We start from the raw sequence: 52,513 nt of genomic DNA on the forward strand, positions 1-52,513 counted from the left end.
GAGCGACTTCACCCGGTAGCGGTAGACACGAATCATGCCGCTCATTCTAACGTGGGAATGCCGCCTCTCGGCGGCGCCCCTTTCACTCCCCGCCTTGAATGGCGAGGCTTCTCGGAGCAAATCTGATGAAATCACTGCACACCCACCGATCCGCCACCCGCCACGCGCTTGCGGCCGCCACGCTGCTGCTGACCGCCGGCGCCGCCCAGGCCGCCGATGGCGACACGCTGAAGAAGATCAAGGACAGCGGCGTGATCTCGCTTGGCTATCGCGAATCGTCGATCCCGTTCTCATACACCGACGGCAAGGAGGTCATGGGCTATTCGCACGAGATCCTGCTGCAGATCGTCGACAAGGTGAAGAGCGAACTGAAGATGCCCGGCCTGCAGGTGCGACTGACCCCGATCACCTCGCAGAACCGCATCCCGCTGGTGCAGAACGGCACGATCGACATCGAATGCGGCAGCACCACCAACAACCTGGAGCGCCAGAAGCAGGTGGCGTTCTCCAACAGCCTGTTCGTATACGGCATCAAGATGCTGACCAAAAAGGATTCGGGCGTGAAGGAGTTCGCCGACCTGAAGGAGCGCAACGTGGTCACCACCGCCGGCACCACCGGCGAGCGCCTGCTGGTCAAGATGAACGGCGAGAAGGCCATGAACATGAACCTGATCAGCACCAAGGACCACGGCCAGTCCTTCCTGATCCTGGAGACCGGCCGCGCCGCTGCCTTCGTCATGGACGAGCCGCTGCTGTATGGCGAGCGCACCAAGGCCAAGAGCGCGGGCGACTGGGTGGTGGTCGGCGCGCCGCTGCAGACCGAGAACTACGCCTGCATGTTCCGCAAGGACGATCCCTCGTTCAAGAAGCTGGCCGACGGCGTGATCGCAGACCTGCAGACCAGCGGCCGTGCCGAGAAGCTGTACAACAAGTGGTTCATGTCGCCGATCCCGCCGCGCGGCATCAACATGAACTACCCGCTGTCGGCCGACATGAAAGCGCTGTTCGCGGCGCCGAACGACAAGGCCTACCAGTAAGAGCAGGGCGCCACCGCCGGGATGGCATCAGGCCCGGCGGTTATTTAGCCATAATGAATCCATATTTAGCACTCGATAGTGTTTGCGGTAGTGTTGAGCCCGATATAGGCTCATAGCAGCACAACTGGCCGGCGGCCCTCACAAGCGGCCTCCGGCGCTGTCTGACCCCACACTGCTTATCCGCATCCACTGGAGAACATATGCGATCGATTCGTACTGGTTGGCTCAAATCCCTGCTGGCTGCCTCGCTGCTTGCCGGCGCCGGGCTGGCGTCCACCGCGGCGCAGGCCGCCGACCTGCTCGATACCGTCAAGCAGGCCGGCGTGCTCAAGATCGGCCTGGAGGGCACGTATCCGCCGTTCGGCTTCCGCGGCGCGAAGAACGAGCTGGAAGGGTTTGACGTGGACGTGGCGCGTGCGGTGGCGGGCAAGCTGGGCGTGAAGCCGGAGTTCGTCACCACCGAGTGGAGCGGCATCATTGCCGGCCTGCAGGCTGGCAAGTTCGACGTGATCGTCAACCAGGTCAACGTCACGCCTCAGCGCCAGCAAGTGCTGGACTTCTCCACGCCCTACGTTTACTCGGATGCGCAGCTGATCCAGCGCAAGGACGACAACCGCCAGTTCAAGTCGCTGGAAGACCTGAAGGGGCACAAGCTCGGCGTCAGCCTGGGCAGCAATTTCAACGACCTGGCCAAGTCGGTGCCGGGCATCGACGTCAAGACCTATCCCGGCGCGCCTGAGTACCTGCGCGACCTGGCGGCACAGCGCGTCGACGCCGCGCTGAACGACCGGCTGATGGTCGCCTACCTGGTCAAGACCGCCAACCTGCCGCTGCGGCAGGGCGCAATCGTGGCGGGTGCCACCACGCAGGTGGCCATCCCGTTCCGCAAGGACAACCCCAAGTTCGCGCAGGCCATCAACCACGCGCTAGATGACCTGGCCAAGGACGGCACGCTTGGCAAGCTCTCGGTGAAGTGGTTCGGCACCGACGTGACCAGGCCCGCCGGTAAGCCAATCAAGTAAAACAGTCAGGAAAGCCAGTCAGGTAAGCCGGCCAGCAAGCCGGGCGGTATCATGTCGCGGCGCCGCGGCCTGCATGGCTGCCGCGCCGCTTTCTTTTTCATTCTTCTGCCGCCGCCACGCCCATGTCCGCTCTCCAGCTTGTCACCGATTCTCTGCCCGTACTGCTGCAGGGCACGCTGCTGACCATCAAGTTCGCGTTATGGTCGATGGTGTTCGGGCTGATGCTGGGCACGGTGGTGGCGCTGATGGGCATCAGCCATAGCCGCGTGCTCAAGGCGGTGGCGCGCACCTACGTCAGCATCATGCGCGGCACGCCGCTGCTGGTGCAGATCTTTGTCGTCTACTACGGGCTGCCGGGCATCGGCATCGCGCTGGAGCCCACGCCCGCGGGCGTGCTGACGCTGAGCCTGAATGTCGGCGCCTACCTGTCCGAGAGCATGCGCGGGGCCATCCTGGGCGTGTCGCGCGGCCAATGGCTGGCAGCCTACAGCCTGGGCCTGACGCCGGTGCAGGCACTGCGCTACGTGGTCGGCCCGCAGGCGCTGCGGCTGGCGGTGCCGAGCCTGTCCAACAGCCTGATCAGCCTGATCAAGGACACCTCGCTGGTATCGGTCATCACCGTGACCGAGCTGCTGCGCACGGCGCAGGAGGTGATCGCGGCCACCTACCAGCCGTTGCCGCTGTACCTGGCAGTGGCGGCCATCTACTGGGTGCTGAGCACGGGGCTGTCGGGCGTGCAGCATATGCTGGAGCGGCGCTTGTCGCTGCCCGGGCGACACTGATCGGTGCTACAAAGTAAAAGGCCAGCTCCGCGGAGCTGGCCTTTTTTATCGCCGGGCCGGTCAGCCCTGCGCGATGCGGCTGGCGATATGCCCCAGCGCCTCTTCCACCTGGTCTACCAGGACCAGGCACAGGTCGCCCGGCTGCAGGTGCGACAGCGCGGTATCGATGGCGAGGAACTCGCCACGGATCTCCTCGACCTGGCCGGCGCGTTGCGCGCCCTGCAGGCCTTCGCGCAGCAGCGCCAGCACCTCGCCGTCGGCGCGGCCGCGCTGGCACTGGTCCTGGTACAGGATGACTTCATCGAACACGCCGCCCAGGATCTGGGTCTGGCGGCGGATGTCGTCGTCGCGGCGGTCGCCCGCGCCGCTGATCACCACCACGCGCCGTTTGGCGGGGATGGTCTCGACAGCGCTGCACAGTGCCAGGATGGCATCCGGGTTGTGGCCGTAGTCGGCGATCAGCGTGGCGCCGCGGTAGTCGAACACGTTGAAGCGTCCCGGGGCGGTCTGCGCGTCGTTGACGAAGGTGGCCAGGCCGCGGCGGATAGTCGACCAGTCGATGCCCAGCGCCCACGCGGCGGCGATCGACGACATCGCGTTATCGACCTGGAAGCCGATGGTGCCGTTGCGCGTCAGCGGGATCTCGGCCAGTGCGATGCGCACTTCGGTATCGCCTTCGGATACGACGATGTCGGCGCCGTCCACGAACACCACGCGCTTGCCCTGCGCACGGTGCGTGGCCATGGCCGGCTGGTTGGGGTCGTGCGCGAAGAAGGTGACACTGCCGGGGCAGGCGTCGGCCATGCGCACCACCATCGGGTCGGCCGCGTTCAGGACCGCCATGCCGTGCGGCGCGACGTTCTGCACGATCACGCTCTTGAGCACCGCCAGGTCTTCCACCGAGTTGATGAAGGACAGGCCCAGGTGGTCGCCTTCGCCCACGTTGGTCACCACCGCCACGTCGCAGCGGTCGAATGCCAGGCCTTCACGCAGCAGGCCGCCGCGCGCGGTTTCAAACACGGCGGCGTCCACGTCCGGGTGCAGCAGCACGTTGCGCGCGCTGCGCGGGCCGCTGCAGTCGCCGGTGTCGATGCGCTCGCCCTGGACATACACGCCGTCGGTGCCGGTCATGCCCATGCGCAGGCCGCTGGTGGCCATGATGTGGGTGATCAGCCGGACCGTGGTGGTCTTGCCGTTGGTGCCGGACACGGCCACCACCGGAATGCGGCCATCGTCGCCATCGGAGAACATGGTCGAGACAATGGCTTCGCCGACCGCGCGGCCCTTGCCGTACGACGGCTGCAGGTGCATGCGCAGGCCCGGCGCGGCGTTGACCTCGACGATGCCGCCGGCCTGTTCCTCGAACGGCTTGAGCATGGTCTCGCACACGGCGTCGACGCCGGCGATGTCCAGGCCTACCATCTGCGCCGCCGCCACGGCGCGCGCGGCGATGTCCGGGTGGACGTCGTCGGTCACGTCGGTGGCGCTGCCGCCGGTGGACAGGTTGGCGTTGTTGCGCAACACCACGCGCGTGCCCTTGGCCGGCACGGAATCGGCGGTCAGGTTCTGCTTGGCCAGCGTGGCCAGCGCGATATCGTCAAAGCGGATCTTGGTCAGCGAGGTCGCATGGCCTTCGCCGCGGCGCGGGTCGCGGTTCACTTCCTCGACCAGCTGGCGCACGGTATGCACGCCGTCGCCGATGACCTGCGGCGGATCGCGGCGCGCGGCCGCCACCAGTTGCTTGCCGACCACCAGCAGGCGGAAGTCATGGCCCGGGATATAGCGCTCGACGATCACGTCCGAGCTGATGTCCGAGGCGACCTCATAGGCCGTCATCACTTCCTCGCGGGTGCGGATGCGCACCGCCACGCCCTTGCCCTGGTTGCCGTCGCGCGGCTTGACCACCACCGGGGCGTCGATTTCCTGCGCGGCGGCCCAGGCCTCTTCGGCGCTGCGCACCGAGCGGCCCAGCGGCACCGGCACGCCGGCGGCGTGCAGCAGGGTCTTGGTCAGGTCCTTGTCCTGCGCGATCGATTCGGCCACGGCGCTGGTGCGGTCGGTCTCGGCGGCCTGGATGCGGCGCTGCTTGCTGCCCCAGCCAAACTGCACCATCGAGCCCTGCGTCAGTCGCCGGTAGGGAATGCCGCGCGCCACCGCGGCGTAGACGATGGAGCCGGTGCTCGGCCCCAGGCGCACGTCCTCGTCCAGCTCGCGCAGGCGGTGCAGCGCGTCGGCGAGGTCGAATGGGGTGTCGTTGCGCGCGGCGCGGCACAGGGCCTCGGCCAGCTCGAATGCAAGCCGGCCGACTTCTTCCTCGCTGTATTGCACGATCACCTGGTAGGTGCCGGGCTCGACCGTCTGCGCGGTGCGGCTGAAGGTGACCGGGCAGCCGGCGGCGGCCTGCAGGCGCAGCGCCGTCACTTCCAGCACGTGGGCCAGCGACAGCTCGCCCGATTCCTCGTCCGGGCGCAGCGGCCCGATCTCAGGGAAACGGGCGCGCAGCCGGTCTTCAAAGCCGGGCAGCGCCGACAGCATGTTGGTGGCATCCTGGCAGGCCACGATCGCCTCGATGGCGGTGTGGCGGCACCACAGGTTCGGGCCCCGCAGGGCCCGGATACGTGAGACTTCCATAGAACGGTTTCCGTGTCTTCTATGCGCGGTTGAGCTTGGGGCCGCGTCAGCCGCGGCGCGCAGGCTGGCCCATCCAGTGGTGCACCAGGTCGACGGTGGCGCCGGTGGCGGCCTCGTCGCACTGCAGTACCAGCAGGTCGCCCGGCACCAACTGGCTCAGGGCGGTTTCAATGGCGCTGGCACGCGTGCCTTCGTCGATGATCTTGGTTACGCGCCGGCCTTCGTACATGCCCTGCTTGAGCAGCGCGCGCGCCTCGGCATCGGGCAGGGCGCGCTTGACGCTGCGGTCCTCGCACAGGAAGACGCGGTCGAAATGCTGGCCCAGTGCCTTGCCCTGGCGCACCAGGTCTTCGTCGCGGCGCTGCACGCCGGCGCCGTAGACCACCATGCGGCGCTCGGCCGGAAAGCGGTCCAGCGCGGTCGCCAGTGCTTCCAGCGCGGGCGCGTTGTGGGCGTCGTCGATCACCACGGTGGCGCCGTTGCGCTCGAACAGCGTGAAGCGGCCCGGCACGTCGACCTGGCCGACATCGAAGGTCACCACGCCGGCGCGGATCAGGTCGTTGGAAATGCCCAGCGCCCAGCCCGCGGCCACGGCCGCGAGCACGTTCTCGACTTGGAACGCGACGCGTCCGGCGTAGGTCAGCGGCACCGCGGCCACGTCCACCAGCGCGGTTTCACTGCTGCCGATGGCCAGCACGATCTTGCCTTCGCGCAGGTACACCGCGCGCTTGCCGGCGGCGCGGTGCGACACGATCGCGGGCAGCTCCGGCGTCAGGCCGAAGAAGATCACGTCGCCGTCGCACAGCCCGGCCATCTCCACCAGGCGTTCGTCGCGCGCGTTGAGCACGGCCGCGCCTGTCTCCAGCACCACGTCGACCTGCGTGCGCAGCACGTTGTACATGCGGTCCTCGTCCTCGACGTAGTAGTCGCCGAGGTGGTCGGGCTGGTCGAAATTGGTGACCACGCCGACCTGGCAGCGGTCGTAGACCAGGCCTTCGGAGAGGATGCTGCCGCTGTCGTTCTCGAACACGGCGGCCTCGACCGCGCGGTTCATCAGGATGCGATGGCCAGATTCCCAGTTGGCGCGGTCGCCGCTTTCCACCTGGCGGCGGTCCAGGAACAGCCCGTCGCTGCAGGCCAGGCCGGTATGCTTGCCCGACAGTTGCAGCAGGCGCGCCACCAGGCGCGCCACCACGGTCTTGCCATTGGTGCCGGTCACGCCCACCACCGGGATGCGGCCCTGGTCGTCATCGGACTCAGGGAACAGGTGGTTGACGATGGCGCGGCCCACCGGGCGCGGCGTGCCTTCGGCCGGCTTGATATGCATCAGCAGGCCGGGGCCGGCGTTGACTTCGACGATGGCGCCGCGTTGCTCGGCCAGCGGGCGCGAGATGTCCTCGGCCACCAGGTCCACGCCGGCGATGTCCAGCCCGACCACGCGCGCGGCCAGCGCCGCATGCGCGGCGACGCTCGGGTGCACGCGGTCGGTGACGTCGAAGGCGACGTTGCCGTTGCGCTGGATCAGCACCGAGCGGCCTTCGGGCGGGACCGTGCTGGCGTCCATGCCCTGGCGCTTCAGTTCCAGGCGCGCGGCCGAGTCCAGCCGCACACGGTTCAGCGGATGGTCCTCGGTGGTGCCGCGGCGCGGATCGGAATTGATCTGCAGCTCGATCAGCTCGTCGATGGTGGACTTGCCGTCGCCGACCACGCTCGCGGTCTCGCCCATGGCGGCGGCCACCAGGCGGCCGCCCACCACCAGCAGGCGGTGCTCGTTGCCGGGGATGAAGCGCTCGACGATGACGCCGTTGCCTTCGTCGATGGCCACGCCGTAAGCGGTCTCGACTTCCTCGCGGGTCATCAGGTTGGTGAACACGCCGCGGCCGTGGTTGCCGTCATAGGGCTTGACCACCACCGGCACGCCGATGTCCTCGGCGGCGTCCCAGGCGTCGGCCGGGGAATCGACCATGCGGCCCTCAGGGACCGGCACGCCGCAGGATTCCAGCAAGCTCTTGGTCAGGTCCTTGTCGCGCGAAATGCTTTCGCCGATGGCGCTGGTGCGGTCGGTCTCGGCGGTCCAGATGCGGCGCTGGCGCGCGCCGTAGCCGAGCTGCACCAGGTTGCCGTCCGACAGGCGGATCGCCGGGATCTCGCGGTCGTCTGCGGCATCGACGATGCAGGCGGTGCTGGGGCCCAGGCAATGCTCGTCCACCAGGCGGCGCAGGTTGTCCACGGCGGCGGGGACGTCGAAGGGACGGTCCTCGATCGCGGCCATGACCAGGTCGCGGGCGGTGAACAGTGCGACGCGGGTGACTTCCTCGTGCCAGGCGCGCACGATCACCTTGTAGACGCCGCGCACCGGGGTCTCGCGCGCCTTGCCGAAGCCGCCGGGCATGCCTGCCAGGTTCTGCAACTCAAGCGTCACGTGTTCCAGGATATGGCCGGGCCAGGTGCCTTCCTTCAGGCGCTGCAGAAAGCCGCCGCGCTCGCCGATGCTGCAGCGATGCTCGATCAGCGACGGCAGCCAGGCCGACAGGCGCTCGTAGAACCCCGGAATCGTGTTGGAGGGAAAGTCCTCCAGTTCCCCGATATCGACCCATGCCTCCAGTACGGGCCGATATGTCCACATATTCGGGCCGCGCAGCGACATGACATCGAAAATCTCAATGTCCTTCTTTTTCATTGAATTAGCTTGAGGCAGTGGGCGGAACCGCCCGAGAAATGGAAGCCTAACCTTTCAGTAACGTTACAGCACAGAGCGGGTTGACTTTCTTCGTGTAAAAGTGATTGTGCAGTGCATCAGGAGTACCCGCGCGTTCGTCGTTATGTATACTGCGGGCGAATTCGCGGGCCGCCAGAGCGTGCCCGGCCTAAATTTGTTTCAAGTTATGTCCGTACCCCTGGACGCACGCCGCGCCATCCATGACCCAGTCCTCCCTGCCTGTCCCTACCGCCCCTGCTGCCGACGAGCCCTGGCGGGCTGAATCCGGATCGTGGCTCCGACCCGGCGAGACCGTCCTGGCCGGACTGGCTCTGGACCTCGACGCGAAGCTGCATTTTACCCAAGGGTGGCTGGTTGTGACCGACCAGCGCATCGTTGCCCGGGCTCCCGGTGAAAAAAATGTGCGGGAATGGAACATCGCGCCCACCCTGCGCCTGTCGCACACCGACCACGCGGGCGTGGGCGCGCTGGAACTGAGCGGTCCGGAGGGCCGGCTGGCCAGCTGGCGATATACGCTTGGTTACAATCCGGCCGCGCTGCGGCTGGCTGACCAGTTCGAAGCCCAGCGCGACGCCGCCGGCGCGCGCCCGGCCGGCGAGGCGGGCGAGGTGCTGTGCCCGACCTGCAAGGCGCCGCTGCCCCCTGACGAGGAGCAGTGCCCTCAATGCAGTCGGGAGCTGGAAACCCCGCCCTCGACCTGGGCGCTGCTGCGCCTGTGGCGCTTTGCCCGGCCCTACCAATGGCAACTGCTGGCGGGCTTCCTGCTGACGCTGCTGTCCACCGCGGCCACGCTGGTGCCGCCGTACCTGACCATGCCGCTGATGGACAAGGTGCTGATCCCGTTCCAGAACGGCGTGCCGATCGACTACGGCCTCGTGCGCCTGTACCTGGCGGGATTGCTGGGCGCGGCGCTGGTGGCCTGGTCGCTTGGGTGGGCGCGCACCTACCTGCTGGCGCGCGTATCGGAGCGCATTGGTGCCGATCTGCGTACAACAACCTACGAACACCTGCTAAAGCTGTCGCTGGAATATTTCGGCGGCAAGCGCACCGGCGACCTGATGGCGCGCATTGGTTCGGAAAGTGACCGCATCTGCGTTTTCCTGTCGCTGCACCTGCTGGACTTTGCCACCGACGTGCTGATGATCGTCATGACGGCGGTGATCCTGGTGTCGATCAACCCGTGGCTGGCATTGGTCACACTGGTGCCGCTGCCGTTCATCGCCTGGATGATCCACCTGGTGCGCGACCGCCTGCGCCACGGCTTCGAGAAGATCGACCGGATCTGGTCCGAGATCACCAATGTGCTGGCCGATACCATCCCCGGCATCCGCGTGGTCAAGGCCTTTGCCCAGGAAAAGCGTGAGGTGTCGCGCTTCCGCGAGGCCAACAAGCACAACCTGGCGATCAACGACCGCGTCAACGCGGTATGGTCGCTGTTCACGCCTACGGTCACGCTGCTGACCGAGATCGGCCTGCTGATCGTGTGGGTGTTCGGCATCTGGCAGGTGTCGCACAGCGCCATCACGGTGGGCGTGCTGGTGGCGTTCCTGACCTATATCAGCCGCTTCTACACCCGGCTGGATTCGATGAGCCGGATCGTCTCGGTGACGCAGAAGGCCGCCGCCGGCGCCAAGCGCATCTTCGACATCCTCGACCATGTGTCGAGCGTGCCGGAGCCGGTGCGCCCGGCGAAGCTGGACAAGGTCGAGGGCGCCATCGACATGAGCGACCTGGGCTTCCGCTACGGCAACCGCGCGGTGATCCGCGGACTGAACCTGTCGATCGAGCCGGGCGAGATGATTGGCCTGGTGGGACACAGTGGCTCGGGCAAGAGCACGCTGGTCAACCTGATCTGCCGTTTCTACGATGTTTCCGAGGGCGCGATCCGCGTCGACGGCGTCGATATCCGCTCGCTGCCGGTGTCGGAGTACCGCCGCCATATCGGCCTGGTGCTGCAGGAGCCGTTCCTGTTCTTCGGCACGATTGCCGACAACATTGCCTACGGCAAGCCCGACGCCACGCGCGAAGAGATCATCGCCGCCGCGCGCGCCGCGCATGCGCACGAGTTCATCCTGCGCCTGCCGCATGGCTATGACTCCCTGGTCGGTGAACGTGGCCAGGCGCTGTCGGGCGGCGAGCGCCAGCGCATCTCGATCGCGCGCGCGCTGCTGATTAATCCGCGCATCCTGATCATGGACGAGGCCACCTCGTCGGTCGACACCGCCACCGAGAAGGAAATCCAGAAGGCGCTCGACAACCTGGTGCAGGGCCGCACCACCATCGCCATCGCGCACCGCCTGTCGACACTGCGCAAGGCCGACCGGCTGGTGGTGATGGACCGCGGCCAGATCGTCGAAGTCGGCAGCCATGACGAACTGCTGTTGCGCGAAGGCGCGTACTACAAGCTGTACCAGGCGCAGGCGCGCAATGTCGACACCGAGGACGGAGACGGCGAGGACGAAGCCGTTGAAACGCTGGAGGCCGCCAATGCCCAATGACATCCCCGCCACCACGCCGACGCCCATGTTTACGCTAGATCGCAATCCGTTCGGCCGCCTGGTCCTGATCGCCGAGGACGGCACCGTCCACGAAGGCGTGGTGCCGGTGCGCGCCTTCCCGATTTCCGCGCCGCAGGGCGGCATCGGCCTGATGAGCACCGACGGGCATGAGGTGGTGTGGATTCCGCGGCTGGAGGATGTGCCGCAGGCAGAGCGCGACATGATCGAAGCGGAACTCGCCTCGCGCGAGTTCATGCCGGAGATCGAGCGTATCGTCAGCGTGTCGACCTACGCCACGCCCAGCGTGTGGACGGTGCAGACCGATCGCGGCCAGACCGAGTTGGTGCTGCGCGGCGAAGAGGCGATCCGGCGCCTGGCCGGCAGCACGCTGCTGGTATCGGACACGCACGGCATCCACTACCTGATCCGCGACCTGATGGCGCTGGACAAGCACAGCCGAAAGATCCTCGACCGCTTCCTCTGAGGCGTCGCTGGCGACGCTGGAACCCTGGCCGGAGCTCTGCCGGCTGGGTTCTTGTTCCGCGTCCTAGTGCAGCATCTCGGACGCGTCGTCTTCGTCGTCCCAGTCATCGTGCATGACCGGCACGTCAGGCGCCATGTCGAACACCATCGAGTGGTAGCGCACGCTGAACCACTCGCGGAACATCTGCAGCGACAGTTCCTCGGGCCACATCGAGTCGTCGAACCACTCGCCCAGCATGAATTCAAAGAACTCCTGCCAGCGCTTCTCGACCCAGCGCATGGCATTGTCGTGCGTATCGGCCAGTTCTTCCGGCAGCAGGAACACGCTCTGGTCCTCGCGCACCTGCTCTAACGTGAGGCCGGCCACCGGCTGGGGATCGACCGCCTGGATCCAGTCCAGGAACGGCTGTTCCGGGACCAGGGCGACCATGGAACGGTTGATGGTGAAGCGGGGATGGTCAGACATGGCGAAAGCCTTCAAGGACTGCAACCGCCTATTGTAGTCCTTCGCCGTGCGGCTTCCCTGCGCGCTACTGATAATCCATGGTAAAGATCATCGCGCTTGATACCGTCCCCGGTGAGGGCGTGCCGCCCAGGCCGATGTAGCGCGCGCCGAAGCGATATGTGGCGGGGACGTTGGCCGTGATGTTGCTCATCGCTTTGCGCACCTGCAACGGAACGGGCGCGGTGCCGCTCGCATTGACGATCTGGACGCCGGCGCCGCTGGCCATGCCGCCCGTCCCTGCATTGCCCCTGGTTTGCGAGCGTCTTGGCGCTGATAGCAGGCAGGTTGACCAGTGTTGCAGGCAATTTCCCGCGGTGTCACGTTGCCGCTGAAGCCGATGTAGTTGTTGACGCCACCCAGTCCCCTGCCGTGCTGCCCTTGTAGACGCCGAAGCCGAACCGGGTCTGGGTGGGATCAAGATTGCCTGAGGTGATCGGCCCGGTCTTCACGAACTCCACCGGTACCGATGCCGAATAGTTCAGGTTGGAGTCGAGGTTGCCAAGGTTTGCACTGAGGGTATTGCAGTTCACGCCGGCTGCGTTGGTCATGGGCTGGCCCGCTGCATTGCGCAGCGGGATGCCGATACCGGCGACACCGGTGGAGTAGACGCCAGGCATGACTTCAGTGCCGCTGCGGTAGTAGCAGGAGATGATGGGAGCGCCGGCCACCACATACGGCGGCACGTAGGCACAGGTGCCGCTGAATGAGTAGTAATGCACCGTTCCGGGAATGGTGCTGCCAACGGCAAGGTTGGCGGCGACTGCCATGTTGCTGAGCGCCTGCAGATATGGCATCGCCGGCGTGGAAGTGCAGGCCGCTTGAGCGAAATGCGGGACAGCAAGAAGAGCAAGTACCACCAGCCAATGGCGCAGGGTGCTGATAAGTTGTTTTCCGTTCATGGCAGGGATCGCCGTGATGGCATGCGCAGCGTGCACAAACGGCCAGGTTGTGGGCCGGCCCTCCGGCTTTCCGGCATGCCGGCTGAAGTTACGCCTACTACGATCGGTTTGGCGCATTCCGGCAACCATAAGGCTTGCCTTAAACCTGGGTCAGAGATTTCATGCCACCGGAACGAAGGGCTGCCCAACTGCCCCTTGATCCCACACCATGCCGCAAGGCGCTGTGATCCGGACCTCCGTTCGCTTTCGTCGAGCCATTGAGGAAAACGACAAGCGCATTGCCGCCGGTGGCTGGCTATAGTCTGCGAGGGGCTGCAGGCAGGCCATGCCGTCTGATGCGGACAAGGCATGAATCGATTCTTGTCTGTCATGAATCGGGCACCTGCCGACAAGGCACAGGCCCGACAAGGAGAAGTCATGGATACGTATGTCGACCTGCAGCGGGCCATCCTGAACAACATACCCGACCAGGCCTGGCTGAAGGACGCCGGCTCCCGCTACGTGCTGGTCAATGACGCCTTCATGGCCGCATGCGGGCGGTCCGAGGCCGAGATCCTGGGCAGCACGCCGGACAAGGTATGGTCGGAGGAATGGGGACGGGTCTACCTGGGCACCGACAAGGCCGTGGTGGCCAGCGGCATCCGCCGGCGCTATGAGGAATGCCGTCACGGCCAGGACGGCAGCCTGCGCTGGTTCGATACCATCAAGATGCCGATTCGGGGCCAGGACGGCGCGGTCGTCGGCACGGTCGGCATCTCGCGCGACATTACCGACCGCAAGCGCTCCGAGCAGGAGTTGCTGGATTCGCGCGCGCAGTTGCGTGAGCTGTCCGCCTACCTGCAGTCCGTGCGCGAGGCGGAGCGCACCCGGATCTCGCGCGAGCTGCACGATGAGCTGGGCCAGTCCCTGACGGCATTGCGCCTGGGCCTCAGTTTTATCGAAGCGCAGCAGGGCCCCGATGCCGACGACGCGTGCCGCAAGCATTTGCAGATGCTCAAGCAGATCGCGGATTCGACGGTGGATGCGGTGCAGCGCATCGCGGCAGACCTGCGCCCGCCGCTGCTGGATGAGCTGGGGCTGACTGCTGCGATCGAGTGGCTGGCCGAGTCTTTTTCCGAGCGCGGCGGCATCGCCTGCGAGCTCGCGCTGCAGCCCGTCGGCGAGCTCAGCGCCGAACTCAGCGCCGAACTCAGCACCGCGGTCTTTCGCATCGCGCAGGAAGCGCTGACCAATGCCTGCCGCCATGGCCGCGCCGATCGCGTGCGGGTGGAACTGAGCGAGGCCGGCGGAACCTTGCGGCTGGTGGTTGCCGACAACGGCCGCGGCATCGATGCGTCCAGGGCCGGGCATCGCCGCAGCCTGGGTTTGCTGGGGATGCGCGAGCGTGCGCTGATGCTGGGCGGCAAGCTGACGGTAACCAGCGAGAAGGGCGGCGGCACCCGGGTCGAGGCGCAGATCCCCAATGCCGGCGCTGCCGGTAACGGAGGCGCAAGATGATCCGCCTGATGCTTGCCGACGACCACACCATCATCCGCGACGGGCTCAAGAAGATCTTCTCCACCGTGCCCGACATGCAGGTGGTGGCCGAAGCCGCCGACGGCTGCGAAGTGTTGGCGCTGCTGCGCGCGCAGGCGCCGGACGTGCTGCTGCTGGACATGTCTATGCCGGGGCGCAGCGGCATCCTGCTGATCCAGCAGATACGGGCCAGCCATCCGGCGCTGCCGATCCTGGTGCTAAGCATGTACCGCGAGTCGCAATATGCGGTGCAGGCCATCCGCGCAGGCGCGGCGGGCTACCTGACCAAGAATGTCGAGTCCGACCAGCTGCTCGGTGCCATCCGCAAGGTAGCGCGCGGCGGTACCGCGGTCTCGCCGGCGATTGCCGACAAGCTTGTCAGCCAGGCTCGGCAGCCGGATGCCATGTTGCCGCATGCACGCCTGACGGCGCGTGAACTGCAGGTGTTCCAGATGCTGGCCGAGGGGCAGGGCATCAACGAGATCGCCGCGGCGCTGTCGCTCAGCGCCAAGACCGTGAGCACCCACAAGGCCAATATCCTCGGCAAGATGGATATCGCTTCGACTGCCGGGCTGGTGCACTACGCCATCCGCCACGGCCTGCTCGCCGAAGCCGGGGACGCCGCCTAGCCTGCTGCGGATCTGCTGCGGTGCGTCTAGGAAAATCCTTAGGTCGAATTCAGCCAATCCTGATGCCGTGATGCCGCCCCGGCACCTACGCTTCAGGTAGCGAAGCCCTGACTTCGCCTGCATAACAAGACCTGAGGAGACAAGCCATGCAGCTGGATCTGCTGATCCGGGACGCCTGCGTTCGCGACGACGCGCCCCTGACCGATATCGCCATCCGCGACGGCCGCATCGCCGCCATCGAGCCCGGCATCGACGTGCCGGCGCATGAAGTGATCGAGGCCGGCGGCCGCGCGGTCATCCCGGGGCTGGTCGAAGCGCACCTGCACCTGGACAAGGCCCTGCTGCACCGCCGCCTGCCGGCGCGCTTCGGCACGCTGGACGAAGCCATCCGCGTCACCGGCATCCTGAAAAGCAAGCAGCAGCGCCAGGATGTGCTGGACCGCTCGCGCCAGGTGCTGGAGATGGCGGTCAGGAACGGCACGGTGGCGATCCGCGCGCATCCCGATGTCGACCTGATCCAGGGGCTGATCGGAGTGGAGACGCTGCTTGAGCTGAAATCGGAGTACCACGATCTGCTCGACCTGCAGATCGTGGCCTTCCCGCAAGAGGGCATCCTGAAATCGCAGGGCACCCGCGAGCTGATGACAGAGGCCATGGACATGGGCGCCGATGTGGTCGGCGGCTGCCCGTACAACGAGCTGAGCTGGGTCGACACCATGCGCCATATCGACATGGTCTTCGAACTGGCGCAACGCTATGACGCGCCGGTCGACATGCATGCCGATTTTGCCGACGACACCGGCGACCAGCGCTTTGCCGCAGTGTCATATATCGCGCAGAAGACCATCGAAGCCGGCTACCAGGGACGCGTGTCGCTGGGCCATGTCACGAGCCTGGGCGCGCTTGACGCGGCGCAGCTGCAGCCGCTGATCGAGCAGATCCGCGAGGCCGGCATCAGCATCGTCACGCTGCCCGCCACCGATCTCTATCTCGGCGGCCGCACGGACGTCCAGAACCAGCGCCGCGGGCTGGCGCCGGTGAAGGCCCTGCACAGCGGCGGGGTCAACGTGGCGTATTCCTCGAACAATATCCGCAATGCCTTCACGCCGTTCGGCAAGGCCGACATGCTGCAGATCGGCAACATGCTGGCGCACGTGGCCCAGTTCGGCGTGCCCGAGCACCAGCTCGCGGTGCTCGACATGGGCACGCACAACGCCGCGCGCGCGATCGGCCTGCACGACACCTATGGCCTCAAGGTAGGGCGCCAGGCGGACCTGGTCGTGCTCGATACCTTCCAGGTGGCCGATGCGCTGATCGACATCCCGCCGCGGCTGTGGGTGGTCAAGCGCGGCAGGATCACCGTCGTCACGCAGCATCGCTGCGAGATCCATCGGCACCGGTGCTGCCCGCACTGACAGCAATGCCCGTTCCCCGTCCATCAAGGAGTCGATCATGAGAAAGCTGCCTGCCGAAGTCGTGGCCTCACTGCTTGCCATCACCACCGTTCCCATCGCCGCGCATGCCTCGCACCTGCCGCCATGGGCCATCTTCATCAGCTGGGCCGCGACCTTTGCCATGGGCGGTCCCACGCCGGAGAACCTGAAGAAGATCTGGCCGACGCTGCCGGTGGGCTCGCTCTTTGCCTTTGTCATTGTGCTTTGCTTCCGCCAGGCGGCCGAGCAGTTCTCCGGGCCTGCGCTGATCGTGGCGGAGATGGTGATCCTGTTCACGCTCAACGCTTCGATGATGTACCTCGCACGCGTGTTCGTCACGCTGCGCTTCATCCCTGGCATGTTCTTTGGCTTTGCCTCGTATTTTGCAACGCTGTTCGGCGGCTTCGGCCCGGTGCCGGGCGATCCCGTTGCCGCGCTCGGCGCGGTGATCGCCATGAATGCGCTCGGACCGGCCTATGCCTGGATCAAGCATCACTACGCCGCGCCGGAATCCGTTGCCGAACGCCCATGGCAGGGCTGGAAGACGGAGGCCTGAGCCGACGCGTCCTGCCGGGTTTGCGTGCCAGGCGCAGCGTGACCCGGCGTCATCATCGAATCATTATCGCGGCTGCCGGCGCGCAGGGAAGGCCAGCGTCGGCCGGCCGCCGCGTATCCGGGGGAAGTGGGTATGGAATTTCTGGGTGAAGTGGATCCTTGCGGCACCGGCACGTCGCGCCGGGCATTCCTGGCCGGGTCGGCCGCGCTGGCGGGCAGCACGGTATTGCCTGCAGTCGGGCAGGAACTGGCACAGGAGCCGGCGCAATCCGGACGTGCGGGGCTGGCGCATTCGTCCGCGGGCATGGTCACGAGCCCGCATGGACTGGCCAGCCAGGCGGGGCTGGAGGTATTGAAGGCCGGGGGCAACGCCATCGAGGCGGCGATTGCCATCGGCGCGGTGCTGAGCGTGACCTATCCCCACTTTACCGGCCTGGGGGGCGACGCCTTCCTGGTGGTCAGCGACCGCGGCGGTAATGTGCGCACGTTCTCCGGCATCGGCCAGGCCGCGTCCGAGACCTCGGGCTATGCCGGCACCATTCCGCTGCGGGGCCCGGCAGCGGCGCTCACTGCCGCCGCTACCGTTGCGATCTGGGACCGAGCCTTTGCCTTCAGCCGGGACCAGTGGGGCGGCACGCAGTCGTGGTCGTCGTTGCTGGCGCGGGCCACCGAGTACGCCGCAAACGGATTCCCGGTCACGCCGTCGCAGTGCTTCTGGCAGGAGTTCCGCTCGGCGGACCTGTCAGGCTGGGATGGCTTCGAACAGGTCTTCATGCCAGACGGGCGCATGCCCAGGCCCGGAGAAATGTTCCGCCAGCCTGAGCTGGCCCGCACCCTGGACCGGGTGGCGACACAGGGCGGGCGCGAATTCTATGAGGGCGACCTCGCAGGTCGCCTTGCCGCCGGGCTGGCCAAGGCCGGCTCGCCGTTGCGCGAACATGACCTGGCGCGATGCCAGGCGCGCGAAGAAGTGCCGCTGCGTGTCGCCTACCGCGATGGCGAACTGCTCGGCCTGCGGCCGCCCACGCAAGGCGTGACCACGCTGGAGATCATGGGCATCCTCGACCGGTTCGATCTGTCCAGTATCCCGGAAGGCAGCGCGGACTATTACCACCTGCTGGTCGAGGCGGTGAAGCTGGCGTTCCTGGACCGCAACCGCTACGTCGCCGATCCCGATTTTGTCGACGTGCCGCTGGACCGGCTGCTGTCGAAGTCCAATCTCGATGCCCACGCGCGCCGCATCCGCATGGACCGCGCCATGGCGTGGCCGCATGTGTTCAGGCCCGGCGACACGGTCTACATCGGCGCCGCCGACCGCGCGGGCCGCTGCGTGAGCATGCTGCAGACCGTCTATTTCGACTGGGGCAGCGGCCTGGTCGTCGGCGACACGGGGGTGCTCTGGCACAACCGCGGCGCATCGTTCAGCCTCGATCCCGCCAGCCCCAACGTGCTGCGCGGCGGCAAGCGGCCATTCCATACCCTCAATCCCGGCATCTACCTGAAGCAGGGCCGGCCGCACCTGCTGTACGGCACGCAAGGCGCCGATGGCCAGCCGCAGACACTGGCCGCGGTGCTGACACGGATGATCGACTACGGCATGGATCCGCTGACAGCACTGCGCCGCCCGCGCTTCCTGCTGGGCAAGACCTTCTCGGACAGCCGCGACAGCCTCAAGCTGGAACAGGATGCCGGCCTGCCGGTGTTCAGCGAGCTTGCCGCGCGCGGCCATCAGCTGAGCCCGATTCCTGCGCAAAGCCAGCTGGCCGGCCATCCGGGCGCGATCCGGATCGATGCCGGCGGGCAGCTTAGCGGCGCGCACGACCCGCGCAGCGATGGCCGGGCGCTGGGGGTATAGCGCGCGGCGCTTTCCTGGTGACGCTGCGCTGTACCGGTGCGTCATCCAAGAAAAAGCCCTCGGCCAGGGAGGACGAGGGCCACAAGTGGTAGCGGGCGAGTCGCAGTACGCCCGCATGCCATGATGGTGCCGCTACGCGATCCGGGCATCCCCAATTCTGGGGATGTTGCTTTCCACTGCGCGCTGATAGCACCACCATCAATGGAGCAAAGGGGTGTGCAATTCCCTGAAATCGAACGCGTCCGATTTGTCATTGATGCCATGAATCGTCAGCACGGCATCGTGGGTCATCGCCAGCTGCAGGCCTGCGGCAATCGCGGCATCGCGGGACGGGTAGACCGGTCCCGGGTTATCGGGGTCGTATTCCAGGGCCCACTGCGCGTCTCGCGTGAGGATGATCTCGATGGACTTGATTGGCATCGCCAACTCCGTTTCTTGTGGACGATGTGTGGTCGCGCGGGCGTGGAGAAAGGGCCTGGCAACGGGGGAGCCGGTGCCAGGCCAGTCCGCCTGTGGAGCACTGTGATGCTGACGCCGTGCGTGGCCCGGCCTGCAGCAATTCCAGCGTAGGCCAGCGCTGGGGACATGACTGCAAACAACTGCAAACGCGGCGTCCTGGGAAATAGATAGCGGGGGATCCGGCGGCCAAAGAAAAAACCCGCGAAGCCTTTGGCTATCGCGGGTTTCTAGACCTGCTGGTACTGCATCGGACTGAATACTGGTGGAGCCGGCGGGAATCGAACCCGCGTCCGTAAGCCCTCCACAGAGAGTTCTACATACTTAGTTCTGTCATTTGATTTAACCGGCGCATCGCGGACGAACACGCTCTACGACGGCGAGTCACTAAATTTTCGTCCCCGGCTTCGTGACCCTTCCGGAGCTTATCTGACGTAAATGACCTCGCGTGGTCTTGCGACCCTAGCCCGTCAGCGAGCCAGTGCGAGGACGGCCGCAATTAAGCGGCCAGTGCGTAACGTTCGTCGTTAGCAGTTATTGCATTCCCATTGATTAACGAGGTGACGGGTCCTCGGTATGCCCTCCACTGCTTTGTAACCCACGTCGAAACCAGGTCGGCCCCAGTGAGGAAGATGGATTGTACCCGGTTGGACGCAAGCTGTCGCGGGGAGTTCCTGGCGCGGCCAGGACACCCCTGCGACACAATCAGGCGACCGCGGCGGGCACCAGCAGCGGGATCAGCTCGGCCGGGTGGCGGATCAGGTGGTCGGCGCCCCAGGTCTCGGGCGGCTCGGCGTCACCGCAATAGCCATAGGCGGCGGTGACGGTGATCATGCCGGCGGCCTTGCCGGCCTGGATGTCGCGCAGGTCATCGCCCACGTAGACGCACTGGCGCGGGTCGACGCCGGCGCTTGCCGCGGCATGCAGCAGCGGGGCGGGGTGCGGCTTGGCGTGGGGCGTGGTGTCGCCGCTGACCACGGCGCTGGCGCGCGGGGCCAGGCCGATCGCGGCGACCAGCGGAACGGTGAAGCGTGCGATCTTGTTGGTGACGATCCCCCACGGGATGCCCGCTGCCTCGAGCGCGGCCAGCACTTGCGGCATGCCGTCGAACAGGCGCGTGTGGACCGCGATGTCGGCCTCGTAGTAGTCGAGGAAGACGTCGCGCAGGGCCGGGAACTCAGCATCCTCCGGGCGCAGCCCGAAGGCTGCACCCAATAGTCCGCGCGCGCCGTGCGAGGCGACGGGACGCAGTTTCTCATAGGCCACCGGCGGATGGCCGCGTTCGATGACCAGCCGGTTGGCGGCAGCCGCCAGGTCCGGCGCGGTGTCCGCCAGCGTGCCGTCCAGGTCGAAGAAGACCCCAGCGATGCCGGCCGTCATGCTGCCACCCGGCAGAACGCCATCATGTAGTTCACATCGGTGTCGCGGCCCAGCGCATACACCTGCGACAGCGGGTTGTAGGTCATGCCGCGCATTTCCACCAGGTCCAGCCTAGCTTGGCGGGCAAAGCGCGCGAGCTCAGACGGGGTGATGAACTTGTCGTAGTCGTGCGTGCCGCGCGGCAGCATGTTGAGCACATATTCCGCGCCGACGATGGCCAGCAGGTAGGCCTTCAGGTTGCGGTTGATGGTCGAGAAGAACACATAGCCGCCGGGCTTCACCAGCGTCGCACAGGCTTGCACGATCGATGCCGGATCGGGCACATGTTCCAGCATCTCCATGCAAGTCACCACATCCACGCTGGCCGGTTCACGCGCGGCCAGCGCTTCTGCGGCGATCTCCTCATAGGTGACGGCAACGCCGGACTCCAGGCTGTGCAGGTCTGCCACCTTCAGTGCCTTAGTCGAGAGATCGATACCGCGTACCGTGGCGCCCAGGCGCGCCATGCTTTCGGACAGGATGCCGCCGCCGCAACCCACGTCGACCACGCGCTTGCCGGCCAGGCCGGCGATGCCGTCGATCCAGCCCAGGCGCAGCGGGTTCAGCTCATGCAGCGGCTTGAACTCGCTTTCCGGGTCCCACCAGCGGTGGGCCAGTTCGCTGAACTTGTCGATTTCCTTCGGATCGGCATTGCGGCGCGGCTGGTCCTGATTGGCGGCGTCGGCTGCGGAAAGGGTTTGCGATTGCAACGTCATCGTATGCGGGGCCGGCGGCACTAGCCGCGCCGGCGGTGTGAAGGGAAGAGAGGACAGTCCGGGCAACTGTACCAAAAAAAAAGCCCAGCTTGCGCTGGGCTTTCTTCATCGGAAGGGATCCGATTAACGTGCGCTGCGGGTGCCGACCACTTCGACTTCCACGCGGCGGTTCGGCTGCTGGCAGGCGATCTGGGACTTGCGGTTGCCCTTGCACGACTTCGGATCGACCTTCAGCTGGCGCTTGCCCTTGCCTTCGGTGTAGACACGGTTGGCTTCGACGCCCTTGCTCACCAGGTAAGCCTTGACCGATTCAGCACGGCGGATCGACAGGCGATCGTTGTACTTGTCCGAACCGAACGAGTCGGTGTGGCCAACGGCGATGATGACTTCCAGGGTGATGCCTTGCAGCTTCGAGACCAGGTCGTCCAGCTTGGCCTTGCCTTCCGGCTTCAGGACAGCCTTGTCGAAGTCGAACAGGGTGTCAGCAGCGAAAGTGACCTTCTCGCTCGAGACGACCGGCGGGGCCACCGGGGCCGGTGCCGGTGCCGCTACGGCCGGGGCCAGGGCGCCGTCGCACAGCGCGTTGGCCGTGGCCGGGGTCCAGGAGCTGTCGCGCCAGCAGAGCTCGTTCGTGCCATTCTTCCACACGTACTCGCTCGTACCGTTGCCCCAGTTGTCGTTCACTGCCTTCTTTTCATAAGGGACGGACTGAGCTTGAGCGGATGCAGCCATTACTGCGGTAGCTGCAACGAGCGCGAGCTTGGCAAATTTTTTCATATTTCTCCTCTCAGGATGAGATCACCGCAGGGTTACTGCGAGCAAATGGACGAAAACAAGTCATACATTCTTCGGAGTATAACATTCTCGATGTGGTGGATGCTCCACTTCGAACAATGTCTGGCTCTTCGCTGGGGAATTGTGCCACAAGGGTCGTTTCCTAAGAAGTAAATATATTCGATTCGCCGCATGGGTTTTGGGCCTGTGGTGTTTGTGCAACACGGGTCTTGTGTCGCCCGCAAAGCCTTGTGGCATCAGGGATTCCAGGTTTCAGTCAGGGCCTCGGGAGGTGCGCGTAAGGGCTGTCCGGAGAGCGGGAGGCGGGGGGTGGCGGCATGTTAGAATGGCACGTTGCCCAGCCGTCAGGCGCCCACTGTGCCGCGCGCTAAAGGGCCTGTCATTCGCTTAAACCTGCCGCATAAACCACGCCGCAATGGATCCATTCGCAAAAGAAACCCTTCCGGTCTCCCTCGAAGAGGAAATGCGCCGCTCCTATCTTGATTACGCCATGAGCGTGATCGTGGGTCGGGCGCTTCCTGATGTGCGGGACGGCCTGAAACCGGTGCACCGGCGCGTGCTGTTTGCGATGCACGAGCTCAACAACGACTGGAACCGGGCCTACAAGAAGTCGGCCCGTATCGTCGGCGATGTGATCGGTAAGTATCACCCGCACGGCGATACCGCAGTCTACGACACCATCGTCCGCATGGCGCAGAATTTCTCGCTGCGCTACATGCTGGTCGACGGCCAGGGCAATTTCGGTTCGGTCGACGGCGATAACGCCGCGGCCATGCGTTATACCGAAATCCGCCTGGCGAAAATCGCCCACGAGATGCTGTTCGACATCGACAAGGAAACCGTCGATTTCGACAGCAACTACGACGGCTCTGAAAAAGAGCCTTCAATTCTGCCGGCGCGTATTCCCAATCTGCTAATCAACGGTTCGTCCGGTATTGCGGTGGGCATGGCCACCAATATCCCGCCGCATAACCTGAATGAAATCGTTGACGGCTGCCTGCACCTGTTGCGCAACCCGCAGGCCACGGTGGATGAACTGATTGAATTGATTCCCGCGCCGGATTTTCCGACCGCCGGGATTATCTATGGTATCCAGGGCGTTCGCGAAGGCTACCGCACCGGCCGCGGCCGCGTGGTGATGCGGGCCAAGACGCACTTCGAGGACATCGACCGCGGCCAGCGCCAGGCCATCATCGTCGACGAGCTGCCCTACCAGGTCAACAAGCGCACCCTGCTTGAGCGCATTGCCGAACTGGTCACTGAAAAGAAGGTCGAGGGCATCTCCGACATCCGCGACGAGTCGGACAAGTCCGGCATGCGCGTGGTGATCGAACTCAAGCGCAACGAGGTGCCTGAGGTTGTCCTCAACAACCTGTATAAGAACACCCAGCTGCAGGACACCTTCGGCATGAACATGGTGGCGCTGGTCGATCGTCAGCCGCGCCTGCTGAACCTGCGCCAGATGCTGGAGTACTTCCTGGCGCACCGGCGCGAAGTCGTCACCCGCCGCACGGTGTTCGAGCTGCGCAAGGCGCGCGAGCGCGGCCATGTGCTGGAAGGCCTGGCCGTGGCGCTGGCGAACATCGACGAATTCATCGCCATCATCAAAGCCGCACCGACTCCGCCGATCGCCAAGCAGGAACTGATGGCGAAGGCATGGGATTCGGCCCTGGTCCGCGACATGCTTGCACGCGCCGAAGGCGAGACGCCGGGCGGGCGCGCCTCCTATCGTCCGGACGGGCTGCCGCCCGTGTTCGGCATGCAGGCGGATGGCCTGTACCGGCTGTCCGATGGCCAGGCGCAGGAAATCCTGCAAATGCGCCTGCAACGCCTCACCGGGCTGGAACAGGACAAGATCGTCCAGGAATATCGCGACATCATGGCGGTAATTGCCGACCTGCTGGATATCCTGGCGCGGCCGGAGCGTATTACTACCATCATCGTCGACGAACTCACCGCGATCCGCGCCGAATTTGGCGATGAACGCCGTTCGCAGATCGAGCTGAACGCGACCGAGCTGGATACCGAAGACCTGATCACCCCGCAGGATATGGTGGTCACGCTGTCGCACAGCGGCTATATGAAGAGCCAGCCGATCTCCGAGTACCGCGCGCAAAAGCGTGGCGGGCGCGGCAAGCAGGCGGCAGCGACCAAGGAAGACGACTGGATCGACACGCTGTTCGTGGCCAATACCCACGACTACATCCTGTGCTTCTCCAACCGCGGCCGGCTCTACTGGCTGAAGGTGTACGAGGTGCCGCAGGGTTCGCGCAACTCGCGCGGGCGCCCGATCGTCAACATGTTCCCGCTGTCCGAAGGCGAGAAGATCAATGTGATCCTGCCGGTCAAGCAGTTTGACGCCGAGCACTTCATCTTCATGGCCACAGCCCGCGGCACGGTCAAGAAGACCGCGCTGACCGAGTTCTCCAATCCGCGCAAGGCCGGCATCATCGCGGTCGACCTGGACGAGGGCGACTACCTGATCGGCGCGGCCGTGACCGATGGCCAGCACGATGTGATGCTGTTCTCCGACGCCGGCAAGGCGGTGCGCTTCGACGAGAACGACGTGCGTCCGATGGGCCGCCAGGCGCGCGGCGTGCGCGGCATGAACCTTGAAGACGGCCAGACCGTGATCGCCATGCTGGTGGCGCCGGCCGAGACCGCCGAAGAGGCTGAGGCGGGCGTGCGCGGCAGCGTGCTGACCGCGACCGAGAACGGCTATGGCAAGCGTACCCCCATTGCTGAGTACACTCGACACGGCCGCGGCACCAAGGGCATGATTGCGATCCAGACGAGCGAGCGCAATGGCCGTGTGGTGGCGGCAGCACTGGTTTCGCCCGAGGACGAGATCATGCTGATCACCACCGGTGGCGTGCTGATCCGTACCCGCGTGGCCGAAATCCGCGAAATGGGCCGCGCCACGCAGGGTGTCACGCTGATCAACGTTGACGAAGGCACCAAGTTGTCCGGGCTGCAGCGCATCGTCGAAAGCGATGCCGACAACGGCGCAGGTGGCGAAGAGGCTGAAGACGCCGACGGCGCAGAAGGTGCTGCCGGGGCCGACGCGGACGCTAATCCGTAAGATAAATCGTAAATTGTTGCAACAATAGGACGCCAGCCGGAACTCGCCTCGCGGCTGTCCGGACTAAAACGGACGTATTTACCAGGGAGTCACAATGCTCAAAACCTATCGACGTATCGCTGTTCTGGCTGCTTTCGTTCCGACCTTCATGATGGCGCAGCATGCACACGCGCAGGATGCGGAAAAGACAGCAGCCATCAAGGAACTGCTTTCCGTCATGCAGGCGGACCAGGCCGTCAAGGGCCAGGCCGAAAACTGGCAGCAAGGCGCCAAGCAGGAAGCTCCGCTGGTGCTGGAACAAGTGCTGGTCGAGAACAAGACCCTGAACGACAAGCAGAAGCAGGCCGCTGTCGAAAAGCTGAAGAAGAACGGCGCGGTCCAGCGCATGGTTGACGGCGCCGGTTCGGCGTTCAGCACCGATGGCTTCCGCAAGGACGCGATCCAGGCGCACTACGATGCCTTTGGTAAGTACTACTCGACGGCGGAACTCAAGGACCTGACCACCTTCCTGAAGTCGCCGACCGGCCAGAAGTTCATGGCCAACCAGGGCAAAGCGACCCAGGAGATCTGGGGCTCGATGATGCAGAAGTACGGCCCGCAGGTCGGCAAGTCGATGCGCGACGCCGCCGAGAAGGAAATCACCGCCGCTTCGAAGTGATGCTGGCGTGATCCGCGACTGACTCAGACCGCCGCCCACCTGCAGCCTTGCAGGCCGGTGCGGCACCGGGGCCGGGCCCCGGGTGCCCAACGGGGCGCGGGTTTTGAGGGATAATGGCTGCTTGGGTAACACCGGCAGCCATTTTTCCATTCTCCGTCTCATGAACGATCCCCAGAATCCCGCTCTTGCCGGCATGATGCAGCGTGCATTGGCCGAACGCGTCTACAACTTCTCGCCCGGCCCGGCTGTGCTGCCTGCCGAAGTGCTGCAACAGGCTGCGGAGGAGATGCTGTCCTGGCGCGGGACCGGGGTCTCGGTGATGGAGATGAGCCACCGCAGCCGCGAGTTCGAGGGCATTCAGGCCGAAGCGATCGCGGACCTGCGCGAACTGCTGCATATTCCCTCCAACTTCCATGTGCTGTTCCTGCAGGGCGGCGCCATTGGCGAGAACGGCATCGTGCCGCTGAACCTGATGCGCCTGCGCAGCGCCGACGCGCCCAAGGCTGACTTCGTCGTCACCGGCACCTGGTCGGTCAAGACCGAGCAGGAAGCCCGCCGCTATGGCGCGGTCAATATCGCGGCCACCAGCGAGGCGCAGAAATTCCACCGCATCCCCGACGTCGCGGACTGGAAGCTGTCGGACGATGCCGGCTACGTGCACCTGTGCACCAACGAGACCATCGTCGGCGTGGAGTTCCAGAACATTCCCGATATCGGCCAGGTCAAGGGCGACCGCATCGTGGTGGCGGACGCTTCCAGCCATATCCTGTCGCGCCCGATCGACTGGTCGCGCGTGCAGGTGGTCTACGGCGGCGCGCAGAAGAATATCGGCCCGGCCGGCGTCACCATCGTGATCGTGCGCGATGACCTGATCGGCCATGCCCACCCGCTGTGCCCGTCGGCATTCAACTGGCGCCTGGTGGCCGAGCACAACTCGATGTACAACACGCCGCCGACCTATGCGATCTATATCGCCGGCCTGGTCTTCAAATGGCTCAAGCGCCAGGGCGGCGTGCCCGCGATCGAGCAGCGCAATATCGCCAAGGCGTCGGCGCTGTACAACTACCTGGACCAGAGCGATTTCTATCGCAACGAGATCCATCCGAGCTGCCGCTCGCGCATGAACGTGCCGTTCTTCCTGGGCGACGAATCGCGCAATGAGGCCTTCCTGCAGCAGGCGCGGGCCAACGGCCTGGTGCAGCTCAAGGGACACAAGACTGTGGGCGGCATGCGCGCCAGCATCTATAACGCGATGTCGCTGGAAGGCGTGATGGCGCTGGTCGATTTCATGCGCGAGTTCGAGCGTACGTCCGCCTGACGCGCATTCCTGCTGGCTGCCCGCGCACGTCAGGCACAGTGCGCCGGCAGGCAGCGGTCAGTTTTTCTCCGGCCGCCGCGCCCCGGCGGCCCACCGGATTCATACAAAATGACAAGCCAAGACCGCACCCCCGCGCGCGAGGAGACGCCGCCGAATGAGCAGCAGAACGACAGCCACCTGAGCGAAGCCGAGCGCAAGCTGTCGGTCGAGCTGAGCCCGCTGCGCGAGCAGATCGACACCGTTGACCGCGAACTGCTGGCGATGCTGAACCGCCGCGCCAAACTGGCGCTCGAGGTCGGCGAGGTAAAGAAGAAGTACGGCGCGCCGGTGTTCCGCCCGGAGCGTGAGCTGCAGGTGATCCGCAAGGTGCAGGGCGCCAACCCCGGCCCGCTGCTGGGAGAAAGCGTGGCGGCGATCTGGCGCGAGGTGATGTCCGCCTGCCGCGGGCTGGAAAAGCCGCTGGAAGTGGCTTTCCTCGGCCCGGCCGGCACGTTCTCCGAGCAGGCGCTGTATGCGCACTTCGGCCATGAGGTGTCGGGCGTGCCTTGCCCGAGCATCGACGAGGTGTTCCGTGCCGTCGAGGCCGGCACGGTCGAGTACGGCGTGGTGCCGGTCGAGAATTCCACCGAGGGCGCGGTGTCGCGCACGCTCGACCTGTTCCTGCAGACTTCGCTGAAGATCAGCGGCGAGATTGCGCTCAAGGTGCATCACAACCTGATGGCATCCACGCCCGACATGCAGGGCGTAACAGTGGTGCGCGCGCATGCGCAGGCACTGGCGCAGTGCCAGCACTGGCTGACCGCCAACTACCCGCACCTGGAGCGTCAGGCGGTATCGAGCAATGCCGAGGCCGCGCGCATGGCCAGCGAAGACCCGACCGTGGCTGCGATTGCCGGCGAGTCCGCCGCCAACCGCTATCACCTGCATATCGTGCGCACGCATATCCAGGACGATCCGCACAACCGCACGCGCTTTGCCGTGATCGGCCGCTATGAGACCGAGCCGTCGGGCAGCGACCAGACCTCGATGATCCTGTCGGTGCCCAACAAGGCTGGCGCGGTGTACCAGTTGCTGGCGCCGCTGGCGGAGAACGGCGTGTCGATGTGCCGCTTCGAGTCGCGCCCGGCGCGCAGCGGCGCGTGGGAGTACTACTTCTACGTCGACGTGGAAGGGCACCAGCATGAGCCGGCAGTGGCGCGCGCCATCGAAGAGCTGCGCCGCAATGCGGCCTACCTGAAGGTGCTGGGCTCGTATCCGTCGAGCAAGTAAGGCAGCCAGGCAAGAACAAGGAGACGAGATGGCAGAGCAGGGTAAGCAAGGCGGCACGGTGTTCGGACCCGGCTATGTGCGGGCGATTTCGCCTTACGTGGCCGGGAAGCCGATTTCGGAAGTCGCGCGCGAGTTCGGCCTGGACGAGGCCGGCATCGTCAAGCTCGCCTCCAATGAGAATCCGCTCGGCATGCCCGAGTCGGCCCGACGCGCGGTGGCCGATGCGGTGGCTGAACTCGGCCGCTACCCGGATTCCAACGGCTTTGCGCTGAAGGGCGCGCTGTCGGCGCGCCTCGGCGTGCCCGCCGACTGGCTGACGCTGGGCAACGGCAGCAACGACATCCTGGAGCTGGCCGCGCATGCGCTGGTGGAGCCGGGCCAGTCGATCGTCTATGCCGAGTACTCGTTCGCGGTCTACGCGCTGGCCACGCAGGAGATCGGCGCACGCGCCATCGAAGTGCCCGCGCGCGACTACGGCCATGACCTCGAGGCGATGGCCGCGGCGATCGCGCCGGATACGCGCCTGGTCTTTATCGCCAACCCGAACAACCCGACCGGCACGTTCGTGCCGGCCGCGCAGATCGAAGCCTTCCTGCAGCGGGTGCCGGCCAGCGTGGTGGTGGTGCTGGACGAGGCGTACAACGAATACCTGGATGCGGACCAGCAATACGATTCGCTTGCCTGGGTGCGCCGCTACCCGAACCTCATGGTGTCGCGCACGTTCTCCAAGGCCTATGGCCTGGCGGGCCTGCGCATCGGCTACGCGGTGGCGCAGCCGGAGCTGTCGGACCTGCTGAACCGCATCCGCCAGCCGTTCAACGTCAACAGCGTGGCGCAGGCCGCGGCCATCGCCGCGCTGGGCGATGCCGACTTCCTGCGCCGCAGCGCCGAGCTGAACCGTGCCGGCAAGCGCCAGCTGACTGATGCCTTCAACCGGCTCGGGCTGGAATATGTGCCGTCGTCCGGCAACTTCGTGATGGTGCGCGTGGGCGATGACGACGGCGCCGGCGCGCGCGTCAACCTGGCGTTGCTGAAGCAGGGTGTGATCGTGCGGCCGGTGGGCAACTACAACCTGCCGCGCTGGCTGCGCGTGACCATTGGCCTGGCCGAGGAGAACGCGGCCTTCATCGCGGCGCTGGAGCGGGCGCTGGCGTGAGCGCGGCTACAATCGCGGCGTTTTGCAGCGTGTAGCGGCGGGCTGCTTGCCTGCCGCTTTGCCAATCATCGATTTACCTCGGCCTGGTCCGAGCCACTGCCCCTAGCGGCCTGAGATTGTGAGTGCATTGCATTTTTCCCGTGTTGTCATTGTCGGTGTCGGCCTGATCGGCGGCTCGCTCGCGTTGGCGCTCAAGCGCGCCGGCGTGGTGGGCACGGTGGTCGGGGTGGGGCGCTCGCCGGCCTCGCTGCAGAAGGCGCTGGATCTTGGGGTGATCGACGAGGCCGCGACGCTGGCGGATGCCGCGCGCGGCGCCAGCGTGATCGTGCTGTGCGCGCCGGTGGCGCAGAACTTTGCGCTGCTGCACGCGCTGGAGCCGCATCTGCAGCCAGGCACCATCGTCACCGATGCCGGCAGCACCAAGTCGGACGTGATCATGGCGGCCAAGACGGCGCTGGGCGACAAGGTCGCGCAGTTCGTGCCGGCACACCCGATCGCCGGACGCGAGCTCAACGGCGTGGAGGCGGCGCTGCCGGACCTGTACGTTGGCAAGAAGGCCGTGCTGTGCCCGCTGCAGGAAAATTCGCGCGCAGATGTCGCCGCGGTGCGCGCCATGTGGGAAAGCGCCGGCGCAGAATGCCACGTGATGTCGGCGGTGCAGCACGACGCGGTGTTCGCCGCGGTCAGCCACCTGCCGCACGTGCTGTCGTACGCGCTGGTGGCGCAGGTCGCCAATGCGGAAGATGCGGCGCTGAAGCTGGGCTTCGCCGGCGGCGGCTTCCGCGATTTCACGCGCATCGCGGCCTCGTCGCCGGAGATGTGGCGCGATATCTGCGTGGCCAACCGCGACGCGCTGCTGCGTGAGCTGAATACCTACCAGTCGGTGCTGGCGCACCTGAAGGCGCAGATCGAGAAGGGCGACGGCGACGCGCTCGAACGCATCTTCGCGCGCGCCAGCAAGACCCGGCTGGCCTGGGGCGCAGAGCGTGCCGCGGGCAACCATACCGAACCCTGAACCAATCGCCTGACCGCGGCGCCCCGGCGCCCACGAGAACCATGGAACACCTGACGCTAGGCCCCCTGACCCGCGCCAACGGCACCGTCCGGCTGCCGGGCTCGAAGAGCATCTCCAACCGCGTGCTGCTGCTGGCCGCACTGGCCACGGGCGAAACCCGCGTGCGCGACCTGCTCGATTCCGACGACACCCGTGTGATGCTGCAAGCGTTGCGCACACTCGGCGTGGCGTGGCGGCAGGAAGGCGACGACTACATCGTCACCGGCGCCGGCGGCAATTTCCCGAACAAGTCGGCCGAGCTCTTCATGGGCAATGCTGGCACCGCGATCCGCCCGCTGACTGCCGCGCTCGCGCTGCAGGGCGGAAGCTACAAGCTGTCGGGCGTGCCGCGCATGCACGAGCGGCCGATCGGCGACCTGGTCGACGGCCTGCGCCAAGTGGGCGCCGTGATCGACTACCTGGGCAATGAAGGCTTTCCGCCGCTGCATATCCAGCCGGCCGGCATTCGCATCGATGCGCCGATCCGCGTGCGCGGCGATGTGTCGAGCCAGTTCCTGACCGCGCTGCTGATGAGCCTGCCGATGGCGCAATCCGACAGCGGCCGCATCGAGATCGAGGTGGTGGGCGAGCTGATCTCCAAGCCGTATATAGAGATCACGCTGAATCTGCTGGCGCGCTTCGGCATCCAGGTCGAGCGCCAGGGCTGGGAACGCTTCGTGCTGCCGGCAGGCGCGGCTTACCGCTCGCCGGGCGAGATCTTCGTCGAGGGCGATGCGTCGTCCGCTTCCTATTTCCTGGCGGCCGGCGCAATCGGCGGCGGCCCGGTCCGGGTGGAAGGCGTGGGCATGGCCAGCATCCAGGGCGATGTGCGCTTCGCCGAGGCGCTCAACCGCATGGGCGCCAATGTGATGGCCGGCGACAACTGGATCGAAGTGCGCGGCACGGAACGCGACGACGGGTGCCTGCACGGCATCGAACTGGACTGCAACCATATCCCCGATGCGGCGATGACGCTGGCGGTGGCGGCGCTGTTTGCCGAAGGCACGACCACGCTGACCAATATCGCCAGCTGGCGCGTCAAGGAGACGGACCGTATCGCGGCGATGGCGACGGAACTGCGCAAGCTCGGCGCAGTCGTGGAAGAAGGGGCGGACTACCTGCGTGTGACGCCGCCGCAGCCCTGGCAGACTCCGGCCGAAGGCATTGGCACCTATGATGACCATCGCATGGCGATGTGCTTCTCGCTGGCGGCCTTCGGGCCGCTGCCGGTGCGGATCAATGATCCGGGCTGTGTGGCGAAGACGTTCCCGGATTACTTCAGCGTGTTTGCGGGCGTGACCGGCTAAGCGCTGGCCAGGTTGGCGTGGTCGCGGGCAGCCCCGGCCTGGCGGCGCTCGCGCTTCTCCCAGTAGCGGTCGAAGAAGTAGTGGGCCACGGTATTGACGGCCGGTTCGATGAAGGTGATGGCGCCGCTGATGGCGAGGCTGCCGGTCAGCGCATACGTCACGCTGAACGCGATGCCAAGGTGCATGATGCCGAACGTCAGGGTTTTTGCCATGGTAGATTGCCTCGCGACTGGACGGAAAGGGCACCGTGCCGCGGCTGCGGCGAAGTGCCATGAATCAAATGATAATGATTCTCAATTGAATTCACAATCAATCGTTTCTCTTGGTTTTATAAATAATGACTATCGTCAACGTCATCGCCATTGACGGGCCGACTGCCTCGGGCAAGGGCACTGTCGCGCACAAGGTTGCGGATGCCGTGGGCTTTCACCTGCTCGACAGCGGTGCCCTGTACCGGCTCGTGGCGCTGGCCAGCGACCGCGCCGGGATTGACCTGGCGGACGTGGACGCCCTTGCAAAGATCGCTTCCCGCCTCGATGTGAAGTTCGGCCCTGACCGCGTCTGGCTGCAAGGCGAGGAAGTCAGCCTGGCAATCCGCGCCGAGGCGATCGGCAACCGGGCCTCGGCCATTGCCGTGCACCAGCCGGTGCGCGACGCGCTGACCCAGCTGCAGCGCAGCTTCCGCAAGCTGCCGGGGCTGGTGGCCGACGGCCGCGACATGGGCACCGTGATCTTCCCGGATGCGCCGCTCAAGGTGTTCCTGACCGCAAGTGTTGAGGCGCGCGCTCGCAGGCGCTATAAACAATTGATTGATAAGGGAATTTCTGCTAATATTGAAGACCTTTTGCGTGACCTTGAAGCGCGCGATGTACGGGATCGCACCCGCACCGCCGCGCCGCTTCGTCCCGCCGAGGATGCAAAGCTGCTGGATACCTCCGATATGACGGTGGACCAGGCAGTGGCGCAGGTGCTGGAGTGGTTTGCCGCTGTGCGGCCCGGTGCATGAGATGCATGCGGGCGCATCAGTAGAAGCGGCGTACCCCGACGGCACCAGATGGCGCCAGCCCGGGCAAGACTTGTGGCTGGCTTGTGTCAAACCTGACCCCGCTGCCCTGGCAGACTGAGCGCGATAGTCGCGCCGGCCAGCGTATTGCGGATTTCACCTTACGTTTATGTCCGACCTGCAAACTAACGAATCCTTTGCCGCACTGTTCGAGGAATCCGTCGCCCGCTCCAATATGAAGGCTGGCGAAGTGATCTCCGCTGAAGTCGTGCGCATCGACCACAATTTCGTGGTCGTCAATGCCGGCCTCAAGTCCGAGGCATTCGTGCCGGTGGAGGAGTTCCTGAACGACCAGGGCGAACTCGAAGTGCAGGCCGGCGACTACGTCTCCGTGGCCATCGATGCGCTCGAGAACGGCTATGGCGACACCATCCTCTCCCGCGACAAGGCCAAGCGCCTGGCATCGTGGCTGAACCTCGAGAAGGCGCTGGAAGACGGCGAAATCATCTCGGGTACCGTGACCGGCAAGGTCAAGGGCGGCCTGACGGTGATGGTCAACGGCATCCGTGCGTTCCTGCCGGGTTCGCTGGTTGACGTGCGCCCGATCAAGGACACCACCCCGTACGAAGGCAAGACCCTGGAATTCAAGGTCATCAAGCTGGATCGCAAACGCAACAACGTGGTGCTGTCGCGCCGCGCCGTGGTCGAAGCGACCCTGGGCGAAGAGCGCCAGAAGCTGATGGAAACCCTGAAGGAAGGCGCCATCGTCAACGGTATCGTCAAGAACATCACCGACTACGGCGCGTTCGTGGACCTGGGTGGCATTGACGGCCTGCTGCACATCACCGACCTGGCCTGGCGCCGTGTCCGCCACCCGAGCGAAGTGCTGTCGGTTGGCCAGGAAATCACCGCCAAGATCCTCAAGTTCGACCAGGAAAAGAACCGCGTCTCGCTGGGCGTGAAGCAGCTGGGCGAAGATCCGTGGGTCGGCATCTCGCGCCGCTACCCGCAAGGCACCCGCCTGTTCGGCAAGGTGACCAACCTGACCGACTACGGCGCGTTCGTCGAGATCGAAGCCGGCATCGAAGGCCTGGTGCACGTGTCGGAAATGGACTGGACCAACAAGAACGTTGCGCCGTCCAAGGTTGTCCAGCTGGGCGACGAAGTCGAAGTCATGGTGCTGGATATCGACGAAGACAAGCGTCGTATCAGCCTGGGCATGAAGCAGTGCAAGGCCAATCCGTGGGACGATTTCTCGCGTAACCACAAGAAGGGCGACAAGCTGGCCGGCCAGATCAAGTCGATCACCGACTTCGGCGTGTTCATCGGCCTGCCGGGCGGCATCGACGGCTTGGTGCACCTGTCCGACCTGTCGTGGCAAGAGACTGGCGAAGAAGCCGTGCGCAAGTACAAGAAGGGCGACGAAGTCGAAGCCGTGGTCCTGGGCATCGACGTCGACAAGGAACGCATCTCGCTGGGCATCAAGCAGCTGTCGGGCGATCCGTTCAACAACTTCATCTCGGCCAACGACAAGGGTTCGCTGGTTCAGGGCACCATCAAGGCCGTTGACGCCAAGGGCGCCGTGGTCCAGCTGGCTGACGATGTGGAAGGCTACCTGCGTGCATCGGAAATCTCCGCTGACCGCGTGGAAGACGCCCGCAACGTGCTGAAGGAAGGCGAGCAGATCACCGCCCTGGTGGTGAACGTCGACCGCAAGTCGCGCAATATCAACCTGTCGATCAAGGCCAAGGACAGCGCAGAGCAGCAAGAAGCGATGCAAAAGTTCCAGGCTGACACCGGCACGGCTGGCACGACCAACCTCGGCGCCCTGCTGAAGGCCAAGCTCGGCCAGGACAACCAGTAATCGCAGGCCCCCGCGCTTGCGCGTATGCCCATGACCAAGTCGGAGCTCGTCGAAAAACTGGCTGCCCGCTTCCCCCAGCTGTTGCTGCGGGACGCGGACATCTCGGTCAAAACGATACTCGACGCGATGTCCGAGGCGCTGGCCGACGGCCATCGCATCGAGATCCGCGGATTCGGCAGTTTTGGTCTGAACAAGCGTCCGCCTCGCGTGGGGCGCAATCCCAAGTCCGGCGAGCGTGTGCTGGTGCCCGAGAAACGGGTGCCGCACTTTAAGGCGGGCAAGGAATTGCGCGAACGGGTTGACCGTAGCCAGCCGGTGCCTGCGGGCGTCAATGGCAACGGCCATTCCGGCGGCGCGGTGCAAGCCGCGCCGGGCAAGGCTGGCCAGGGTGCCGCTCCCGTCACACCGGCGGGATTGCATGAGAGCGGGCTGAATTTTGTCCGCTCCTGATTGCCCGGGCTTTGCCTGCTGCTGTGTTGTTGGTAAGAAAGCGCCCCGTTGGGGCGCTTTTTTTCGTTTGATGCTTCTGAGATGACGCCATGCCAGGTGCTGCATCGTGCGCAAGTCGATGCCAGGGGTCGATCGCCGCAGCGGGTTCGCACCCCGTTACCGCCACGTTACCGAATCCGGGAAGTGATTCCGTTACAATGCCGGGGTCCTTGCCGGGCCTTGCGCCAGTACGCCTCGCCTGTCGCTTGCCCCGTCCCAATGTCACGCTGACTCGCTGCCTACCTGCATGAAACTGTTCGCCTGGATCGTCCGTATCGTCGTATTCGTGCTGCTGTTCGTGCTGGCGCTGCGCAATACCGCCGAAGCCTCGCTGCAGCTGTTCTTCAATGCCGTCTGGCATGCGCCGCTGATCCTGATCCTGTTCGCCGCCTTCGTGCTGGGCGCGGTGGCGGCACTGGCATCGGTCGCGCCCGGGCTGATGCGCCAGCGCATGGAGGTGGCGAAACTGCGCCGCGTGGCCGCGGAGGCGCAGGCACCGGCGTCCGCCGCAGCAGCGTCGTCGGCGGCCGCATCCGCGCCGCGTGACGGCAAGCCTGTTCCCTATAACGTAGTCGGCCCGAAAGTCTGATCCATGATGTTTGAAACCTGGTGGCTGCTGGCGCTGCCACTTGTCTTTGGCCTTGGCTGGATGGCGGCGCGCTTCGACGTGCGCCAGCTCATCAGCGAACAGGGCGCCTTGCCGCGCTCGTACTTCAAGGGCCTCAATTTCCTGCTCAACGAGCAACCCGACCAGGCCATCGATGCCTTTATCGAGGTGGCCCGGCTGGACCCGGAAACCACCGAGCTGCACTTTGCGCTGGGCGCGCTGTTCCGCCGCCGCGGCGAAACCGAGCGCGCCATCCGCGTGCATCAGAACCTGGCGACCCGCCCCGACCTGCCCGAGCCCGAGCGCGAGCATGCCTTGTTTGAACTGGGCGAGGACTTCCTGCGCGCCGGCCTGCTGGACCGTGCCGAGGAATCGCTGCGCCGGCTGATGTCGGGCCCGTACGCGGCGTCGGCCAAGCGCGTGCTGCTTGAGCTCTATGAAGTGGAAAAGGAGTGGCAGAAGGCGATCGAGGCCGCGCGCGAGCTGCAGACGCTGGAGCAGACGAGCTACAGCCTGCAGATTGCCCAGTTCTGCTGCGAGCTGGCGCAGGACGCGCTGCAGCGCAAGCGCCCCGAAGATGCGGTGAAGTGGCTGAACCAGGCCGTTGCCGAGAATCCTGCCAACGTGCGCGCCCCGATCCTGCTGGGCGACGTGGCCGCGGCCGCGGGCGACGCCCGCGCGGCGCTTGGCCACTGGCTTGGCATCGAACGGCAGGATGCATCTTTCCTGCCGCTGGTGGCGGACCGCGTGGTCAAGGCCTACGCCAGCCTGCAGGAGGAGGGCGCCGCGCTGGAATGGCTGCGCGGCCTGCTCAAGGGCAAGCTGGCGCCTGAGGTGCTCGATACCGCCTACCAGGCAGAACTGGACGTGAACGGCCCGGAAGCCGCCGCGCGCCTGATGCGCGAGCAGCTGCGCCGCCAGCCCACGCTGCTGGCGCTGACCAAGTATTTCGAGGCGCAGGCGGCGGTGGTCGCGGCCGGCGCCCCGTCCGCGCAGCCGGCGGGTGCCGATGCCCCGGCAGAGGGCGCCGACGGCAACAACGAGCAAGCGCAGGAAACCACGGCCATCCGTGACCTGCTGCAGCTGCGCACGCGCAACCTCGCGCGCTACACCTGCCGCGAGTGCGGCTTCCGCGCCCGGCTTTTCTATTGGCAATGCCCGGGATGCAACCGTTGGGAAACCTATGCCCCGCGGCGCTCCGAGACGCTCGGCTGATCCCGGGCGGTCCTGTGCAACAGAATTGAATTAACGCTATGAAAGTCACCATCATCGGCAGCGGCTATGTCGGCCTTGTCACCGGCGCCTGCCTGGCGGAACTTGGCAATGACGTGTTCTGCCTGGACCTGGACGAGCAGAAGATCGCGCTGCTTAACGCAGGCGGCGTGCCAATCTACGAGCCGGGCCTGCTGGAGCTGATCCAGCGCAACCGTGCCGCCGGGCGGCTGACCTTTTCCACCGACGTGGCGGCCAGTGTCGAGCACGCCGACGTGCAGTTCATCGCCGTGGGCACGCCCCCGGACGAAGACGGCTCTGCCGACCTGAAGTACGTGTTGGCGGCGGCGCGCAATATCGGCCGCCATATGACCGGATTCAAGGTCGTGGTCGACAAGTCCACCGTACCGGTCGGCACCGGCGACCGCGTGGCCGCCGCGATCCGCGAGGAGCTGGTCGCGCGCAGCCTGGAAGACCTGCAGTTCTCAGTGGTGTCGAACCCCGAGTTCCTGAAAGAGGGCGCCGCGGTCGAGGACTTCATGCGCCCGGACCGCATCGTGCTGGGCTGCAACGCCGACGTCGCCGGCCGCCACGCGCAGGCCACCATGCGCCAGCTTTACGCGCCGTTCAACCGGCACCACGAGCGCACCTTCTACATGGACGTGCGCTCGGCCGAGTTCACCAAGTACGCGGCCAATTCGATGCTGGCCACGCGCATCTCGTTCATGAACGAGCTGGCCAACCTGGCCGACGAGGTTGGCGCCGATATCGAACTGGTGCGCATGGGCATCGGTTCGGACCCGCGCATCGGCTACAGCTTCCTGTATGCCGGTGCTGGCTATGGCGGTTCATGCTTTCCCAAGGACGTGCAGGCGCTAATGCGCACTGCCGCCGACCATGGCAAGCCAATGCGCGTGCTGGAGGCGGTGGAATCGGTCAACGGCGCGCAGAAGCGCGTGCTGGGCGACAAGGTCGTGCGCCGCTTCGGCGATGACCTGACCGGCCGCACCTTTGCCGTGTGGGGCCTGGCCTTCAAGCCCAACACCGACGACATGCGCGAGGCGCCGTCGCGGGTGCTGGCGCGCGAACTGGTGTCGCGCGGCGCGTCGCTGCGCATGCACGACCCGGTGTCGATGGCCGAAGCCCGGCGCGTGCTGGATGCCGACCTGGCCGACCTGCCGGGCGGCGCCGCGCGCGTGAGTTTCCATGAGAACCAGATGGATGCGCTGGACGGCGCCGACGCGCTGGTGATCGTGACCGAATGGAAGGTGTTCCGCAGCCCCGACTTCGGCCAGATCAAGCGGCGCCTGAAGACCCCGGTGATCTTCGACGGGCGCAACCTGTATGAGCCCGAGGCCATGGTCGAGAACGGCGTGGAGTACCACGCCATCGGACGCCCGACCCGGCCGGCCGTGAACGAATGAGGCGCCGGCGGGTCAACGGACTCATCAACCGATAAGCTAGCGCGACGGCTGCGGCCGTCGCGATATTGCCAAGGATCTTCATGAACAAGACCGTCATTCCGCAGGAGCAGATCCGGCAGTCCCATATCCTGGTGGTCGGCGACATGATGCTGGACCGCTACTGGTTCGGCGATGTGGAACGGATCTCGCCGGAAGCGCCGGTGCCGGTGGTGCAGGTCAAGCGCAGCGACGAGCGCCTGGGCGGCGCCGCCAACGTGGCCCGCAATGCCGCGGCATTGGGCGCACGCGTGGGCATGCTGGGCGTGGTCGGCGACGACGAGCCGGCCCGAACGCTCGAAACGTTGCTGGGCGAGAGCCACGTGCAGCCCTATCTGCACCGCGATCCCAAGCTCAACACCACCATCAAGCTGCGCGTGGTGGCGCACCAGCAGCAGTTGCTGCGCGTGGATTTCGAGAGCGCGCCGGCGCATGAAGTGCTGGCCGCGGTACAGGACCGCTTCCTGGCCCTGATCAACGACTACCAGGTGCTGGTGCTTTCCGATTACGGCAAAGGCGGCCTGACCCACGTCACGCGCATGATCGACGCCAGCCGCGCAGCCGGGCGCAAGGTGCTGATCGACCCCAAGGGAGACGACTACTCGCGCTACCGCGGCGCCACCCTGATCACCCCCAACCGGGCCGAGATGCGTGCCGTGGTCGGCGCCTGGAAGACCGAGGCCGACCTGACCATCCGCGCGCAGAACCTGCGCCGCGGGCTGCAGTTGGAGGCACTGCTGCTGACGCGCTCGGAAGAGGGCATGACGCTCTACACCGAGGCCGAAGTGCTGCACGTCTCCGCCCAGGCGCGCGAGGTCTATGATGTATCGGGTGCGGGCGATACCGTGATTGCCACGCTCGCCACCATGCTGGGTGCCGGCGTGCCGCTCAAGGAAGCCGTGCAGCTTGCCAATCGTGCCGGCGCCATCGTGGTGGGCAAGCTTGGTACCGCCGTCGTCTCCTATTCTGAATTGTTCGGCGCCGCCCCGTGAGGCGTGGCGCCCCCATCCTGATCCGACCATGACCATCATCGTCACCGGCGCCGCTGGCTTTATCGGCAGCAACCTCGTCAAGGGTCTGAACGACCGCGGCGAAACCAACGTCATCGCCGTCGATAACCTGACCCGTGCCGACAAGTTCCACAACCTGGTCGACTGCGAGATCTCCGACTACCTTGACAAGCAGGACTTCCTCGCGCGCTTAGCCCGCGGCGAGTTCGGCAAGGTGCGGGCGGTATTCCATGAAGGCGCGTGCTCCGACACCATGGAGACCGACGGCCGCTACATGATGGAGAACAACTACCGTTACACGCTGTCGCTGATGGAGAGCTGCCTGGAACAAGGCACGCAGTTCCTGTACGCGTCGTCGGCGGCCACCTACGGCGCCTCGCAGGTGTTCCGCGAAGACCGCGAGTTCGAGCGCCCGCTGAACGTGTACGGCTACTCCAAGTTCCTGTTCGACCAGATCGTGCGGCGCCGGCTGCCGTCGGCGCTGTCGCAGATCGTGGGCTTCCGCTACTTCAACGTGTACGGCCCGCGTGAAACGCACAAGGGCCGCATGGCCTCGGTTGCCTTCCACAACTTCAACCAGTTCCGCGCCGACGGCACGGTGAAGCTGTTCGGCGAGTACGGCGGCTATGCCCCCGGCATGCAGAGCCGCGACTTCGTCTCGGTCGAGGACGTGGTCAAGGTCAACCTGCACTTCTTTGACCATCCGGACAAGTCCGGCATCTTCAACCTCGGCACCGGCCGCGCGCAGCCGTTCAACGACATCGCCGCCACCGTGGTCAACACCCTGCGCGAGGCCGAAGGCAAGCCGCGCCTGTCGCTGGAAGAACTGGTGCAGGAAGGCCTGCTCGAGTACGTCAAGTTCCCCGATGCGCTGCGCGGCAAGTACCAGTGCTTTACGCAGTCGGATGTGTCGAAGCTGCGCAGCGCCGGCTACAGCGAGCCCTTCCTGTCCGTCGAGGAAGGCGTGGCGCGCTACTGCCGCTGGCTGATCGAACGCGCCGGCTGATACCGGCGCGCAACCGGCTGACACGCTTTCGTGCGGCCGGTGTCAACTTTTGTTGCTGCATGGGCCGCAGCTGCGGCCCGCCCCTATCCTGACCTGACCTCGCCGCCCCGGCGGGGGGTGGTACCTCAGACCATCCACAGGAAAGGAGAGCCTTCATTTTCAAGCATTGGGTCCGGCAACTTGCCCGGCGTTTTTCCCTGGTTTCCCTCGCTGCAACCATCTGCCTGTTCGCGGGCGGTGCCGCGCATGCCGCCATCGATGTCAATACGGCGGACGAGGCGGCCCTGACCTCGGTCAAGGGCGTGGGACCAGCCACCGCCCGCAACATCATCGACGAACGCAACAAGCGTGGGCCCTACAAGGACGCCGCGGACCTGGCCGAGCGCGTCAGTGGCATCGGGCCGAAGTCCGTGGCGAAGCTGCAGGACGCTGGCCTTGCCATCGGCACGAAGGGAACCGCAGCAGCGGCGCCGCCTGCGGCCGCCACCCCGGCCAAGACAGCCAAGGCAGCGCCCGCTGGCGCCGCCAAGCCAGCGCGCTGACAGGGTCACGGTCCGGCGTCCGGCCGCGCAGCGGCCGGACGCTCTCCTTGCTGGTATGGGTTGTGCTAGACCCTTGCCGCTTCGCACGCCCCGTGGCGGCGGAGTATCATGCGGACGCCGCGCCGGCAGGATCTGCCGCGCGCGGCTGCCGACAGGCACGCATCTACCAGACAACCAGGCATCAAACGCGGCGGCTGCCGACCAGGCGGCCAGCCCGGACCACAGGGAGCAGAACAATATGGCGAATGGCGAGGACGCGGGATTCCTGCCGCAATGGCGGCTCAAGACCGAAGGCGTGATCGGGCCGGATGAGCGGCTGCCCGCCGGACAGACGCTGCTGGCCGGCATCCAGCACGTGGTGGCGATGTTCGGCTCGACCGCCATTGCACCGATCCTGATGGGTTTCAACCCGAATATCGCCATCCTGTTTTCCGGCATCGGCACGCTGATCTTCTTCCTGTGCGTGCGCGGGCGGGTGCCGAGCTACCTTGGCTCCAGCTTCGCCTTCATCGCCGTGGTGATCGCTGCCACCGGCTACGCGGGCAGCGGCCCCAACCTCAATATCCCGGTGGCGCTGGGCGGCATCATCGCCGCCGGCGCGTTGTACACGGTGATCGGCCTGATCGTGCAGGCGGTGGGCTACGCCTGGGTCGAAAAGCTGATGCCGCCGGTGGTGACCGGGGCGATCGTCGCGGCGATCGGGCTGAACCTGGCCCCGGTGGCGGTCAAGGCGGTCAGCGGCGCGGCCCTCGATACCTGGGTGGGCCTGCTGACGGTGGTGGCCGTGGGGCTGGTGGCGGTGCGCGCGCCCGGCATGATCGGGCGTCTGCCGGTGCTGATCGGCGGCCTGGCCGGCTACCTCGCCTACTACCTGGGCACCAACGTGATGGGGCTGGGCAAGCCGATCGACTTCTCGAGCGTGGCAGCGGCCAGCTGGTTCGGGCTGCCGGCGTTCACCGCACCGACCTTCGAGTTCAGCGCCATGCTGCTGATCGCGCCGGTGGCGATTGTGCTGGTGGCGGAGAACCTGGGCCATATCAAGGCCATCGGCGTGATGACCGGGCGCAACCTGGACCCGTATATCGGCCGTGCCTTTATCGGCGACGGCATCGCGACCATGCTGTCGGCCAGCGGCGGCGGCACCGGCGTGACCACTTATGCCGAGAACATGGGCGTGATGGCGGTCACCAAGATCTACTCGACGCTGATCTTCGTGGTGGCGGCCGCGGTGGCTATCCTGCTGGGCTTCTCGCCCAAGTTCGGTGCGCTGATCCTGACCATCCCGGGTCCGGTGATCGGCGGGCTGACCATCGTCGTGTTCGGCCTGATCGCAGCGACAGCGGGCCGGATCTGGGTGCAGAACAAGGTGGACTTCTCCAGCTCGCGCAACCTGATCACGGTTGGCGCCACGCTGACGGTGGCCGCCGGCGACCTGACGTTGAAGCTGGGCGGCATGACGCTGGGCGGCATCGGTACTGCCACCTTCGGCTGCATCCTGCTGTACCACCTGCTGGGCGAAGGCAACCACGAAGAAGGCTGAGCCACGGCAGGATGGGCGCAGGCGGGCGGGAGGCAGCGTAAATCCCGCCTGCCGGCGAGGGATAGGTGTCTGGATTACAATGGCCGGCGAATTGGAATCCCCCGTTTGCGACCCCCTTTCGCGACCCCTCGCCCCATGGCCTACAAGACAATTGAAGACACCATCGGCAACACGCCGCTGGTCAGACTGCAGCGCATCCCCGGTGCCGCCAACGACGCGCGCGGCAATGTGATCCTCGGCAAGCTCGAAGGCAACAACCCGGCCGGTTCGGTCAAGGACCGCCCCGCGGTGTCGATGATCGCCCGGGCCGAGGCGCGCGGGCGCATCAAGCCGGGCGACACCCTGATCGAGGCGACTTCCGGCAATACCGGCATCGCGCTGGCCATGGCAGCCGCCATCCGCGGCTACAAGATGGTGCTGATCATGCCCGAGGACCTGAGCCTCGAGCGCCGCCAGAGCATGGCGGCCTACGGTGCCGAGATCATCCTGACCCCGGTCAAGGGCGGCATGGAGTACGCCCGCGACCTGGCGGATTCGATGGAGCGCGACGGCAAGGGCGTGATCCTCGACCAGTTCGCCAACCCGGACAACCCGCAGGCCCACTACGAGGGCACCGGGCCGGAGATCTGGCGCGATACCGACGGCCGCATCACCCACTTCGTTTCGGCGATGGGCACCACCGGCACCATTACCGGCGTGTCGCGCTACCTGAAGGAACAGAACCCGGAGATCCAGGTCATCGGCGCGCAGCCGGCCGACGGCTCGCGCATCCCGGGCATCCGCAAGTGGCCCGAGGCGTATCTGCCCAAGATCTACGATGCCAGCTACATCGACCGCACCGAGCCGGTGAGCCAGGGCGACGCCGAGCACATGGCGCGGCGCATGGCATCCGAAGAGGGCATCTTCTGCGGCATTTCGGCGGCCGGCGCGCTCTGTGTTGCGCTGCGCATTGCCGAGGAAGTGGAGAACGCCACCATCGTCTTCGTGGTGTGCGACCGCGGCGACCGCTACCTGTCGACCGGCGTGTTCCCGGCGTGACCTGAACCGGTCCCAACAAGAAAGGCCTCGCAAATTGCGAGGCCTTTTTGCTTTGGCGGGCAGCTGGCGTCAACCCATCGCCGCCTTGACCGCCTCGCCCAGCTGGTACACCGCCAGCGCATAGAAGAAGCTGCGGTTGTAGCGTGTCAGCACGTAGAAGTTGCGCAGGCCGAGCAGGTATTCGGTCGGCTGGTCGGGGGTTGGCAGGTCCACCACCAGCACGCCGGTCTCGCCTTCGCGCACGGGGTCGATCGGCTCGTCCACGCGCAAGCCGGCGCGGGTCAGCTGGTTGAGCGTGCGCGTGGGCCATGGCTCGCCGTCGGCCGCCGCCGTGGCGACACCCAGGCTGCCGGCGTCGCCGGCAATGCGCCACACCACCGGGCGGCCCGGCTCCCAGCCGTGCAGCTGCAGGAAGCGCGCGACACTGCCGATGGCATCGGTAGGGCTGTTGCGCAGGTCGATGCGACCGTTGTTGTCGTAGTCGATGGCGTATTCGCGCAGGCTGGTCGGCATGAACTGCGGGATGCCGATCGCGCCCGCGAAGGAGCCCAGCACCGAGTACACGTCGGTGCGGGTGTCGCGGCACCACAGCAGGTAGTCGGCCAGCTGGTTGCGGAACAGCGTGCTGCGGGCTTCGCGGTTGGGCGTGTCCGGGTAGTCGAAGGCGAGCGTGGACAGCGAGTCGAGCACGCGGAAGGTGCCCATGTCGCGGCCGTAGATGGTTTCCACGCCGATGATGCCGACGATGACCGAGGCCGGTACGCCGAACTCGGCTTCGGCACGGCGCAGCGTGTCGCGGTTGTCCTGCCAGAAGCGCACGCCCGCGTTGATGCGGATCGGCTCGATAAAGCGCGAGCGGTAGGTGCGCCAGCTTTTGCGGCCGGTGGTGGCGGGCGGCATGATCAGCCGCACCACGGTGGCCGAATAGACCGCTTGGCTAAACCACTCCTGCAGCATCCCGCGGTCAAGGCGGTGGCGGGCCACCATCTCGTCGATAAACGCGCGGGTCTGCGGATTGTCGCGGTAGCGGCCGGGTTCGATCTCTTCCTCGCGCATGCTGACGCGGCGCTTGCCCGCGGCGAGCAGGCTGGGGGAGAGGCCGCAGAGTCCGAGTGCGGCAGCGGAAAGCGCGGCGCCCAGCAGGGGGCGTCGCAGTGAGCGCTGGGTGTCGGTCATGATGTCCTTTGCAAGTCGCACCGAGTATAGCGGATGCCACTGCGGCAACTACGGGCAAGCCGTCACGGCATGGCGCGCCAGCGCCGCTGGGTGGCATGGGCTGGCGTGTGCTAACGTAGCGATTGGAGACAACATTGCGACGATAAGAGATGCCGACAGGCTATTACACGCACCCCGAGTTCCAGCGGCACGAGATGGGGCATTTCCATCCTGAGTGCCCGGAACGCCTGCAGGCGATCGAGGATCACCTGATTTCGCACGGCCTGGACGGGCTGCTGGAGCGCCGCGAAGCCCCGCCCGCCACGCGCGAGCAGCTGGAGCGCGTGCACCGTCCCGACTATGTCGATTCGCTCGAACGCGCCAGCCCGGCCAGCGGCTATCACGCGATCGATCCGGATACCTCGATGAACTCGCACACGCTTGCCGCCGCCACGCTGGCCGCGGGCGCGGCGGTGGCGGCCACCGATGCGGTGATCGCGGGCGAGTTCGAGAACGCGTTCTGCTGCGTGCGCCCGCCCGGCCACCACGCCGAGCCTGACCGCGCCATGGGCTTCTGCTTCTACAACAACGTCGCCATTGCCGCGCGCCACGCGCTGCGGGCGCACGGCCTGGAGCGCGTGGCCATCATCGATTTCGACGTGCACCACGGCAACGGCACCGAAGCGGCGTTCCGCGGCGACGAGCAGGTGATGATGTGCAGCATCTTCCAGCACCCGTTCTATCCGTACAGCGGCACCGAGCATCTCGCGCCCAATATGGTCAACATCCCGCTGCCGGCCTATACCAACGGCGTGGCCGTGCGTGAAGTGGTCGAGACCATCTGGCTGCCGCGGCTCAATGAATTCCGCCCGCAGATGCTGTTTATCTCCGCCGGCTTTGATGCGCACCGCGAGGACGACCTGGGCCAGATGGGCCTGGTGGAGCAGGACTACGCCTGGATTACCGGCCAGCTGGTGGACCTTGCGCGCGTCCATGCGCAGGGCCGCATCGTCAGCTGCCTGGAGGGGGGCTACAACCTGAGCGCGCTGGGCCGCAGCGTGCTGGCGCACCTGAAGGTGCTGCTGGAACGATAGGAGAGCATGGCCATGGCCGAGAACGATGCGCGCGTGGACGCGCCGCTGCTGACCGAAGTGCGCGACACCGCGGGCGTGGTGCGACTGACCATGAATCGGCCGCAGGCGTTCAATGCGCTGTCAGAAGGGCTGCTCGACGCGCTGACCGAGGCCCTCGGCCGGCTGGCGTCGGACCACACCGTGCGCGTGGTGGTGCTGGCCGGCGCCGGCAGGGCCTTCTGCGCCGGGCACGACCTGCGCGAGATGCGGGCCTCGCCGTCGCACGACTACTACCGGCGCCTGTTCGACCGCTGCACCCGCATGATGATGGTGATCCAGAAGATGCCGCAGCCGGTGCTTGCGCGCGTGCAGGGCATCGCCACGGCGGCGGGCTGCCAGCTGGTGGCCATGTGCGACCTTGCGGTGGCCGCCGACGATGCGCGCTTTGCGGTATCCGGCGTCAACCTGGGCCTGTTCTGCTCGACGCCCGGGGTGGCGTTGTCGCGCAACCTGCACCGCAAGCAGGCAATGGAGATGCTGCTGACCGGTGACATGATCGACGCCGAAACCGCCCGTGAGCGCGGGCTGGTGAACCGGGTGGTGCCCGCTGGGCAGCTGGACCAAGAGGTGGCGCGCCTGGCCGCCAGCATCTGCGCCAAGCCGGCCGCCGCGGTGGCCGCGGGCAAGGGCCTGTTCTACCGCCAGCTGGAAATGGGCATCGAGGCCGCCTACCAGCTCGCCGGCCAGACCATGGCTTGCAACATGATGGACGAGTCGGCGCTGGAGGGGGTGCAGGCCTTCATTGACAAGCGTTCGCCGTCCTGGCGTGGCTCATAATCGACTTTCTCGCTTCTTATATGCCGGGAACGTATAAAGACATCGGCAAAAAGTCGTTTATGGTATGAAGCGAATCGCCTAAAATACGCGCTTCAGAAAAATAACGAGCGGCAACAGCGCTGGAGATCCCTCGCCTGTTGCCGTTTTCTTTTGGTCACCTTTCCATGATCGAACTGCAAGGACTGTCGCAGCGCTTCCCGGGCGCGTCTGGCGACGTGCATGCATTGCGGGACGTCAGCCTGTCGATAGCGGCGGGCGAAGTCTTCGGCATTATCGGCCGCAGCGGCGCCGGCAAGAGCACGCTGGTACGCGCCATCAATCTGCTGAACCGGCCCTCGAGCGGCCGCGTGATCGTCGCGGGCCAGGAACTGACAGCGCTGGACACGGGCGCGCTGCGCCTGGCACGCCGCGAGATCGGCATGATCTTCCAGCACTTCAACCTGCTGTCGTCGCGCACGGTGTATGAGAACGTGGCGCTGCCGCTGGAACTGGCCGGCAAGCCCAAGGCCGAGATCGCCGCGACGGTGCTGCCGCTGCTGGACCTGGTGGGCCTGTCGGCGCTGAAGGACCGCTATCCGGCGCAGATCAGCGGCGGGCAGAAGCAGCGCGTGGGCATTGCACGCGCTCTTGCCAGCAAGCCCAAGGTGCTGCTGTCGGACGAGGCCACTTCCGCGCTGGACCCGGAAACCACCCGCTCCATCCTGGAACTGCTCAAGCAGATCAACCGCGACCTGGGCCTGACCATCGTGATGATCACGCACCAGATGGAAGTCATCAAGCAGGTCTGCGACCGCGTGGCCGTGCTTGAAGCCGGCCAGGTGGTGGAGACCGGGCGCGTGATCGACGTATTCCTGCGCCCGCAGCACGACGTCACGCGCGCCATGATCGGCGACGTCATCTCGCAGGAGCTGCCGGCCAGCGTGCTCAAGCGCGTGGAGAGCCGGCTGGGCAACGGGCGCGACCACGTCTACCGCCTGGCCTTCACCGGCGAGGGCGTGGACCAGCCGGTGCTGGCCCAGGCAATCCGCCGCTACGGGCTGGACTTCAATATCTTGCACGGCCATATCGACGAGATCCAGGGCCAGGCCTTCGGCTCGCTGGCGATCATGGCCACGGGCGAACTGGCCGACGTGAAGGCGGCGATGGAATACCTGCAGGCGCAAGGCGTCGTGGTGGAGGAGTTCGAGCATGTGGTCTGAAATGTTTGACCTGTTCCTGACCTCGTTCAACGAGACCCTGCTGATGGTGGCGATCTCGGGCGTGGTCGGCTCGCTGCTGGGCGTGCCGCTGGGCGTGCTACTGCACCTGACCAACCGCGGCGGCGTGCTGTCGCACCCGTTGTTCAACCGCAGCATCGGCGTGGTGGTCAACGCGGTGCGCTCGATCCCGTTCATCATCCTGCTGGTGGTGGTGATCCCGTTCACGCGCTTTATCGTCGGCTCGTCGATCGGCACCACCGCGGCAATCGTGCCGCTGACCATCGCGGCGATCCCGTTTATCGCGCGCCTGGTGGAAAGCGCGCTGCGCGAGGTCGACAAGGGCCTGGTCGAGGCCGCCCAGTCGATGGGCGCCACCACCCGCCAGATCGTGTGGAAGGTGCTGCTGCCCGAGGCCATGCCCGGCATCGTCGCCGGCCTGACCATCACCTTTGTCAGCCTGGTCGGCTATTCGGCCATGGCGGGCGCGATCGGCGGCGGCGGCCTGGGCGACCTGGGCATCCGCTACGGCTACCAGCGCTATATCACCGAGGTCATGGTGGCGGTGGTGGTGATCCTGATCGTGTTCGTGCAGGCCGTGCAGAGCTTCGGCGACTGGCTTGTCCGCCGTATCAGCCACCGCTAATCCGTCAACGCCAAGACAATTATTTTCTGAAACAGGAACGCATATCATGCAACGTCGCAACCTGCTGCAATGGATTCTCGGCGCCGCGATCGGCGCAACGCTGGCCACCGGCGCCGTCGCCCAGGAAAAGCCGATCAAGATCGGCGTGACCGGCGGCCCGCACGCCCAGATCATGGAACAGGTGAAGAAGGTCGCCGCCAAGGACGGCTTGAACATCCAGGTGGTCGAGTTCAGCGACTACATCCAGCCCAACGCCGCGCTGGCTGCCGGCGACCTGGACGCCAACAGCTACCAGCACCTGCCGTACCTGGAAGCCCAGATCAAGGACCGCGGCTACAAGTTCACGCATATCGCCTATACGGTGACGTTCCCGATGGGCGTGTACTCCAAGAAGATCAAGTCGCTCGACCAGCTCAAGCAGGGTGCGCGCGTGGGCGTGCCCAACGATCCCACCAACGGCGGGCGCGGCCTGTTGCTGCTGCAGAGCAAGGGCGTGATCAAGCTCAAGCCCAACGCCGGCCTGAAGGCCACGCCGCTGGACATCGTCGAGAACCCGAAGAAGATCCGCATCGTCGAGCTGGACGCCGCGCAGCTGCCGCGCTCGCTGGATGACCTGGATGCCGCCGCCATCAACGGCAACTACGCGGAATCGGCCGGCCTGTCGCCCGTCAAGGACGCCATCGCCATCGAAGGCCCGAAGGGTCCGTACGCCAACCTGATCGCGATCCGCGAGGCCGACAAGAACAAGCCCTGGGTGGCCAAGCTGGTGAAGGCCTATCACTCGCCGGAAATCAAGCAATACGTCACATCGACCTTCAAGGACTCGGTCATTACCGCTTGGTAAGCCCGACGTCACTTTGAGGTTTTCATCCAATCAGACGATGCCCGCAAGCCCCAGTTTGCGGCACAATCGCTGGACGGCTGGGATCTGCCGGGCTATGCCCGGCATCATTTTGCCGATAAAATAGTACGATCGTTCGAAAAACAGGAGAGCCGCCAACCCGGTGGTTATAATGACGAGCGAACAAAATTTCTGACTATCAGCTATCAGTGGAGTGAGCGCATGAAAGTACTCGTCGCAGTCAAGCGGGTGGTGGATTACAACGTCAAGGTCCGCGTCAAGGCGGACGGCAGTGGCGTCGATCTGGCCAATGTGAAGATGAGCATGAACCCCTTCGACGAAATCGCCGTGGAAGAGGCCGTGCGCCTGAAGGAAGCGGGCGTTGCCACCGAAGTGATCGCCGTCTCGTGCGGTGTCACGCAGTGCCAGGAAACCCTGCGCACCGCGATGGCCATCGGTGCCGACCGCGGCATCCTGGTGGAATCGAACGAAGACCTGCAACCGCTGGCCGTGGCCAAGCTGCTGAAGGCGCTGATCGACAAGGAACAGCCGCAACTGGTGATCCTGGGCAAGCAGGCCATCGACGACGACTCCAACCAGACCGGCCAGATGGTGGCCGCGCTGGCTGGCCTGCCGCAAGCCACGTTCGCCTCCAAGGTGGTGGTTGCCGACGGCAAGGCCTCGGTGACGCGTGAAGTCGATGGCGGCCTGGAAACGCTGTCGCTCAAGCTGCCGGCCGTGGTCACGACCGACCTGCGCCTGAACGAGCCGCGCTACGTCACGCTGCCCAACATCATGAAGGCCAAGAAGAAGCAGCTCGATATCGTCAAGCCGGAAGACCTCGGCGTCGACGTCAAGCCGCGCCTGTCGACCCTGAAGGTGGTCGAGCCTGCCAAGCGCAGCGCGGGTGTGATGGTGCCGGACGTCGCGACGCTGGTGCAGAAGCTGAAGAACGAAGCCAAGGTTATCTGAGCGCGGGGGAGAAATAACATGACTGCACTCGTCATTGCTGAACACGACAATCAATCCATCAAGGCCGCCACGCTGAACACCGTGACCGCCGCTGCCCAGTGCGGCGGCGACGTGCACGTGCTGGTGGCTGGTTCCAACGCCAAGGCCGCGGCTGACGCCGCCGCCAAGATCGCCGGCGTGACCAAGGTCCTGCTGGCCGACGCACCGTACTTCGGTGACGGCCTGGCCGAGAACGTGGCCGAGCAGGCGCTGGCCATCGCCAACGACTACTCGCACATCCTGGCTCCGGCCACCCCGTACGGCAAGAACATCCTGCCGCGCGTGGCTGCCAAGCTGGACGTGGCCCAGATCTCGGAAATCTCCAAGGTCGACGCCCCGGACACGTTCGAGCGCCCGATCTACGCCGGCAACGCCATTGCCACGGTCAAGTCGGAAGACAAGATCAAGGTCATCACCGTGCGCGGCACCGCCTTTGACGCCGCTGCCGCCGAAGGTGGCTCGGCCGCCGTTGAAACCCTGCCGGCCGTGGCCGACGCAGGCGTTTCGCAGTTTGTTTCGCGCGAAGTGGCCAAGAGCGACCGTCCGGAACTGACCGCCGCCAAGATCATCGTCTCGGGTGGCCGTGGCGTAGGTTCGGGTGAGAACTACACCAAGGTGCTGACGCCGCTGGCCGACAAGCTGGGCGCCGCGCTGGGTGCCTCGCGCGCTGCCGTGGACGCCGGCTTCGTGCCGAACGACTACCAGGTCGGCCAGACCGGCAAGATCGTCGCGCCGCAGCTGTACATCGCCGTCGGTATCTCCGGCGCGATCCAGCACCTGGCCGGCATGAAGGACTCCAAGGTGATCGTCGCGATCAACAAGGATGCCGAAGCGCCGATCTTCTCCGTGGCTGACTACGGCCTGGTGGGCGACCTGAACACCGTGGTGCCGGAGCTGGTGGCAGCACTGGGCTGATGCCTCGCCGGCCGCCCGGCGGCCGGCACGGGTAGCCGCAGGTAGCAAGTAACGAGCCGTTCCGGGGGTGACCCGCGAACGGCTTTTTCATACATGTTGGGAGACATCGATGACTTACCGTGCGCCGATCAAGGACATGCTGTTCGTCATGAACGAGCTGGCCGGGCTTGAGGCCGTCAGCAAACTGCCGGGCTTCGAAGAAGCCACGCCGGAAACGGCCGAGGCCGTGCTGGACGAGGCCGCCAAGTTCAACGAGCAGGTGGTCGCGCCGCTGAACCGCGCCGGCGACCTGGACCCGAGCAGCTGGAAGGACGGCGTGGTCTCCACCACACCCGGCTTCAAGGACGCGTTCCGCCAGTTCGGCGAGGGCGGCTGGCAGGGCGTGCTGCATCCGCAGGAGTTTGGCGGCCAGGGCCTGCCCAAGCTGATCGCCACCGCCTGCAACGAGATGCTGAACAGCGCGAACCTGTCGTTCGCGCTGTGCCCGCTGCTGACCGATGGTGCCATCGAGGCGCTGCTGACGGCCGGCACGGATGAGCAGAAGGCGACCTTCTTGCCGAAGCTGATCTCGGGCGAGTGGACCGGCACCATGAACCTGACCGAGCCGCAGGCCGGCTCGGACCTGGCCGCGGTGCGCACCCGTGCCGAGCCGCAGGGCGACGGCACCTACAAGGTGTTCGGCACCAAGATCTTCATCACCTACGGCGAGCACGACATGGCGAAGAACATCGTCCATCTCGTGCTGGCCCGCACGCCCACCGCGCCCGAGGGCGTCAAGGGCATCTCGCTGTTCATCGTGCCGAAGTTCATGGTCAACGCCGACGGCAGCACCGGTGAGCGCAACGACGTGCATTGCGTGTCGATCGAGCACAAGCTGGGCATCAAGGCCAGCCCCACGGCCGTGCTGCAGTTCGGCGACCATGGCGGCGCCATCGGCACGCTGGTCGGCGAAGAGAACCGCGGCCTTGAGTACATGTTCATCATGATGAACTCGGCACGCTTCTCGGTCGGCATGCAGGGCATCGCCGTGTCCGAACGCGCCTACCAGCAGGCGGTTGCCTTTGCGCGCGAACGCGTGCAGAGCCGCCCGGTCGATGGTTCGGCGCGCGAGGCGGTAACCATCATCCACCACCCGGACGTCAAGCGCATGCTGATGACCATGCGCGCGCTGACCGAAGGCGCACGCGCCGTGGCCTATGTGGCCGCGGCCGCCAGCGACGCGGCGCACCAGCATCCCGACGAGGCCGTGCGCAGGCAGAACCAGGCCTTCTACGA

At 65.8% G+C, this 52,513-nt stretch carries 47 protein-coding genes and 1 other RNA gene; 36 read left to right on the forward strand and 12 right to left on the reverse strand.

The annotated features are described in order from the left end of the window. Window positions 1-125 precede the first annotated feature (125 nt). From AC3WL8_RS33170 to AC3WL8_RS33180, 3 genes are all read left to right on the forward strand, one after another. Window positions 126-1,037, forward strand: a complete 912-nt coding sequence (locus AC3WL8_RS33170; RefSeq protein ID WP_492379711.1) for a glutamate/aspartate ABC transporter substrate-binding protein — start codon at window positions 126-128, stop codon at window positions 1,035-1,037. A 200-nt stretch (window positions 1,038-1,237) separates the two neighbouring features. Then, a complete protein-coding gene (locus AC3WL8_RS33175) occupies window positions 1,238-2,059 on the forward strand; it encodes a transporter substrate-binding domain-containing protein (protein ID WP_013955826.1) in 822 nt (273 codons plus the stop codon). Window positions 2,060-2,181: 122 nt separating this feature from the next. After that, window positions 2,182-2,841 carry an amino acid ABC transporter permease gene (locus tag AC3WL8_RS33180; RefSeq protein ID WP_013955827.1) on the forward strand — a complete coding sequence of 220 codons (660 nt, stop codon included), beginning with the start codon at window positions 2,182-2,184 and terminating at the stop codon, window positions 2,839-2,841. Window positions 2,842-2,901: 60 nt separating this feature from the next. Here the strand turns inward: AC3WL8_RS33180 and cphA (AC3WL8_RS33185) are convergent, their stop codons facing one another. Further along, the gene (gene cphA / locus AC3WL8_RS33185; RefSeq protein ID WP_013955828.1) at window positions 2,902-5,472 is read right to left on the reverse strand and encodes a cyanophycin synthetase; all 2,571 of its coding nucleotides are present in this window, start codon (window positions 5,470-5,472) and stop codon (window positions 2,902-2,904) included. A gap of 46 nt (window positions 5,473-5,518) precedes the next feature. Beyond that, window positions 5,519-8,152: a cyanophycin synthetase gene (gene cphA / locus AC3WL8_RS33190; protein ID WP_153955015.1), complete on the reverse strand. Its 2,634-nt coding sequence runs from the start codon at window positions 8,150-8,152 to the stop codon at window positions 5,519-5,521. 239 nt (window positions 8,153-8,391) lie between these two features. Between cphA (AC3WL8_RS33190) and AC3WL8_RS33195 the strand changes: the two genes are divergently transcribed. Together AC3WL8_RS33195 and AC3WL8_RS33200 are read left to right on the forward strand one after the other, a co-directional pair. Beyond that, a complete protein-coding gene (locus tag AC3WL8_RS33195) occupies window positions 8,392-10,689 on the forward strand; it encodes a cyanophycin metabolism-associated ABC transporter (protein WP_013955830.1) in 2,298 nt (765 codons plus the stop codon). Beyond that, window positions 10,679-11,173, forward strand: coding sequence for a cyanophycin metabolism-associated DUF1854 family protein (locus AC3WL8_RS33200; RefSeq protein WP_013955831.1), 495 nt, complete (start codon window positions 10,679-10,681; stop codon window positions 11,171-11,173). The genes AC3WL8_RS33195 and AC3WL8_RS33200 overlap by 11 nt, the downstream gene beginning before the upstream one ends. Window positions 11,174-11,236: 63 nt before the next feature. On the opposite strand, the gene AC3WL8_RS33205 is transcribed toward AC3WL8_RS33200, so the two are convergent. The 3 genes from AC3WL8_RS33205 to AC3WL8_RS33215 all read right to left on the reverse strand — a co-directional run bounded on the left by AC3WL8_RS33205 (window position 11,237) and on the right by AC3WL8_RS33215 (window position 12,576). Further along, entirely contained in the window at window positions 11,237-11,638 is a 402-nt protein-coding gene (locus AC3WL8_RS33205; protein WP_013955832.1) for a hypothetical protein, read from the reverse strand. A gap of 64 nt (window positions 11,639-11,702) precedes the next feature. Next, window positions 11,703-11,903, reverse strand: a complete 201-nt coding sequence (locus AC3WL8_RS33210) for a fimbrial protein (protein WP_492379712.1) — start codon at window positions 11,901-11,903, stop codon at window positions 11,703-11,705. Window positions 11,904-11,994: 91 nt separating this feature from the next. Beyond that, entirely contained in the window at window positions 11,995-12,576 is a 582-nt protein-coding gene (locus AC3WL8_RS33215; protein ID WP_492379713.1) for a hypothetical protein, read from the reverse strand. Between the two features lie 417 nt (window positions 12,577-12,993). On the opposite strand from AC3WL8_RS33215, the gene AC3WL8_RS33220 reads away from it, so the two are divergent. From AC3WL8_RS33220 to AC3WL8_RS33240, 5 genes are all read left to right on the forward strand, one after another. Continuing rightward, a complete protein-coding gene (locus AC3WL8_RS33220; RefSeq protein ID WP_492379714.1) occupies window positions 12,994-14,073 on the forward strand; it encodes a sensor histidine kinase in 1,080 nt (359 codons plus the stop codon). Next, window positions 14,070-14,720, forward strand: coding sequence for a response regulator (locus tag AC3WL8_RS33225; RefSeq protein ID WP_013955835.1), 651 nt, complete (start codon window positions 14,070-14,072; stop codon window positions 14,718-14,720). Before AC3WL8_RS33220 ends, AC3WL8_RS33225 begins: the two co-directional genes overlap by 4 nt. A 146-nt stretch (window positions 14,721-14,866) precedes the next feature. Further along, window positions 14,867-16,135 (forward strand): amidohydrolase family protein, encoded by a 1,269-nt coding sequence (locus tag AC3WL8_RS33230; RefSeq protein ID WP_492379715.1) that lies wholly within the window; start codon window positions 14,867-14,869, stop codon window positions 16,133-16,135. A gap of 37 nt (window positions 16,136-16,172) precedes the next feature. Continuing rightward, a complete protein-coding gene (locus AC3WL8_RS33235) occupies window positions 16,173-16,709 on the forward strand; it encodes a DUF1097 domain-containing protein (protein ID WP_114132327.1) in 537 nt (178 codons plus the stop codon). 132 nt (window positions 16,710-16,841) lie between these two features. Further along, window positions 16,842-18,563 carry a gamma-glutamyltransferase family protein gene (locus AC3WL8_RS33240; protein WP_013955838.1) on the forward strand — a complete coding sequence of 574 codons (1,722 nt, stop codon included), beginning with the start codon at window positions 16,842-16,844 and terminating at the stop codon, window positions 18,561-18,563. 198 nt (window positions 18,564-18,761) lie between these two features. Here the strand turns inward: AC3WL8_RS33240 and AC3WL8_RS33245 are convergent, their stop codons facing one another. The 5 genes from AC3WL8_RS33245 to ompA all read right to left on the reverse strand — a co-directional run bounded on the left by AC3WL8_RS33245 (window position 18,762) and on the right by ompA (window position 21,931). Then, entirely contained in the window at window positions 18,762-18,983 is a 222-nt protein-coding gene (locus AC3WL8_RS33245; protein WP_013955839.1) for a hypothetical protein, read from the reverse strand. Between the two features lie 299 nt (window positions 18,984-19,282). Beyond that, window positions 19,283-19,641, reverse strand: a transfer-messenger RNA (tmRNA) gene (ssrA, locus tag AC3WL8_RS33250). 83 nt (window positions 19,642-19,724) lie between these two features. Next, complete coding sequence (gene gph / locus AC3WL8_RS33255) at window positions 19,725-20,399, reverse strand: phosphoglycolate phosphatase (RefSeq protein WP_013955840.1); 675 nt, start codon at window positions 20,397-20,399, stop codon at window positions 19,725-19,727. Next, entirely contained in the window at window positions 20,396-21,154 is a 759-nt protein-coding gene (ubiG, locus tag AC3WL8_RS33260) for a bifunctional 2-polyprenyl-6-hydroxyphenol methylase/3-demethylubiquinol 3-O-methyltransferase UbiG (protein WP_153955021.1), read from the reverse strand. Before ubiG ends, gph begins: the two co-directional genes overlap by 4 nt. A gap of 123 nt (window positions 21,155-21,277) precedes the next feature. Continuing rightward, the gene (gene ompA / locus AC3WL8_RS33265; protein ID WP_012352078.1) at window positions 21,278-21,931 is read right to left on the reverse strand and encodes an outer membrane protein OmpA; all 654 of its coding nucleotides are present in this window, start codon (window positions 21,929-21,931) and stop codon (window positions 21,278-21,280) included. 433 nt (window positions 21,932-22,364) lie between these two features. Between ompA and gyrA the strand changes: the two genes are divergently transcribed. The 7 genes from gyrA (at window position 22,365) to aroA (ending at window position 31,793) form a co-directional block, all read left to right on the forward strand. Then, window positions 22,365-25,031 (forward strand): DNA gyrase subunit A, encoded by a 2,667-nt coding sequence (gene gyrA, locus AC3WL8_RS33270; RefSeq protein ID WP_436221035.1) that lies wholly within the window; start codon window positions 22,365-22,367, stop codon window positions 25,029-25,031. Window positions 25,032-25,125: 94 nt separating this feature from the next. Further along, entirely contained in the window at window positions 25,126-25,689 is a 564-nt protein-coding gene (locus AC3WL8_RS33275) for a DUF2059 domain-containing protein (protein ID WP_010812962.1), read from the forward strand. 160 nt (window positions 25,690-25,849) lie between these two features. After that, window positions 25,850-27,007: a 3-phosphoserine/phosphohydroxythreonine transaminase gene (serC, locus tag AC3WL8_RS33280; RefSeq protein WP_013955843.1), complete on the forward strand. Its 1,158-nt coding sequence runs from the start codon at window positions 25,850-25,852 to the stop codon at window positions 27,005-27,007. Window positions 27,008-27,115: 108 nt separating this feature from the next. Then, the gene (gene pheA / locus AC3WL8_RS33285; RefSeq protein WP_010812960.1) at window positions 27,116-28,276 is read left to right on the forward strand and encodes a prephenate dehydratase; all 1,161 of its coding nucleotides are present in this window, start codon (window positions 27,116-27,118) and stop codon (window positions 28,274-28,276) included. Window positions 28,277-28,304: 28 nt separating this feature from the next. Then, entirely contained in the window at window positions 28,305-29,432 is a 1,128-nt protein-coding gene (hisC, locus tag AC3WL8_RS33290) for a histidinol-phosphate transaminase (protein WP_153955023.1), read from the forward strand. A 118-nt stretch (window positions 29,433-29,550) separates the two neighbouring features. Next, the gene (locus tag AC3WL8_RS33295) at window positions 29,551-30,447 is read left to right on the forward strand and encodes a prephenate dehydrogenase (RefSeq protein ID WP_249678676.1); all 897 of its coding nucleotides are present in this window, start codon (window positions 29,551-29,553) and stop codon (window positions 30,445-30,447) included. A 41-nt stretch (window positions 30,448-30,488) separates the two neighbouring features. Beyond that, the gene (gene aroA, locus AC3WL8_RS33300) at window positions 30,489-31,793 is read left to right on the forward strand and encodes a 3-phosphoshikimate 1-carboxyvinyltransferase (RefSeq protein WP_211980821.1); all 1,305 of its coding nucleotides are present in this window, start codon (window positions 30,489-30,491) and stop codon (window positions 31,791-31,793) included. Here the strand turns inward: aroA and AC3WL8_RS33305 are convergent. Continuing rightward, entirely contained in the window at window positions 31,790-32,005 is a 216-nt protein-coding gene (locus tag AC3WL8_RS33305; RefSeq protein WP_013955847.1) for a DUF2061 domain-containing protein, read from the reverse strand. The genes aroA and AC3WL8_RS33305 overlap by 4 nt on opposite strands. 125 nt (window positions 32,006-32,130) lie before the next feature. On the opposite strand from AC3WL8_RS33305, the gene cmk reads away from it, so the two are divergent. The 11 genes from cmk to cysM all read left to right on the forward strand — a co-directional run bounded on the left by cmk (window position 32,131) and on the right by cysM (window position 43,564). Continuing rightward, the gene (cmk, locus tag AC3WL8_RS33310; protein WP_013955848.1) at window positions 32,131-32,799 is read left to right on the forward strand and encodes a (d)CMP kinase; all 669 of its coding nucleotides are present in this window, start codon (window positions 32,131-32,133) and stop codon (window positions 32,797-32,799) included. Between the two features lie 166 nt (window positions 32,800-32,965). After that, a complete protein-coding gene (rpsA, locus tag AC3WL8_RS33315) occupies window positions 32,966-34,660 on the forward strand; it encodes a 30S ribosomal protein S1 (protein WP_010812954.1) in 1,695 nt (564 codons plus the stop codon). Between the two features lie 30 nt (window positions 34,661-34,690). Beyond that, window positions 34,691-35,110: an integration host factor subunit beta gene (locus AC3WL8_RS33320; RefSeq protein WP_041228311.1), complete on the forward strand. Its 420-nt coding sequence runs from the start codon at window positions 34,691-34,693 to the stop codon at window positions 35,108-35,110. A 286-nt stretch (window positions 35,111-35,396) separates the two neighbouring features. Further along, window positions 35,397-35,738, forward strand: coding sequence for a LapA family protein (locus AC3WL8_RS33325; RefSeq protein ID WP_153955027.1), 342 nt, complete (start codon window positions 35,397-35,399; stop codon window positions 35,736-35,738). A 3-nt stretch (window positions 35,739-35,741) separates the two neighbouring features. Next, window positions 35,742-36,971, forward strand: coding sequence for a lipopolysaccharide assembly protein LapB (gene lapB / locus AC3WL8_RS33330; RefSeq protein ID WP_013955852.1), 1,230 nt, complete (start codon window positions 35,742-35,744; stop codon window positions 36,969-36,971). A gap of 38 nt (window positions 36,972-37,009) precedes the next feature. Next, window positions 37,010-38,392: a UDP-glucose dehydrogenase family protein gene (locus AC3WL8_RS33335; protein WP_013955853.1), complete on the forward strand. Its 1,383-nt coding sequence runs from the start codon at window positions 37,010-37,012 to the stop codon at window positions 38,390-38,392. Window positions 38,393-38,472: 80 nt separating this feature from the next. Beyond that, window positions 38,473-39,420, forward strand: a complete 948-nt coding sequence (gene rfaE1, locus AC3WL8_RS33340) for a D-glycero-beta-D-manno-heptose-7-phosphate kinase (protein ID WP_013955854.1) — start codon at window positions 38,473-38,475, stop codon at window positions 39,418-39,420. Between the two features lie 28 nt (window positions 39,421-39,448). Beyond that, complete coding sequence (rfaD, locus tag AC3WL8_RS33345) at window positions 39,449-40,444, forward strand: ADP-glyceromanno-heptose 6-epimerase (RefSeq protein ID WP_153955029.1); 996 nt, start codon at window positions 39,449-39,451, stop codon at window positions 40,442-40,444. Between the two features lie 155 nt (window positions 40,445-40,599). Then, the gene (locus tag AC3WL8_RS33350) at window positions 40,600-40,986 is read left to right on the forward strand and encodes a ComEA family DNA-binding protein (protein ID WP_080569532.1); all 387 of its coding nucleotides are present in this window, start codon (window positions 40,600-40,602) and stop codon (window positions 40,984-40,986) included. A 238-nt stretch (window positions 40,987-41,224) separates the two neighbouring features. Further along, window positions 41,225-42,526, forward strand: coding sequence for a solute carrier family 23 protein (locus AC3WL8_RS33355; protein WP_211980822.1), 1,302 nt, complete (start codon window positions 41,225-41,227; stop codon window positions 42,524-42,526). 135 nt (window positions 42,527-42,661) lie between these two features. Next, window positions 42,662-43,564 (forward strand): cysteine synthase CysM, encoded by a 903-nt coding sequence (gene cysM / locus AC3WL8_RS33360; protein ID WP_013955858.1) that lies wholly within the window; start codon window positions 42,662-42,664, stop codon window positions 43,562-43,564. Between the two features lie 69 nt (window positions 43,565-43,633). On the opposite strand, the gene mltB is transcribed toward cysM, so the two are convergent. Continuing rightward, on the reverse strand, window positions 43,634-44,740 hold the full coding sequence (gene mltB / locus AC3WL8_RS33365) for a lytic murein transglycosylase B (protein ID WP_013955859.1): 1,107 nt from the start codon (window positions 44,738-44,740) through the stop codon (window positions 43,634-43,636). Between the two features lie 149 nt (window positions 44,741-44,889). On the opposite strand from mltB, the gene AC3WL8_RS33370 reads away from it, so the two are divergent. The 8 genes from AC3WL8_RS33370 to AC3WL8_RS33405 all read left to right on the forward strand — a co-directional run. Continuing rightward, window positions 44,890-45,813 carry a histone deacetylase family protein gene (locus AC3WL8_RS33370; RefSeq protein ID WP_013955860.1) on the forward strand — a complete coding sequence of 308 codons (924 nt, stop codon included), beginning with the start codon at window positions 44,890-44,892 and terminating at the stop codon, window positions 45,811-45,813. 12 nt (window positions 45,814-45,825) lie between these two features. Beyond that, a complete protein-coding gene (locus AC3WL8_RS33375) occupies window positions 45,826-46,629 on the forward strand; it encodes an enoyl-CoA hydratase (protein ID WP_492379716.1) in 804 nt (267 codons plus the stop codon). 164 nt (window positions 46,630-46,793) lie between these two features. Further along, window positions 46,794-47,828: a methionine ABC transporter ATP-binding protein gene (locus AC3WL8_RS33380; RefSeq protein ID WP_114132306.1), complete on the forward strand. Its 1,035-nt coding sequence runs from the start codon at window positions 46,794-46,796 to the stop codon at window positions 47,826-47,828. Beyond that, window positions 47,818-48,471 carry a methionine ABC transporter permease gene (locus tag AC3WL8_RS33385; RefSeq protein WP_010812940.1) on the forward strand — a complete coding sequence of 218 codons (654 nt, stop codon included), beginning with the start codon at window positions 47,818-47,820 and terminating at the stop codon, window positions 48,469-48,471. Before AC3WL8_RS33380 ends, AC3WL8_RS33385 begins: the two co-directional genes overlap by 11 nt. Window positions 48,472-48,517: 46 nt before the next feature. Continuing rightward, window positions 48,518-49,315, forward strand: coding sequence for a MetQ/NlpA family ABC transporter substrate-binding protein (locus AC3WL8_RS33390; RefSeq protein ID WP_013955864.1), 798 nt, complete (start codon window positions 48,518-48,520; stop codon window positions 49,313-49,315). Between the two features lie 219 nt (window positions 49,316-49,534). Next, complete coding sequence (locus AC3WL8_RS33395; protein ID WP_013955865.1) at window positions 49,535-50,284, forward strand: electron transfer flavoprotein subunit beta/FixA family protein; 750 nt, start codon at window positions 49,535-49,537, stop codon at window positions 50,282-50,284. Window positions 50,285-50,302: 18 nt separating this feature from the next. Further along, complete coding sequence (locus tag AC3WL8_RS33400) at window positions 50,303-51,238, forward strand: electron transfer flavoprotein subunit alpha/FixB family protein (RefSeq protein ID WP_013955866.1); 936 nt, start codon at window positions 50,303-50,305, stop codon at window positions 51,236-51,238. A gap of 109 nt (window positions 51,239-51,347) precedes the next feature. Further along, window positions 51,348-52,513, forward strand: a 1,166-nt coding sequence (locus tag AC3WL8_RS33405) for an acyl-CoA dehydrogenase family protein (protein WP_492379717.1), incomplete at its 3' end; no start/stop codon positions are given.

It is taken from the genome of Cupriavidus sp. FW305-F7, assembly GCF_058782875.1.

Excerpts from the sequence above, each read along its gene's own strand:
- AC3WL8_RS33240 (WP_013955838.1), top strand. The coding sequence starts at position 16,842 with ATGGAATTTCTGGGTGAAGTGGATCCTTGCGGCACCGGCACGTCGCGC.
- lapB (WP_013955852.1), top strand. The coding sequence starts at position 35,742 with ATGATGTTTGAAACCTGGTGGCTGCTGGCGCTGCCACTTGTCTTTGGC.
- AC3WL8_RS33205 (WP_013955832.1), bottom strand. The coding sequence starts at position 11,638 with ATGTCTGACCATCCCCGCTTCACCATCAACCGTTCCATGGTCGCCCTG.
- AC3WL8_RS33400 (WP_013955866.1), top strand. The coding sequence starts at position 50,303 with ATGACTGCACTCGTCATTGCTGAACACGACAATCAATCCATCAAGGCC.
- AC3WL8_RS33375 (WP_492379716.1), top strand. The coding sequence starts at position 45,826 with ATGGCCGAGAACGATGCGCGCGTGGACGCGCCGCTGCTGACCGAAGTG.
- AC3WL8_RS33220 (WP_492379714.1), top strand. The coding sequence starts at position 12,994 with ATGGATACGTATGTCGACCTGCAGCGGGCCATCCTGAACAACATACCC.
- AC3WL8_RS33395 (WP_013955865.1), top strand. The coding sequence starts at position 49,535 with ATGAAAGTACTCGTCGCAGTCAAGCGGGTGGTGGATTACAACGTCAAG.
- AC3WL8_RS33370 (WP_013955860.1), top strand. The coding sequence starts at position 44,890 with ATGCCGACAGGCTATTACACGCACCCCGAGTTCCAGCGGCACGAGATG.
- AC3WL8_RS33320 (WP_041228311.1), top strand. The coding sequence starts at position 34,691 with ATGACCAAGTCGGAGCTCGTCGAAAAACTGGCTGCCCGCTTCCCCCAG.
- AC3WL8_RS33180 (WP_013955827.1), top strand. The coding sequence starts at position 2,182 with ATGTCCGCTCTCCAGCTTGTCACCGATTCTCTGCCCGTACTGCTGCAG.
- serC (WP_013955843.1), top strand. The coding sequence starts at position 25,850 with ATGAACGATCCCCAGAATCCCGCTCTTGCCGGCATGATGCAGCGTGCA.
- pheA (WP_010812960.1), top strand. The coding sequence starts at position 27,116 with ATGACAAGCCAAGACCGCACCCCCGCGCGCGAGGAGACGCCGCCGAAT.
- gph (WP_013955840.1), bottom strand. The coding sequence starts at position 20,399 with ATGACGGCCGGCATCGCTGGGGTCTTCTTCGACCTGGACGGCACGCTG.
- AC3WL8_RS33210 (WP_492379712.1), bottom strand. The coding sequence starts at position 11,903 with ATGGCCAGCGGCGCCGGCGTCCAGATCGTCAATGCGAGCGGCACCGCG.
- rpsA (WP_010812954.1), top strand. The coding sequence starts at position 32,966 with ATGTCCGACCTGCAAACTAACGAATCCTTTGCCGCACTGTTCGAGGAA.
- AC3WL8_RS33195 (WP_013955830.1), top strand. The coding sequence starts at position 8,392 with ATGACCCAGTCCTCCCTGCCTGTCCCTACCGCCCCTGCTGCCGACGAG.
- AC3WL8_RS33390 (WP_013955864.1), top strand. The coding sequence starts at position 48,518 with ATGCAACGTCGCAACCTGCTGCAATGGATTCTCGGCGCCGCGATCGGC.
- AC3WL8_RS33175 (WP_013955826.1), top strand. The coding sequence starts at position 1,238 with ATGCGATCGATTCGTACTGGTTGGCTCAAATCCCTGCTGGCTGCCTCG.
- AC3WL8_RS33230 (WP_492379715.1), top strand. The coding sequence starts at position 14,867 with ATGCAGCTGGATCTGCTGATCCGGGACGCCTGCGTTCGCGACGACGCG.
- AC3WL8_RS33335 (WP_013955853.1), top strand. The coding sequence starts at position 37,010 with ATGAAAGTCACCATCATCGGCAGCGGCTATGTCGGCCTTGTCACCGGC.
- AC3WL8_RS33170 (WP_492379711.1), top strand. The coding sequence starts at position 126 with ATGAAATCACTGCACACCCACCGATCCGCCACCCGCCACGCGCTTGCG.
- aroA (WP_211980821.1), top strand. The coding sequence starts at position 30,489 with ATGGAACACCTGACGCTAGGCCCCCTGACCCGCGCCAACGGCACCGTC.
- AC3WL8_RS33215 (WP_492379713.1), bottom strand. The coding sequence starts at position 12,576 with ATGAACGGAAAACAACTTATCAGCACCCTGCGCCATTGGCTGGTGGTA.
- AC3WL8_RS33355 (WP_211980822.1), top strand. The coding sequence starts at position 41,225 with ATGGCGAATGGCGAGGACGCGGGATTCCTGCCGCAATGGCGGCTCAAG.
- AC3WL8_RS33225 (WP_013955835.1), top strand. The coding sequence starts at position 14,070 with ATGATCCGCCTGATGCTTGCCGACGACCACACCATCATCCGCGACGGG.
- AC3WL8_RS33380 (WP_114132306.1), top strand. The coding sequence starts at position 46,794 with ATGATCGAACTGCAAGGACTGTCGCAGCGCTTCCCGGGCGCGTCTGGC.
- ubiG (WP_153955021.1), bottom strand. The coding sequence starts at position 21,154 with ATGACGTTGCAATCGCAAACCCTTTCCGCAGCCGACGCCGCCAATCAG.
- mltB (WP_013955859.1), bottom strand. The coding sequence starts at position 44,740 with ATGACCGACACCCAGCGCTCACTGCGACGCCCCCTGCTGGGCGCCGCG.
- AC3WL8_RS33305 (WP_013955847.1), bottom strand. The coding sequence starts at position 32,005 with ATGGCAAAAACCCTGACGTTCGGCATCATGCACCTTGGCATCGCGTTC.
- AC3WL8_RS33235 (WP_114132327.1), top strand. The coding sequence starts at position 16,173 with ATGAGAAAGCTGCCTGCCGAAGTCGTGGCCTCACTGCTTGCCATCACC.
- cphA (WP_153955015.1), bottom strand. The coding sequence starts at position 8,152 with ATGAAAAAGAAGGACATTGAGATTTTCGATGTCATGTCGCTGCGCGGC.
- gyrA (WP_436221035.1), top strand. The coding sequence starts at position 22,365 with ATGGATCCATTCGCAAAAGAAACCCTTCCGGTCTCCCTCGAAGAGGAA.
- rfaE1 (WP_013955854.1), top strand. The coding sequence starts at position 38,473 with ATGAACAAGACCGTCATTCCGCAGGAGCAGATCCGGCAGTCCCATATC.
- hisC (WP_153955023.1), top strand. The coding sequence starts at position 28,305 with ATGGCAGAGCAGGGTAAGCAAGGCGGCACGGTGTTCGGACCCGGCTAT.
- cphA (WP_013955828.1), bottom strand. The coding sequence starts at position 5,472 with ATGGAAGTCTCACGTATCCGGGCCCTGCGGGGCCCGAACCTGTGGTGC.
- AC3WL8_RS33245 (WP_013955839.1), bottom strand. The coding sequence starts at position 18,983 with ATGCCAATCAAGTCCATCGAGATCATCCTCACGCGAGACGCGCAGTGG.
- ompA (WP_012352078.1), bottom strand. The coding sequence starts at position 21,931 with ATGAAAAAATTTGCCAAGCTCGCGCTCGTTGCAGCTACCGCAGTAATG.
- AC3WL8_RS33385 (WP_010812940.1), top strand. The coding sequence starts at position 47,818 with ATGTGGTCTGAAATGTTTGACCTGTTCCTGACCTCGTTCAACGAGACC.
- cysM (WP_013955858.1), top strand. The coding sequence starts at position 42,662 with ATGGCCTACAAGACAATTGAAGACACCATCGGCAACACGCCGCTGGTC.
- cmk (WP_013955848.1), top strand. The coding sequence starts at position 32,131 with ATGACTATCGTCAACGTCATCGCCATTGACGGGCCGACTGCCTCGGGC.
- AC3WL8_RS33200 (WP_013955831.1), top strand. The coding sequence starts at position 10,679 with ATGCCCAATGACATCCCCGCCACCACGCCGACGCCCATGTTTACGCTA.
- AC3WL8_RS33325 (WP_153955027.1), top strand. The coding sequence starts at position 35,397 with ATGAAACTGTTCGCCTGGATCGTCCGTATCGTCGTATTCGTGCTGCTG.
- AC3WL8_RS33275 (WP_010812962.1), top strand. The coding sequence starts at position 25,126 with ATGCTCAAAACCTATCGACGTATCGCTGTTCTGGCTGCTTTCGTTCCG.
- rfaD (WP_153955029.1), top strand. The coding sequence starts at position 39,449 with ATGACCATCATCGTCACCGGCGCCGCTGGCTTTATCGGCAGCAACCTC.